The sequence below is a fragment of the Streptomyces albiflavescens genome, assembly GCF_014645835.1.
In the GTDB taxonomy this organism is placed as follows: Bacteria; Actinomycetota; Actinomycetes; order Streptomycetales; family Streptomycetaceae; genus Streptomyces; species Streptomyces albiflavescens.
Genome location: NZ_BMMM01000018.1, coordinates 33710 through 89298 on the forward strand (window position 1 = coordinate 33710; position 55589 = coordinate 89298).

Annotated in this window: 53 protein-coding genes and 2 pseudogenes (1 of these 55 cut by a window edge); 26 read left to right on the forward strand and 29 right to left on the reverse strand. The window is 69.9% G+C overall.

The features are described from left to right. Window positions 1-19: 19 nt before the first annotated feature. The 3 genes from IEY95_RS37380 to IEY95_RS37390 all read right to left on the reverse strand — a co-directional run bounded on the left by IEY95_RS37380 (window position 20) and on the right by IEY95_RS37390 (window position 3416). Window positions 20-1447 carry a DUF2637 domain-containing protein gene (locus IEY95_RS37380; protein WP_189190661.1) on the reverse strand — a complete coding sequence of 476 codons (1428 nt, stop codon included), beginning with the start codon at window positions 1445-1447 and terminating at the stop codon, window positions 20-22. Window positions 1448-1610: 163 nt separating this feature from the next. After that, on the reverse strand, window positions 1611-2438 hold the full coding sequence (locus tag IEY95_RS37385) for a DUF3558 domain-containing protein (protein WP_189190662.1): 828 nt from the start codon (window positions 2436-2438) through the stop codon (window positions 1611-1613). Between the two features lie 147 nt (window positions 2439-2585). Beyond that, window positions 2586-3416: a DUF3558 domain-containing protein gene (locus IEY95_RS37390; RefSeq protein ID WP_189190663.1), complete on the reverse strand. Its 831-nt coding sequence runs from the start codon at window positions 3414-3416 to the stop codon at window positions 2586-2588. Window positions 3417-3618: 202 nt separating this feature from the next. Here IEY95_RS37390 and IEY95_RS37395 point away from each other — a divergent pair, with 202 nt between their 5' ends. Further along, the gene (locus tag IEY95_RS37395) at window positions 3619-4812 is read left to right on the forward strand and encodes an RtcB family protein (protein ID WP_189190664.1); all 1194 of its coding nucleotides are present in this window, start codon (window positions 3619-3621) and stop codon (window positions 4810-4812) included. Window positions 4813-4978: 166 nt separating this feature from the next. On the opposite strand, the gene IEY95_RS37400 is transcribed toward IEY95_RS37395, so the two are convergent. From IEY95_RS37400 to IEY95_RS37415, 4 genes are all read right to left on the reverse strand, one after another. Beyond that, complete coding sequence (locus IEY95_RS37400) at window positions 4979-6667, reverse strand: alpha/beta hydrolase (protein WP_189190665.1); 1689 nt, start codon at window positions 6665-6667, stop codon at window positions 4979-4981. Window positions 6668-6933: 266 nt separating this feature from the next. Then, window positions 6934-7158 carry a hypothetical protein gene (locus IEY95_RS37405; RefSeq protein WP_189190861.1) on the reverse strand — a complete coding sequence of 75 codons (225 nt, stop codon included), beginning with the start codon at window positions 7156-7158 and terminating at the stop codon, window positions 6934-6936. Beyond that, complete coding sequence (locus IEY95_RS37410; protein WP_189190666.1) at window positions 7158-7946, reverse strand: SDR family NAD(P)-dependent oxidoreductase; 789 nt, start codon at window positions 7944-7946, stop codon at window positions 7158-7160. Before IEY95_RS37410 ends, IEY95_RS37405 begins: the two co-directional genes overlap by 1 nt. Window positions 7947-8140: 194 nt before the next feature. Beyond that, window positions 8141-8476 carry a YnfA family protein gene (locus IEY95_RS37415; protein ID WP_189190667.1) on the reverse strand — a complete coding sequence of 112 codons (336 nt, stop codon included), beginning with the start codon at window positions 8474-8476 and terminating at the stop codon, window positions 8141-8143. Between the two features lie 146 nt (window positions 8477-8622). On the opposite strand from IEY95_RS37415, the gene IEY95_RS37420 reads away from it, so the two are divergent. Both IEY95_RS37420 and IEY95_RS37425 read left to right on the forward strand, forming a co-directional pair. Next, the gene (locus tag IEY95_RS37420) at window positions 8623-9093 is read left to right on the forward strand and encodes a hypothetical protein (RefSeq protein WP_229703610.1); all 471 of its coding nucleotides are present in this window, start codon (window positions 8623-8625) and stop codon (window positions 9091-9093) included. Window positions 9094-9497: 404 nt separating this feature from the next. Beyond that, window positions 9498-9995, forward strand: coding sequence for a MarR family winged helix-turn-helix transcriptional regulator (locus IEY95_RS37425; protein WP_189190668.1), 498 nt, complete (start codon window positions 9498-9500; stop codon window positions 9993-9995). Here the strand turns inward: IEY95_RS37425 and IEY95_RS37430 are convergent. Next, window positions 9968-10375 carry a winged helix-turn-helix transcriptional regulator gene (locus IEY95_RS37430; RefSeq protein WP_189190669.1) on the reverse strand — a complete coding sequence of 136 codons (408 nt, stop codon included), beginning with the start codon at window positions 10373-10375 and terminating at the stop codon, window positions 9968-9970. The genes IEY95_RS37425 and IEY95_RS37430 overlap by 28 nt on opposite strands. Before the next feature lie 123 nt (window positions 10376-10498). On the opposite strand from IEY95_RS37430, the gene IEY95_RS37435 reads away from it, so the two are divergent. Beyond that, on the forward strand, window positions 10499-11389 hold the full coding sequence (locus IEY95_RS37435) for an NADP-dependent oxidoreductase (protein WP_189190670.1): 891 nt from the start codon (window positions 10499-10501) through the stop codon (window positions 11387-11389). Between the two features lie 171 nt (window positions 11390-11560). Here IEY95_RS37435 and IEY95_RS37440 read toward each other — a convergent pair whose 3' ends face one another. After that, the gene (locus IEY95_RS37440) at window positions 11561-12982 is read right to left on the reverse strand and encodes an MFS transporter (protein WP_229703611.1); all 1422 of its coding nucleotides are present in this window, start codon (window positions 12980-12982) and stop codon (window positions 11561-11563) included. Window positions 12983-13120: 138 nt separating this feature from the next. Between IEY95_RS37440 and IEY95_RS37445 the strand changes: the two genes are divergently transcribed. From IEY95_RS37445 to IEY95_RS37460, 4 genes are all read left to right on the forward strand, one after another. Then, window positions 13121-14251 carry an LLM class flavin-dependent oxidoreductase gene (locus tag IEY95_RS37445; RefSeq protein ID WP_189190672.1) on the forward strand — a complete coding sequence of 377 codons (1131 nt, stop codon included), beginning with the start codon at window positions 13121-13123 and terminating at the stop codon, window positions 14249-14251. Then, the gene (locus IEY95_RS37450; RefSeq protein ID WP_189190673.1) at window positions 14248-14853 is read left to right on the forward strand and encodes an FMN reductase; all 606 of its coding nucleotides are present in this window, start codon (window positions 14248-14250) and stop codon (window positions 14851-14853) included. The genes IEY95_RS37445 and IEY95_RS37450 overlap by 4 nt, the downstream gene beginning before the upstream one ends. Before the next feature lie 363 nt (window positions 14854-15216). Next, window positions 15217-15936, forward strand: a complete 720-nt coding sequence (locus IEY95_RS37455; protein ID WP_189190674.1) for a response regulator transcription factor — start codon at window positions 15217-15219, stop codon at window positions 15934-15936. A 108-nt stretch (window positions 15937-16044) separates the two neighbouring features. Continuing rightward, window positions 16045-17514 (forward strand): HAMP domain-containing sensor histidine kinase, encoded by a 1470-nt coding sequence (locus tag IEY95_RS37460; protein WP_189190675.1) that lies wholly within the window; start codon window positions 16045-16047, stop codon window positions 17512-17514. A 30-nt stretch (window positions 17515-17544) separates the two neighbouring features. Here the strand turns inward: IEY95_RS37460 and IEY95_RS37465 are convergent, their stop codons facing one another. Beyond that, the gene (locus IEY95_RS37465; RefSeq protein ID WP_189190676.1) at window positions 17545-19500 is read right to left on the reverse strand and encodes an APC family permease; all 1956 of its coding nucleotides are present in this window, start codon (window positions 19498-19500) and stop codon (window positions 17545-17547) included. A 283-nt stretch (window positions 19501-19783) separates the two neighbouring features. Between IEY95_RS37465 and IEY95_RS37470 the strand changes: the two genes are divergently transcribed. The 3 genes from IEY95_RS37470 (at window position 19784) to IEY95_RS37480 (ending at window position 23225) form a co-directional block, all read left to right on the forward strand. Further along, on the forward strand, window positions 19784-21013 hold the full coding sequence (locus IEY95_RS37470) for a cytochrome P450 (protein ID WP_189190677.1): 1230 nt from the start codon (window positions 19784-19786) through the stop codon (window positions 21011-21013). Window positions 21014-21505: 492 nt separating this feature from the next. Beyond that, entirely contained in the window at window positions 21506-22918 is a 1413-nt protein-coding gene (locus IEY95_RS37475; protein WP_189190678.1) for a GlnX family signal transduction membrane protein, read from the forward strand. Window positions 22919-23072: 154 nt separating this feature from the next. Then, window positions 23073-23225, forward strand: a complete 153-nt coding sequence (locus IEY95_RS37480; protein ID WP_189190679.1) for a hypothetical protein — start codon at window positions 23073-23075, stop codon at window positions 23223-23225. A 107-nt stretch (window positions 23226-23332) separates the two neighbouring features. On the opposite strand, the gene IEY95_RS37485 is transcribed toward IEY95_RS37480, so the two are convergent. Both IEY95_RS37485 and IEY95_RS37490 read right to left on the reverse strand, forming a co-directional pair. After that, window positions 23333-25309 carry an APC family permease gene (locus tag IEY95_RS37485; protein WP_373294631.1) on the reverse strand — a complete coding sequence of 659 codons (1977 nt, stop codon included), beginning with the start codon at window positions 25307-25309 and terminating at the stop codon, window positions 23333-23335. Window positions 25310-25507: 198 nt separating this feature from the next. Further along, complete coding sequence (locus IEY95_RS37490; RefSeq protein WP_229703612.1) at window positions 25508-26062, reverse strand: hypothetical protein; 555 nt, start codon at window positions 26060-26062, stop codon at window positions 25508-25510. 554 nt (window positions 26063-26616) lie between these two features. Between IEY95_RS37490 and kdpF the strand changes: the two genes are divergently transcribed. The 5 genes from kdpF (at window position 26617) to IEY95_RS37515 (ending at window position 32068) form a co-directional block, all read left to right on the forward strand. Then, complete coding sequence (kdpF, locus tag IEY95_RS37495; RefSeq protein WP_189190681.1) at window positions 26617-26706, forward strand: K(+)-transporting ATPase subunit F; 90 nt, start codon at window positions 26617-26619, stop codon at window positions 26704-26706. 8 nt (window positions 26707-26714) lie between these two features. Then, on the forward strand, window positions 26715-28415 hold the full coding sequence (kdpA, locus tag IEY95_RS37500; RefSeq protein WP_189190682.1) for a potassium-transporting ATPase subunit KdpA: 1701 nt from the start codon (window positions 26715-26717) through the stop codon (window positions 28413-28415). Further along, the gene (gene kdpB, locus IEY95_RS37505; RefSeq protein ID WP_189190683.1) at window positions 28412-30541 is read left to right on the forward strand and encodes a potassium-transporting ATPase subunit KdpB; all 2130 of its coding nucleotides are present in this window, start codon (window positions 28412-28414) and stop codon (window positions 30539-30541) included. Before kdpA ends, kdpB begins: the two co-directional genes overlap by 4 nt. 5 nt (window positions 30542-30546) lie before the next feature. Continuing rightward, window positions 30547-31215 (forward strand): potassium-transporting ATPase subunit C, encoded by a 669-nt coding sequence (locus tag IEY95_RS37510; RefSeq protein WP_189190684.1) that lies wholly within the window; start codon window positions 30547-30549, stop codon window positions 31213-31215. Window positions 31216-31351: 136 nt separating this feature from the next. Beyond that, window positions 31352-32068 (forward strand): response regulator, encoded by a 717-nt coding sequence (locus IEY95_RS37515; RefSeq protein WP_189190685.1) that lies wholly within the window; start codon window positions 31352-31354, stop codon window positions 32066-32068. Between the two features lie 52 nt (window positions 32069-32120). Here IEY95_RS37515 and IEY95_RS37520 read toward each other — a convergent pair whose 3' ends face one another. Continuing rightward, window positions 32121-32627, reverse strand: coding sequence for a MarR family winged helix-turn-helix transcriptional regulator (locus tag IEY95_RS37520; protein WP_229703613.1), 507 nt, complete (start codon window positions 32625-32627; stop codon window positions 32121-32123). Window positions 32628-32830: 203 nt separating this feature from the next. On the opposite strand from IEY95_RS37520, the gene IEY95_RS37525 reads away from it, so the two are divergent. Then, a complete protein-coding gene (locus IEY95_RS37525; protein WP_189190686.1) occupies window positions 32831-33679 on the forward strand; it encodes an alpha/beta fold hydrolase in 849 nt (282 codons plus the stop codon). Between the two features lie 119 nt (window positions 33680-33798). On the opposite strand, the gene IEY95_RS37530 is transcribed toward IEY95_RS37525, so the two are convergent. After that, a complete protein-coding gene (locus IEY95_RS37530; protein ID WP_189190687.1) occupies window positions 33799-34566 on the reverse strand; it encodes a transglutaminase domain-containing protein in 768 nt (255 codons plus the stop codon). Between the two features lie 236 nt (window positions 34567-34802). Here IEY95_RS37530 and IEY95_RS37535 point away from each other — a divergent pair, with 236 nt between their 5' ends. Then, window positions 34803-35342: a GNAT family N-acetyltransferase gene (locus IEY95_RS37535; RefSeq protein ID WP_189190688.1), complete on the forward strand. Its 540-nt coding sequence runs from the start codon at window positions 34803-34805 to the stop codon at window positions 35340-35342. Here IEY95_RS37535 and IEY95_RS37540 read toward each other — a convergent pair whose 3' ends face one another. From IEY95_RS37540 to IEY95_RS37550, 3 genes are read right to left on the reverse strand one after another with little or no spacing between them, the layout of a single operon-like run. Beyond that, a complete protein-coding gene (locus IEY95_RS37540; RefSeq protein WP_189190689.1) occupies window positions 35343-37619 on the reverse strand; it encodes a protein kinase domain-containing protein in 2277 nt (758 codons plus the stop codon). A gap of 3 nt (window positions 37620-37622) precedes the next feature. Then, window positions 37623-37808, reverse strand: coding sequence for a DUF397 domain-containing protein (locus IEY95_RS37545; protein WP_189190690.1), 186 nt, complete (start codon window positions 37806-37808; stop codon window positions 37623-37625). A gap of 11 nt (window positions 37809-37819) precedes the next feature. Beyond that, window positions 37820-38665 (reverse strand): helix-turn-helix domain-containing protein, encoded by an 846-nt coding sequence (locus IEY95_RS37550; RefSeq protein ID WP_189190691.1) that lies wholly within the window; start codon window positions 38663-38665, stop codon window positions 37820-37822. A 258-nt stretch (window positions 38666-38923) separates the two neighbouring features. Here IEY95_RS37550 and IEY95_RS37555 point away from each other — a divergent pair, with 258 nt between their 5' ends. Then, window positions 38924-39340 carry an ATP-binding protein gene (locus IEY95_RS37555; RefSeq protein ID WP_189190692.1) on the forward strand — a complete coding sequence of 139 codons (417 nt, stop codon included), beginning with the start codon at window positions 38924-38926 and terminating at the stop codon, window positions 39338-39340. Window positions 39341-39407: 67 nt separating this feature from the next. Here the strand turns inward: IEY95_RS37555 and IEY95_RS37560 are convergent, their stop codons facing one another. Both IEY95_RS37560 and IEY95_RS37565 read right to left on the reverse strand, forming a co-directional pair. Continuing rightward, on the reverse strand, window positions 39408-40073 hold the full coding sequence (locus IEY95_RS37560; protein WP_189190693.1) for a class F sortase: 666 nt from the start codon (window positions 40071-40073) through the stop codon (window positions 39408-39410). A 134-nt stretch (window positions 40074-40207) separates the two neighbouring features. Continuing rightward, window positions 40208-41098, reverse strand: a complete 891-nt coding sequence (locus IEY95_RS37565; protein ID WP_189190694.1) for a hypothetical protein — start codon at window positions 41096-41098, stop codon at window positions 40208-40210. A 434-nt stretch (window positions 41099-41532) separates the two neighbouring features. On the opposite strand from IEY95_RS37565, the gene IEY95_RS37570 reads away from it, so the two are divergent. Next, window positions 41533-43347, forward strand: a complete 1815-nt coding sequence (locus IEY95_RS37570) for an APC family permease (RefSeq protein WP_189190695.1) — start codon at window positions 41533-41535, stop codon at window positions 43345-43347. Window positions 43348-43382: 35 nt separating this feature from the next. Here IEY95_RS37570 and lysA read toward each other — a convergent pair whose 3' ends face one another. From lysA to IEY95_RS37585, 3 genes are all read right to left on the reverse strand, one after another. Further along, window positions 43383-44783 carry a diaminopimelate decarboxylase gene (lysA, locus tag IEY95_RS37575; protein ID WP_229703614.1) on the reverse strand — a complete coding sequence of 467 codons (1401 nt, stop codon included), beginning with the start codon at window positions 44781-44783 and terminating at the stop codon, window positions 43383-43385. A 13-nt stretch (window positions 44784-44796) separates the two neighbouring features. Then, a complete protein-coding gene (locus tag IEY95_RS37580) occupies window positions 44797-45222 on the reverse strand; it encodes an SAV_915 family protein (RefSeq protein ID WP_189190696.1) in 426 nt (141 codons plus the stop codon). A gap of 177 nt (window positions 45223-45399) precedes the next feature. Continuing rightward, on the reverse strand, window positions 45400-45936 hold the full coding sequence (locus IEY95_RS37585; protein ID WP_189190697.1) for a universal stress protein: 537 nt from the start codon (window positions 45934-45936) through the stop codon (window positions 45400-45402). Window positions 45937-46104: 168 nt separating this feature from the next. Here IEY95_RS37585 and IEY95_RS49580 point away from each other — a divergent pair. Further along, window positions 46105-46335 (forward strand): annotated as a pseudogene (locus IEY95_RS49580) (magnesium transporter CorA); the annotation flags it as partial. A 26-nt stretch (window positions 46336-46361) separates the two neighbouring features. On the opposite strand, the pseudogene IEY95_RS50465 reads toward IEY95_RS49580, so the two are convergent. From IEY95_RS50465 to IEY95_RS37620, 7 genes and pseudogenes are all read right to left on the reverse strand, one after another. Further along, window positions 46362-46571 (reverse strand): annotated as a pseudogene (locus tag IEY95_RS50465) (NADPH:quinone reductase); the annotation flags it as partial. 289 nt (window positions 46572-46860) lie between these two features. After that, window positions 46861-47499 (reverse strand): MBL fold metallo-hydrolase, encoded by a 639-nt coding sequence (locus tag IEY95_RS37595; protein WP_189190699.1) that lies wholly within the window; start codon window positions 47497-47499, stop codon window positions 46861-46863. A 66-nt stretch (window positions 47500-47565) separates the two neighbouring features. Continuing rightward, window positions 47566-48576, reverse strand: a complete 1011-nt coding sequence (locus IEY95_RS37600; protein ID WP_189190700.1) for a zinc-dependent alcohol dehydrogenase family protein — start codon at window positions 48574-48576, stop codon at window positions 47566-47568. Window positions 48577-48705: 129 nt separating this feature from the next. After that, entirely contained in the window at window positions 48706-49068 is a 363-nt protein-coding gene (locus IEY95_RS37605) for an ArsR/SmtB family transcription factor (RefSeq protein WP_189190701.1), read from the reverse strand. Window positions 49069-49076: 8 nt separating this feature from the next. Beyond that, window positions 49077-49514, reverse strand: a complete 438-nt coding sequence (locus tag IEY95_RS37610) for an arsenate reductase/protein-tyrosine-phosphatase family protein (RefSeq protein WP_229703615.1) — start codon at window positions 49512-49514, stop codon at window positions 49077-49079. Window positions 49515-49539: 25 nt separating this feature from the next. After that, the gene (locus tag IEY95_RS37615) at window positions 49540-49905 is read right to left on the reverse strand and encodes a hypothetical protein (protein WP_189190702.1); all 366 of its coding nucleotides are present in this window, start codon (window positions 49903-49905) and stop codon (window positions 49540-49542) included. A 14-nt stretch (window positions 49906-49919) separates the two neighbouring features. Next, window positions 49920-51176, reverse strand: a complete 1257-nt coding sequence (locus IEY95_RS37620) for a helix-turn-helix transcriptional regulator (RefSeq protein WP_189190703.1) — start codon at window positions 51174-51176, stop codon at window positions 49920-49922. Window positions 51177-51342: 166 nt separating this feature from the next. On the opposite strand from IEY95_RS37620, the gene IEY95_RS37625 reads away from it, so the two are divergent. The 5 genes from IEY95_RS37625 to IEY95_RS37640 form a co-directional block, all read left to right on the forward strand. After that, the gene (locus IEY95_RS37625; RefSeq protein ID WP_189190704.1) at window positions 51343-51714 is read left to right on the forward strand and encodes a hypothetical protein; all 372 of its coding nucleotides are present in this window, start codon (window positions 51343-51345) and stop codon (window positions 51712-51714) included. Between the two features lie 221 nt (window positions 51715-51935). Further along, a complete protein-coding gene (locus IEY95_RS50265; protein WP_268240539.1) occupies window positions 51936-52061 on the forward strand; it encodes a hypothetical protein in 126 nt (41 codons plus the stop codon). 447 nt (window positions 52062-52508) lie between these two features. Further along, window positions 52509-53981: an asparagine synthase-related protein gene (locus IEY95_RS37630; RefSeq protein WP_189190705.1), complete on the forward strand. Its 1473-nt coding sequence runs from the start codon at window positions 52509-52511 to the stop codon at window positions 53979-53981. Next, a complete protein-coding gene (locus IEY95_RS37635; RefSeq protein ID WP_189190706.1) occupies window positions 53978-54727 on the forward strand; it encodes a class I SAM-dependent methyltransferase in 750 nt (249 codons plus the stop codon). Before IEY95_RS37630 ends, IEY95_RS37635 begins: the two co-directional genes overlap by 4 nt. 192 nt (window positions 54728-54919) lie before the next feature. Next, window positions 54920-55589: the 5' portion of a YdcF family protein gene (locus IEY95_RS37640; protein WP_189190707.1), read on the forward strand. 20 nt of this gene lie beyond the right edge of the window; only the first 670 of its 690 coding nucleotides appear in the window; the start codon lies at window positions 54920-54922; the stop codon falls past the right edge of the window.

The following is a 55589-nucleotide window of genomic DNA, read 5'->3' on the forward strand; positions in this document are numbered from 1 at the left end:
GTCGTACATGCTGACGTGCTTACGCGATGTGGTCCTCCTCCAGCTCCGCGTTGAAGCGGTTCTGGAAGCGGCCCATGTAGCGCCTCAGCTCGCTGTCGGTGAGGGTGACGCCGTAGGTGGCCTCGACGTTGTTGCCGAACTCACCCTTCGTAGGCAGGCCCTGACCGTTTATCGACTGGCGGAACACCTGGTAGAAGCTCTCCTCGCGGGTCTTCTCGTCGGCCAGCGGGGACTGCTCCTCGCGCGGGGACGGGATGGGGAGCTGCTCGGCCTCGGGGGTGCCGCCGCCCTCGCCGAGCTGGCGGGTACGGCCGCCCGGGCCCGCCGGGATGGGGAAACTGCCCGTCTCCTCGGGGCCGGGCTCGTAGGCCTGGGCCTGCGGGTCCCCGTATCCCTGGGCCTGCGGGTCCCCGTAACCCTGTGCCTGCTGGTCCTCGTACCACTGCCAGCCCTCTTGCTCCTGGGCGTACGACGGGTCGTAGGGGGGTTGGTACGTGGGGTCGTAGCCGCCCCCGTAGACGACGTTCTGCTCGGGGGGTGCGAACCACGGGCTCTGGGGGTCTTCCAGCTGCTCGGGGCTCTGGTTGCCCTCGGGGTGTGGGCGCTGCTCGCTTTGAGGTGCCACTCCCTGTGGGACGGGCGCCGCCCCGGCGGCACGATGGCCCGCGGCCGCGTCGAGTTCGGGGGCGCGTGCCGCGTCGAGCGGCGCGGCGGTGTCCAGTTCAGGCTGGCGCGGCGCCGGGGGCAGCAGCGCGGGTTCGATTCCCGCTGCCGCCAAGCCCGACGGGGCCGTCTCCGACAGGGGGACGCCGTAGCGGGCCAGCCGCAGCGGCATCAGGCTCTCCACCGGGGCCTTGCGGCGCCAGGCGCGGCCGAAGCGGGAGTGGAGGCGGGCCCGGTAGACGAGGCGTTCCTGCTCCAGCTTGATGACCTGCTCGTAGGAGCGCAGCTCCCACAGCTTCATGCGGCGCCACAGGAGGAACGTCGGAATCGGGGAGAGCAGCCAGCGGGTGAGGCGGACGCCCTCCATATGCTTGTCGGCGGTGATGTCCGCGATGCGGCCGATCGCGTGCCGGGCCGCCTCCACGGCCACGACGAAGAGGACCGGGATCACCGCGTGCATGCCGACGCCCAGCGGGTCCGGCCAGGCCGCCGCGCCGTTGAACGCGATCGTCGCCGCCGTCAGCAGCCATGCTGTCTGGCGGAGGAGGGGGAAGGGAATCCTGATCCAGGTCAGGAGCAGGTCCAGGGCGAGCAGGACGCAGATGCCCGCGTCGATGCCGATCGGGAAGACGTACGCGAAGTTCCCGAAGCCCTTCTTGAGAGCGAGCTCCCGGACGGCGGCGTACGAACCGGCGAAGCCGATACCGGCGATGACGACCGCACCGGTGACGACCACGCCGATGAGTATTCGGTGCGTGCGTGTGAGCTGAATGGGCGCGGCCACCCGTACTCCCCTCCCCTTGCGTGTTGTTGCGCGCAACAGGGTGGCACATGTGTGTGTCGCACGGGCGCGCGGTATGGCAGGAGCCCGGTCCCCGCGGGGGCCGGGCTCCTTCAAATGACTTGGTGGGACTGCGAGTTGAGCCCCGGACGGAGCCGGAAGTCCGTCAGCTCTTCTTTGACGGGGAAGCCGACTTCGACGCCGACTTCGAGGGGGAGGCCGACTTCGACGGGGAGGTGCTCGTGGCGCCCCTGTCCTGGTTGGCGGCGGACACCGCGGCCACCGCCTCCTTCGCGGCCTTCTCGGCGTCCTTCAGCAGGTCGGCGGCGTTCGGGGTCTTCTCGCCCGCCAGGCCGGCGCCGTTGTAGTCGAGCGTGATGACGACGTTCTCGACACGGGCCACGATCGTCTGCTGCTTGAAGGAGCCTTCCTTCTTCTTCAGGTCGTAGCTCACGGCCGTCGCCTCGTCGCCCGTCCCGGACACCGGCTGCGACTTGGTGCTCTTGGCGCCCGTCACCGACTGGGCGCCCTTGACCTGCTTCTCGAAGTACTTGTGCGCGAGCTGGTCGCCCTCGCCGCGCGAGTCCGAGTCGAAACGCAGCAGGGCCACGTTCAGCCAGCGGTACTGCGAGCCCTGCACCCCGTTGTTGTCGAGGCTGCTCCAGTAGCAGTTACCGCGCGCCTCCACATCGTCCGACTTGCCCTCATTGCCGGACTTGGCACCCTTCGGGACGAGTTCGCCCAGTGTCTTCTTCGACAGCACCGAGCAGGGCTCGGGCAGTTTCGCGTACGCCGCCGGCTTGACGGCGTTCGCCGAGGCGCTCGCGGACGCCTTCGCGTCGGGGCTCGAACCGGCACTCTTCTTGGCGTCGTCGCCGGAGCCGGAGTCCGAGGAACAACCGGCGGCGACAAGCATCACCGGGACGGCGGCTGCGCTGACGAGGATGCGGGTGAGTCGCGGTGCTCGGCCTACTCGCTGTACTGGTCGGTGCATGGTTCCTTCACTCGTGGCGCTCGTGGTGCGGCCGCACATGGAACGTGCGACCGGTCGGGTCCGAGGGGCCACGGTACGCGGTGAGGCGGCTGTGCGTTTCCGGTTCGGGGGGTTTGAGCGAGGGGGCCGCAAGGTGTCGCGGGCCCCCTATCCGTCGAGCTTGTCCGCGAGCTTCTCCGCCAGTTTCCACGCCCTGTCCTGCATTTCCTTGCTGTCCGGGGTGTCGGTGGACGCGGTCGGCTGCTCGGCGTACTCGATCGTCACGATCACATTCGACGTGCGGAACACCACAGTCACCGTGCGCTGCTGGGCCGCCGAGGACGCCGGGCTCAGCTTGTCGTTCAGGAACGCCTCGTCGCCGAGGTCGTCGAGCGTACGGGGCTGGAGATCGGTGGGGGTCTCGCTCGGGGAGGCGGTCGCGGACGAGGAGGGGGAGGCGGACGAGGACGACGAGGAGGGGGCGGAAGGGGGCGCGGTGTCGCTGCTCGAAGCCGAGCTGGAAGCCGAGCTGGAACTGGAGTCGGCCGGCTCGGGGAGGTCGGCCGCCGTTTGCTTGCCCGCGTAGATCTCCTGGGCCTTGTTGGCGTCGCTCACCGCGTTGTCGTACGAGACCACCCGCTCGAAGTCGACGAGAAGGTGATCGGTGGCGGACGTGGACTCCACTTTCCAGCGGCAGCCGTCGCGCCGGTCCGTGTCGTACGTGAGCGTGGCCTCGCCCTCGTACGCCTTGTCGCGCGTCTCCGCGTCCGCGATCTGCTCGATCCCGGGCAGCAGCGAGTCGAGGCTGTCGTGATCGACCGCGCCGCAGGTCTCCGGGAGCGTGCGGTACTTGCCGGGTTGGGCCGCGGGCGCCGTCGTACCGGTGTCGCTCCCCTTGGAGTCGTCCGCCGCGCCACCGCTTCCCGAACCGCCCGTGCAGCCCGCCAGCAGTGCCGCGAGGAGCACGGCGATGCCGGGTACGTACGCCTTCCGCTGCACGGTCAGGCTCCTCTCGACGGTTCCCGACGGATCTGCGGCCGGGGTGTCCTGTGGTTATTCGGTTGCCGCGTGAGGGCGGCCCCTGGAGACAATGTGTATCGCACGCACTGCCGTGGACGCCGGTCCGTTGTCCCATACGTCGACCTTGGCGCGGGTTTTGCGTTTTTTGACTTCTGATGTTTTCCGGGGGATTGAGGACGATATGTCGTACGTAGAGGTTCCGGGGGCGAAGGTCCCCATCCGCATGTGGACCGATCCGGCGTCGGTCGAGGACGTCGCACTGCGCCAGCTCCAGAACGTGGCGACCCTGCCGTGGATCAAGGGCCTGGCTGTCATGCCCGACGTCCACTACGGGAAGGGCGCGACCGTCGGCTCCGTCATCGCCATGCGGGACGCGGTGTGTCCCGCGGCGGTGGGGGTGGACATCGGGTGCGGGATGTCCGCGGTCAAGACCTCGCTCACGGCCAATGATCTGCCGGGAGACCTTTCTCGGCTTCGGTCGAAGATCGAGGAGGCCATTCCGGTGGGGCGGGGGATGCATGAGTCCCCGGTCGAGCCGGGGCGGTTCCATGCGATGGCCACGGCCGGGTGGGACGACTTCTGGGGGCGGTTCGACGGGGTCGCCGAGGCGGTGAAGTTCCGTCAGGAGCGCGCCACCAAGCAGATGGGAACACTCGGATCGGGCAACCACTTTGTCGAGGTGTGCACCGATACGACCGGAGCTGTCTGGCTGATGCTGCACTCCGGTTCGCGGAACATCGGCAAGGAACTGGCCGAGCACCACATCGGTGTGGCGCAGAAGCTCCCGCACAACCAGGGTCTGGTCGACCGTGACCTCGCGGTCTTCGTCGCGGACACCCCGCAGATGGCGGCGTACCGCAACGACCTGTTCTGGGCGCAGGAGTACGCGAAGCACAACCGCGCCCTCATGATGGCGCTCCTGAAGGACGTGGTCCGCAAGGAGTTCAAGAAGGCGAAGCCGACCTTCGAGCAGGAGATCTCCTGCCACCACAACTATGTGGCGGAGGAGCGCTACGAGGGCATGGACCTGCTCGTCACCCGCAAGGGCGCGATCCGCGCGGGCTCCGGCGAGTACGGGATCATCCCGGGCTCGATGGGCACGGGTTCGTACATCGTGAAGGGCCTCGGCAACGAGAAGGCGTTCAACTCGGCGTCGCACGGCGCCGGTCGGCGCATGAGCCGCAACGCGGCGAAGCGCCGCTTCTCGACGCGCGACCTGGAAGAGCAGACCCAGGGCGTCGAGTGCCGCAAGGACTCCGGCGTCGTGGACGAGATCCCGGGTGCCTACAAGCCGATCGAGAAGGTCATCGATCAGCAGCGCGACCTCGTGGAGGTCGTGGCGAAGCTGAAGCAGGTCGTGTGCGTGAAGGGCTGACCTTCAGCACTCCATCTGAGCGACGGGCCCCGGACTCTGCGAGTCCGGGGCTCTGCTGTGAGCGTGGGGCCTCGGACCTGGTGGCCACAGCACTGCCTTACGGATCCCGGGCGTTCCGGAGCCCGAACGAGTCGGCGCGTGCCCTTGCCGCGGGGCGACGGCGGGCTCAGGAGACGATGCCGGCCATCGCTCCGCCGCCGGTGGCGATGCCGGCCATGGCTCCGGGGCCGGTGGCGACGCCGGCCATGGCTCCGCCGCCGGTGGCGACGCCGCCGCTCGGCTTGGGTGCGGAGAAGGGGGGCTTGTCCTGTCGGCACGTTGCCTTGGCCGGCGGGAGGGTGCCGTCGATGAAGTAGCGGCTCTCGTAGTCGTTCACGCAGCTACTGGGGTTGATGAGTGCGGTGTGCCCGTACCCGTTGTTGGTGAGCAGGCGGGCGTTGGCCAGTTCTTCGGCCATGGTCTGCGCGCCCGAGTAGGGAGTGGAGGGGTCGTAGGTGGTGCCGACCAGCAGGACGGGGTGCGCCGTCGGCTTGTTCCACGGGCCGCGGTAACGGTCGGCGGCGACCGCCGGCCAGGTGGCGCACCCCTCGGCGGCCCAGGTCCAGTTACGTCCGGCGTCGCCCGCACGGAGGGCACTGGCCTCCTCCAGGGCGTGGTAGACCCCGGGGTCACGCGGATTGGGGCTTTCGGCGCAGAGCACGGCACTCGCCTGTTCCTCGCCCAGGTACGGATGCGGATGCGGGACCGGTTGCGCGGGTGGGGGTGGGGACGGCTCCGGAACGCGGCCCTGCCACAGGTTCTGCAGTCTGCCGGCGAGGTCCGTCCATCCGGGGTGGACGACGTAGAGGCTGTTCACCGCGTCACCGACCGTACGGCCATAGGTCCACACACCCACGGGATGCTCACGGAGTCGCCGCATCAGCTGGTCGAACTTGTTCCGGGTCGCTTTCGGGCTGCCGGCTGAGAAGGCGCAGCGGGCGGTGGCGGCGGACCCGCACAGGGTCAGGAACTTGTCCAGGACCGCTGCCGCGCTGCGGTCCGTGCCCATGCGCAGGAATGTCGTGAGCCGGGGGTCGTCGTCGGAGGCGTGGTTCGTCCAGGCCTGCGGGTCGATGGTGCTGTCGAGGGCCATGGCGCGGACCTTGCCGGGGAAGAGGTTGGCGTAGGTGGCGCCCAGGAACGTGCCGTAGGAGATCCCGAGGTAGGTGAGTTGTGGGTCGCCCACCGCCTGGCGGAGCTGGTCCAGGTCGCGAGCGGTGTCGGTGGTCGACACATGGCGCAGGAGCTCGGGGTCGCGCTGTTCGCAGCGTCGGCCCAGTTCGGCGTACGCGGCGATCCAGGTCTTCCGCTCCTGTGCGCCGACCGGGAGGCCGGCCGGTTTGCTCGCGTTCCACGCGTCGGCTTCCTTGCGACTCGCGAAGCAGTTCACCGCGGTGCTGCTGCCGACCCCGCGGGGGTCCCAGCTGACGATGTCGAACCGCGCCCGTACCTCCCGCGGGAAGAACTCGTAGTCCTGTGGCATCTGGACCGTTCCCGGCCCGCCGGGTCCGCCGGGGTTGAAGAACAGGGTGCCGATGCGCCGCCCGGGGCCGGTCGCCTTCCGTTTCACGACCGCCAGTTCGACGGTGCGGCCGCGGGGGTTGCGGTAGTCCAGCGGCACCTTCGCTGTCGCGCAGTCGAACGGGCTGCCCTGAACGCAGGGTCTCCAGTCCAACTTCGGGGCGGGCACCGAAGGTGTCGGGGCACCGTCGGCCGCGGCGAGGTCCTGTCCGGACAGTGCCGTCGAGCAGGCCACCACCGCGGCGACGACCGCGGCGCAACACCTACGGCCCGCTATGGGGCCGGATATGAGCATGCGTTGTCCCTTCCACGGCTGAGCGCCCGATGCCGGCCATGCGCCGGACGTCGGCCATGCGCCGGACGTCGGCCATGCGCCGGAGGTCGGCCATGCCCCGGGCGTCGGCAGGCATCCGTGTCAACAACACCGCGGTTCGGAAACGCGCGCGAGCCAACCGCAGCCGAATGGCCGAGTCGCTCGATGCCGAGGGCGCCCTCCGTGGCCTGGCGGAAGGACAAAGGACAGGGGGAAGGGGCAGGGGTTTCGAGCAGGTGCCGCCGCGATCACTTCGCGTGCGTCACCGCGTAGATCATGACGAACGCCACGATGTGGATGCCGAAGAGGAAGTACGCGAGGTAGTACCAGACCATGCGCTCGCGCTTCTTCTCCAGGGCCAGGCGCTGCCGGTCCCTGGAGGCTGTGTCGTCGGCTGCGTCGGCTGTGGCAGCTGTGGCGGCTATGTCGGCTGTGGCGGCCGTGGCGTCGCCGGCGTCTGCCGGTTCGGGCATCACGACTCCCGGTGGATCTTCGTGTTCGACGCCTGTGCGCGGGGGCGTACTACCAGGAGGTCGACGTTCACATGGCTGGGGCGGGTGACCGTCCAGGTGATGGTCTCGGCCACGTCGTCGGCGGTCAGCGGTTCGGCCACGCCCGCGTACACCTTCGCCGCCTTCTCCGTGTCGCCGCCGAAGCGGGTCAGCGCGAACTCGTCCGTCTTGACCATGCCGGGCGCGATCTCGATGACGCGGACGGGCGTGCCGACGATCTCCAGACGGAGCGTCTCCGCGAGGACGTGCTCGGCGTGCTTGGCGGCGACGTAGCCGCCACCGCCCTCGTAGGTGCCGTGGCCGGCGGTGGAGGAGAGCACGACGACCGTGCCGTCGCCGCTCGCGGTGAGGGCGGGAAGGAGGGCCTGGGTGATGTTCAGGGTGCCGATGACGTTCGTCTCGTACATCTGGCGCCAGTCGGCCGGGTCGCCCGTCGCGACCGGGTCGGCGCCGAGTGCGCCGCCCGCGTTGTTGACCAGGACGCCGACCGTCTTGAAGGCGGTCGCGAACTCGTCGACCGCCGCGCGGTCCGTGACGTCCAGCGCGTACGCCGTCGCCTGGTGGCCCGCCGCGTTGATCTCCTCCGCGAGCGCCTCGATGCGGTCCTTGCGGCGGGCGGTGAGCACCACGCGGTAGCCGGCCGCGGCGAGCTGCCGGGCCGTCGCCGCGCCGATACCGCTGCTCGCGCCGGTGATGACGGCGATGCGGGAGGGGGCGGACGGCGCGGAGGGCGCGGACGGCGCGGTCATTTTTGGCTCCTCGGGCGGGTGCCCGTGCGGTGCGTACGGGCGTGTGTACGGGAATCTTCGTCAGGATAGGCAGGTCCTGGGCGTCGGCGTCGAGTTGTCCGGGTTCCGCGGCCGGTCGGTGGTCCGGGTTCGGCACCGGTCGGGTGGTCCGGGTTCCGCACCGGTCCGGCGGTGCGGGCGCGGGGTCGACGGCGTCAGTTGCCTCGTGGCGCGTACATGATGACGGCCATTCCGGCGAGGCAGATCAGCGCGCCGGTGACGTCCCAGCGGTCGGGGCGGTAGCCGTCCGCGACCATGCCCCAGGCGAGGGAGCCGGCCACGAAGACTCCGCCGTACGCGGCGAGGATGCGGCCGAACTCGGCGTTCGGCTGGAGGGTGGCCACGAAGCCGTACACGCCGAGGGCCATGACGCCCGCGCCGATCCAGAGCCAGCCGCGGTGCTCGCGTACGCCTTGCCAGACCAGCCAGGCGCCGCCGATCTCGAAGAGCGCCGCGAGGACGAAAAGGGCGGCGGAGCGGACGATCAGCATGCGGTCACTCTCGCATGCGGCCGCGAGAGGGATTCCGTCACCTGATGGACGGCGCCTGCCGGCGGTCAGGGGTGGGATACATCCCTTGACGGTGACCTGATCACCCTCACCTGACGACCTGTCGATCCAGCGAAGGAAATGACGTCATGCGGATGGGGATGAGAGTGCTGTGCGTGGTGGGTTCGGGGGCGTTTCTGCTGGGGGGTACGGCTTCGCCGGGCTTCGCCGTGTCTCCCGAGGCCGATCTCGCCTATCACGGGTACGTGTCCGTGGCCGCCGGGAGCGTCGACGTCCGGTTCACCCCGCAGAACCACGGGCCGACCGCCGTTTCCGACGCGACCGTGCGGCTGCGCTGGTCGGTTCCGCTCGCGGCTGCGCAGCGGCTGCCGGAGCAGTGCGCGCGGGCGGGGGAGCGGGCGGTGGTGTGCCGGACGGGGGCGTTGGCCGCGGACGGGCTGGGGGAGGAGATCGGGGTGACGGTGCGGCTGGTGGGGGTGCCGTCCGAGGTGACTCTTCAGATCGACACGGTGTGGAGTGGCGGGGCGGTGGATCGCAACCATGCGAATGACCGGCAGCGGGTGCTGGCGCTGGAAACGGGGGATGCGTATGTGTTCTAGCGGGGGTGGCTGCTTCCGTGCTTGTGCCTGTGCGTGCGCCCCTGTGCGTGCGCCCCTGCGCGTGCCTGTGCCTGCCTGCGCCTGCCGGTCGGTTGCGCCTGCGGGTCGGTGGGGGGTCGGGGCCGTGCCGGTACATCCGCCCGTCGCCGGTGGATCAGACGTTGGCCTACCAGGAGCCGTTTCCAGATCCGGGCGTAAGCGACGGGCATTCGATGTACCGGCACGACCCCTCCCGTGCGTTCGCGGGTGCGGGTGCGTGGGGGTGACGGCACAGCCCTTTCCGTGCGTTCGCGGGTGCGGGTGTGTGGGGGTGACGGCACGGCTCCTCCCGTGCGTTCGTGGCGGTCCATCGGATGTGTCTGCGTCGTACGATTTCTGTTTGGCGCAGAGGAAGGGTGTGCGTGATGACGGAGAACGTGCGGGGACGGCTGCTCGATGAGTTGTCCGTCGTGTCGCGTCGCTACATGGCGTCGTACGCGCTCTTCAACCAGGCCGTCGCTGACCACCTGAAGCTGCATCCGACGGATCTGCAGTGCCTGAATCTGCTCAGCCTGGAGGACGCGGCGGTGACCACGGGGCGGATCGCCGAGCTGACGGGGCTCACGACCGGCTCGGCGACACGGCTGGTGGACCGGCTGGAGAAGGCCGGGTATGTCGTGCGGGAGCGGGACGCGGTGGACCGGCGGCGGGTGCTCGTGGCGACCGTGCCCGAGAAGATCGCCGAGTTCGGGCGGATGTGGGACCGGCTGGGGGGCGGGTGGTACGCCTTGTTCGACGAGCTCGAGGATGAGGAAATCGCCCTGATCATCGGGCATATGTGTCGTACGGTCGACTTCAGTACGCAGCAGATCGCGCGGCTGCGGGGCGGGGACTTTCAGGAGGCTGCGGAGGACGCGTCATAGCGGTCGCGCGCCTCGTTGACCTCCTCGATGTGCTGCTCCGCCCAGTCCTTCACGGCGGTGAGAAGGCAGCTCAAGTTCATGCCCAGGGGCGTGAGTTCGTAGTCGACCCGGACCGGTACGGACGGGGTGACGGTGCGCGCGACGATGCCGTCGCGCTCCAGTGAACGCAGCGTCTGCGTCAGCATTTTGGGGCTGACGCCCGCGATCTTGCGGCCCAGGTCGCTGTAGCGCATCGACCCTTCGGCGAGCGCGCTGACGATCAGGCTGACCCACTTGTCACTGATGCGGACGAGGAGCTGGTTGGTGGGACAGCTCTTGATGAACGCGTCGTACTCGACGCGTGCCTTCTCGCGTCGCTGGGCCGCCGTCGTGGTCGCCATGACTCACCTCCGGGTGACGTACGCACCTTCAGGTGCCTACTTACCGAGAGATAGTAACTCTTCATAGGGTTGTTGCAACGGGAGGGAAACCCGGATACATCGCTTTGAATGGGGAGAATTGCCATGCGTGCAGCGGTTGTGAACGCTTTTGGTGGTCCGGAAGCCGTGGAGATCGTCGAGGTCGAGGTGCCGGAGCCGGGTGCCGGGCAGGTGCGGATCAAGGTCGCGGCGGCCGCGCTCAATCCGGTCGACGCGGGAGTGCGCGCGGGTGGCTTCGGGGGTGCGGGCAAGCGGTTGGGGCTGGGATGGGACGTGGCCGGGACCGTCGATGCCACGGGTGTGGCAACGGCGTGGGCGGTGGGCGACGAGGTGGTGGCGCTGGCCTACGGCCCCGCCAAGTCCCTTGGTACACACGCCGATTACGTAGTCGTGGACGCCGATGCGGTGGCCAAGGCGCCCGCCTCCGTGGACGCGGTGCGGGCGGCGAGCCTGCCGCTGAACGCCCTGACCGCCGCGCAGGCCCTCGAACTGCTGGGCCTTGAGCCGGGGCAGAGCCTGCTGATCACGGGTGCGGCGGGCGCGGTCGGTGGCTACGCCGTCCAGCTCGCCGCGCACCGCGGACTGTCGGTGACCGCCCTTGCCCGGGAGGCCGACGAGGAGCTCGTACGGGGACTGGGGGCGACCGGGTTCGCATCGGGTGCCGTGGCGCCGGGCAGCGTGGACGGAGTGCTGGACGCGGCGATCCTCGGTGAGGCGGCGCTGGAGTGGGTGCGGGACGGCGGTGCGTTCGTGGGGGTCATCCCGGGGGCCCACCCGGCGTCCGTACGGGGCGTGCGGACCGGCTCGGTGGAGGTCGCCGCCGACGGGGCGCGGCTCGCGGAGCTCGCGGCGCTCGTCGACGAGGGGGTGCTGACGCTCCGGGTCGCCGAGACGTACGCGCTGGACGAGGCGGCCAAGGCGCACGCCCGGCTGGCGGAGGGCGGTCTGCGGGGGCGGCTGGTTCTCCAGCCCTAGGGCCTGTCGTCACATTCCCGTCGTCGCCCGAAGGGCGGCCCCGCGGCGTCTGGTGCGTGCTCTCGGCGTGCCGGGCGGAAGTCCTCGTACTGGACGTACTTGGGCTTTCGCCCGGTGCGGCGAGAGTGCGTGCCAGGCGTCGCGGGGCAGACGGGAATGTGACGACAGGCCCTAGTGATGGTGTTCCCGCGGTGCCTTGAGCGGCAGCAGGCCTACGAGGGGGCAGCACAGGAGGGTGACGGCGGCGACGGCGGTGAGGCTCACGGTGGTGGCGTGAGCCTCGCCGCCGTTCGCCTTGAAGTAGACGGTGGTGACGGCGGCGGCGCCGATCGCGTTGGCGAGCTGCTGGACCGCGCCCAGTGAGCCGCCCGCGCTTCCGGCCTCGTCGGCGGCGATGTCGCCGACCGTGACGTCGTACACCGAGCCGAAGCAGGTGCCCATGCCGAGTCCGACGACGAGCAGCGGCGGGACCAGGGCCCAGTCGCCGGTGTTCGTCCCGGAGGTGGCGACGAGGGCGAGCAGGTAGCCGGTCCCGGCGAGGGTGATGAGCAGGCCGGTGAGGACGAGGCGGCGGCCCAGTGCGCCGATCAGGCGGTAGCAGGCGATCGAGGCGATGACGATGCCCGCGGACAGGGGCATCAGGCCGAGTGCGGCGCCCGCGGGTGAGCGGCCGAGGCCCTGCTGGAGGAAGAGCGAGACGACGTAGAGGAGGCCGGCGACCGCGGCGAAGAAGACGATGCCGAGGACGAGTCCCGAGGTGAAGCCCCGGTTGTGGAGGAGGGAGGGCTGGATCAGGGGGTCGGCCGCGGTGCGCTGGCGGTGGCAGAAGGCGGCGAAGAGGACGGCTCCGGCGGCGACGAGTGCGAGGCTCGTGGGGGTCCAGCCGTGCGCCGAGCCTTCGATGAGGCCGGCGAGCAGGCCGAGCATGGTGGCGCCGAGGAGGGCGGAGCCGGGGCCGTCGACGGTGACCGTGCGGTCGCCGGTGTCGCGGGGGAGCAGGCGGGCGGCGGCGAGGAGGGCGGCGCCGCCGAGGACGAGGTTGATGAGGAACATCGAGCGCCAGCCGAGGCCGCCGGTGTTCGTGTCGATGAGGAATCCGGCGAGGATCGGGCCGCCGACGGCCGAGAGGCCCATGACCGGGCCGAAGAGGCTGTACGCCTTGCCGATCTGGTCCCGGGGCCAGCAGGCGCCGAGGATGCCGAAGCCCTGCGGGATGACGAGCGCCCCGAAGGCGCCCTGTGCGAGGCGGGCGGCGACGAGTGTGCCGGGGGTCGGCGCGAGGCCGCACGCGAGGGAGGCCGCGGTGAAGCCGCCGAGTCCGGTGAGGAAGAGACGGCGGCGGCCGTACTTGTCGCCGAGCCGTCCGCCGAGGACGAGGAGTACGCCGAGCGCGAGGGCGTAGGAGGCGCCGAGCCACTGGATGAGGCCGGTGCCGCCGCCGAGGTCTTCGGCGATGGTCGGGGCGGCGATGTTGGTGATGGTGCCGTCGAGGAGGTCCAGGACGTCGGCGGCGAGGACCACCCCGAGGATGGCCCAGCGGGTGCGGGCGGGAGGATGCGAGGTTTCTTTTGTGTCATGCAGTGTCTGTGTCACGCAGATAAATTGCCGCATGGCGACCGGGCGGGTCAAGCGAATAGCCGGAGGGGGCGCCCGGGGTGTGCGGAATACCGACCGGGGTGTGGCCGTTGGGGGGTATAGTTGAATCGTAAACAACTTGGAGGGTGAGCGACCATGCAGTTCGGGATCTTCAGCGTCGGTGATGTGACCCCCGACCCGACCACGGGCAGGACGCCGACCGAGCACGAGCGCATCAAGGCCATGGTCGCCATCGCGCAGAAGGCCGAGGAAGTGGGCCTGGACGTCTTCGCGACCGGCGAGCATCACAACCCGCCGTTCGTGCCGTCGTCGCCGACCACCATGCTCGGCTACATAGCCGCGCGCACCGAGAAGCTCGTCCTTTCCACGTCCACGACCCTGATCACCACCAATGACCCGGTGAAGATCGCCGAGGACTTCGCGATGCTCCAGCACCTGGCCGACGGCCGGGTCGACCTGATGATGGGGCGCGGCAACACCGGGCCCGTCTATCCCTGGTTCGGGCAGGACATCCGCCAGGGCATCAACCTCGCCATCGAGAACTACGCGCTGCTGCATCGGCTGTGGCGCGAGGACGTGGTGACGTGGGAGGGCAAGTTCCGTACGCCGCTGCAGTCGTTCACCGCGACGCCGCGGCCGCTGGACGGCGTAGCGCCGTTCGTCTGGCACGGCTCGATCCGCTCGCCGGAGATCGCCGAGCAGGCCGCCTACTACGGCGACGGCTTCTTCCACAACAACATCTTCTGGCCGGCCGACCACACCAAGCGGATGGTCGAGCTCTACCGCGAGCGGTACGCGCACTACGGGCACGGCACGGCCGAGCAGGCGATCGTCGGGCTCGGCGGGCAGGTGTTCATGCGGCACAACTCGCAGGACGCGGTACGGGAGTTCCGGCCGTACTTCGACAACGCGCCGGTGTACGGGCACGGGCCGTCCCTGGAGGACTTCACCGAGCAGACTCCGCTCACCGTCGGGTCGCCGCAGCAGGTGATCGAGAAGACGCTGTCCTTCCGCGAGTACGCGGGTGACTACCAGCGCCAGCTCTTCCTGATGGACCACGCCGGACTGCCCCTGAAGACCGTGCTCGAGCAGCTCGACATGCTGGGCGAGGAGGTCGTGCCGGTGCTGCGGGAGGAGTTCGCCAAGGGGCGGGCGGCCGATGTGCCGGAGGCGCCGACGCATGCGGCTCGGGTGGCCGCCGCCGCGTCGCAGGCTTCGGAGGCTTCGGAGGCTTCGGAGGTTTCGGAGGGAGTGAACGTCGTATGAAGCTCGTCGTCGTCTCGGCGGGGCTGAGTGTTCCGTCGTCCACGCGGCTGCTGGGCGACCGCCTGGCGGCCGCCGCGGTCCGGGGCACGGCCGCCGACGTCCAGGTCGTCGAGTTGCGCGACCTCGCCGTCGAGATCGCCCACAACTTCACGAACGGCTTTCCCGGGCCGGGGCTGTCCGACGCGATCGACGCCGTGACGTCCGCGGACGGTCTCATCGTCGTCACGCCGGTGTTCTCCGCTTCCTACAGCGGGCTGTTCAAGTCCTTCTTCGATGTGCTGACCGTCGGGGACAAGGACGCGCTCGCCGGGAAGCCGGTGCTGATCGCGGCGACCGGCGGTAGCGGGCGTCACTCGCTGGTCCTGGAACACGCACTGCGTCCGCTCTTCGCGTATCTGCGGGCCGTGGTCGTGCCGACCGGGGTGTACGCGGCTTCGGAGGACTGGGGCGCGGAGGGGCTGGCCGAGCGGATCGAGCGGGCGGCGGGGGAGCTGGCGGGGTTGATGGGGGCCGTGCCGGTGGCGGCTGCGGCTCCTGTCAGGGCCGGGGGTGGCTTCGAGGTGATTCCGTTCGAGCAGCAGCTGGAGGCATTGCGGCCGTAGGGGGTTACCCGGTGGTGGCTGGTCGCGCGGAACCGCGCGATCTTTTAGCGGGGGACTGGGGGCGGCAGCCCTCAGGGACGATGGCGGCCCTCCTGTTCGAGCGGAGCCCAGAGCTTGTGGGAGGGCAGGGGCGGCCGGGGCGAAAGAAGCCGCCCCGGCCGCCCCGCGCTCCGGCCGGCCCCGAGCCGGGGGAGTCCTCGGGGCGGCCGGGGCGTGTCAGGGTTCGCTCGTCCTGACATACGGGACACAGTGACCGGGGGAGGTAAGGCGACGCGCCGGGGCGTGGTGAGAGGGGGGTAAGAAGGGCGGTCGCGGGGGCTCTCATCAGGTGGTACCCGGCCGAGGGCTTGGCAGACTGGTGGGGTGCCCCAGAATGTGCTGCTCGCCGAGGACGACCGTGCCATCCGTCATGCCCTGGAAAGGGCGCTGGCGCTGGAGGGCTATGAGGTGACGGCGGTCGCCGACGGCGTGGAGGCGCTGGCGCAGGCCCATCGCACGCCACCGGACGTCCTGGTCCTGGACGTGATGATGCCCGGCATCGACGGGCTCCAGGTGTGCCGCGTGCTGCGCGCGGAGGGGAACCGCACGCCGATCCTGATGCTCACCGCCCTCGTCGAGACCGCCGACCGCATCGCGGGCCTGGACGCGGGCGCCGACGACTACGTGGTCAAGCCGTTCGACGTCGAGGAGGTCTTCGCCCGGCTGCGCGCCCTGCTGCGCCGCACGGGGACGGGCGCGGCGAACGGCATCCCCGTCGACGTACCGGTGCCGAGGGAGCCCGACGGGCAGATCGTCGCGGCCGGACTGCGCATGGACGTCCAGGCGCGGCGCGCCTGGCGCGGGCAGCGCGAGCTGGAGCTGACCCGGACCGAGTTCGAACTCCTCGAGCTGCTCGTCCGCAACGCGGGCATCGTCCTCGACCACGCCACCATCTACGACCGGATCTGGGGCTACGACTTCGGCCCGGGTTCCAAGAACCTCGCCGTGTACGTGGGGTACCTGCGGCGCAAACTCGACGAGCCGGGAGCACCGGCGCTGATCCACACGGTGCGGGGCGTGGGGTACGTACTGAGGGAGGACTGAGTGCCGCCCGGCTCCAGCAGATCCCCCGGCTCTCCCGGCTCTCCCGGCTCCCTCGGATCCACTTGGTTTCGCAGGACGATACGGCTTGCCCGGCCCCGGTTTCGGCGGGTGTCCTCCCTGCGGGCGACCTTCACCGTGTCCTTCGCGGCGGTCGCCGCCGCCGTCACCGTCCTCGTCGGGTTCCTGAGTTACGACGCCGCCGCCCGGCTCGTGCGCGTGGACCAGCAGACCGTGTTCGCCGAGGTCGTGCAGGATTTGCGCGACCAGGTGCGCGAGCACCCACTCGGGCCGGGCGACTTCGCGTCGTCCGACCCCGACCACGACGGGCCGCTCGACGACATCATCCGGCCGAGTCGCACGGACGTTCAGGTGCTCGGGCCCGGCGGCGCGATCGTCGACCGCGGCAGCCCGCCGCTGCCCGTGAACAGTCACGACCGGGCGATCACCGACGACGGGACGGCGGGCAAGCTGGAGGAGCACAAGGAGGTCGACGTCGCCGGCGACCGCTACCGGGTGGCGACGGTCGCGCTCGGCGGCGGGCGGGGCGCGGTGCAGGTGGCCCAGCAGTTCAGTGACACGGAGGATCTGCTGCGCGAGCTCCAGCAGCGGACCGTGCTGCTCGTCGGGGCGGTCGTGATCGCCGCGGGGCTCTTCGGCTGGTGGCTGGCCCGACGGATAACGCGGCGGCTGGTCCGGCTCGCCGGTGCCGCCGAGGACGTCGCGCGCACCGGGCGGCTCGGCATCCAGGTGCCGGTCACGGGGTACGACGAGGTGGGTCGCCTCGGCCGCTCCTTCGACCGGATGCTCGGCCGGCTCGCACAGTCCGAGGAGGACCAGCGGCGCCTCGTCCAGGACGCGGGCCATGAACTGCGTACGCCGCTGACCTCCCTGCGGACGAACATCTCCATGCTGCGCCGGATCGACGAGCTGCCGCCCGCCGCCCGCGAGGAACTCGTCGCCGACCTGGCCCTGGAGTCCCGCGAACTGACCGACCTCGTCAACGAGTTGGTCGCCCTCGCGGCCGGACAGTCCGACACCGAACCCGTCCGGCGGCTCGACCTCGCCGATCTCGCCGAGGACGTCGCGATCGCCGCCCGGCGCCGCACCGGGCGGGGGATCACCGTGCGGGTGAGCGGCGACACGACGGTCGACGGGCGTCCCAACGCCCTTCAGCGGGCGATCTCCAACCTCGTGGAGAACGCGGCCAAGTTCGACGAGGAGGGCACGGAGCCGATCGAGATGGTGGTCGAGGCGATGGGTGCGGGCCGCCGTGTCGCCGTCGATGCCGACAGTGGCCGTTCCGGCGCCGACGCGGTCGCCGCCGGTCGTCCCGGGCCGGTCCGTGTCGAGGTCCTCGACCGCGGTCCCGGCATCGCCGACGGCGACCTGGTCCGCATATTCGACCGCTTCTACCGCGCCGCCGACGCCCGTAGCCTGCCCGGTTCCGGGCTCGGCCTGTCCATCGTCCGCGAGGTGGCCACGGCCCATGGCGGTACGCCGTTCGCCTTCCGGCGGGACGGGGGCGGCACGGTGATCGGGTTCACGGTGGGGGGAGACGGGCCGGAGGACGAGGGCTGAGGCGGGTGGGTTTTTCGGGCGAAAACCGTTCTAGCCGACGTGGACGCGTGGGCGCCGCGAGCGGTTGGACTCCGCCTCGCGGAGGACCTCTCGGGTGACGGGGGCGACCTCGCCCTGGCCGAAGAGGAAGAAGCGGAGGAAGTTGGTGAAGGGGTCGCCCTCGGTCCACTCGAAGTAGATGTGGGGGGTGCAGCCGGTGACGTCGCGGACGTGGAGGAGGAGGGCGGCCAGGGCGTTGGGGATGGAGGAGGACTCCAGGGTCAGGACGCGGTAGCGGCCGTGGAGCACCTCGCCGCGTACGTGCAAACCCGCTTCGAACTCAGAGGGGTCGAGGACGGTGACCTCGAGGAAGACGAAGTCCTCCTGGGGCGGTAGGTCGTTGTCCGCCCGGATCTGCTCGATCTTCTCCCGGTACTCGGTGATGTCGCGGTTGTCGGGCTCGTTGGCGATGAACCGGATCCGGCGGCTGGCGATGTCCCGTACGAACCGCTCGGCCATGTCGTCCAAGGTCACGCTGGTCACCCGCAGCTCGAAGGCGCGGGCCAGCCGGGACAGCAACGACACGAGGATGATGCCGGCGATGAAGCAGGCGCCGATCTTGACGCCGTCGGGGCGTTCGATGACGTTCACGACGGTCGTGTAGAGGAAGACCGCCGAGATGACGGCGAAGGCGATGGTCCAGTGCTTCTGGCGGGCCTTGCGGGCGGCGATGGTGACCGCGATGGCAGCGGAGCTGATCAACACCAGTACACCGGTGGCGTACGCGCCGCCCTGCGCGTCGACGTCGGCGTCGAAGATCCAGGTGACGAGGAAGGCGACCAGGGTGAAGACGATCACCATGGGGCGGACGGCGCGCGCCCAGTGCGGGGCCATGCCGTAGCGGGGGAGATAGCGGGGCATGAGGTTCAGGAGTCCCGCCATGGCGGAGGCTCCGGCGAACCACAGGATGGCGATCGTCGAGACGTCGTAGACCGTGCCGAAGGAGTTGCCCAGATATTCGTGCGCCAGGTACGCGAGAGCACGGCCGTTGGCCTGGCCGCCCGACTTGAACTCGTTCGCCGGGATGAGCACGGTGGTGATGAAGCTGGTCACTATCAGGAAGACGCTCATGATCACGGCAGCGGTGGTCAGCAGCTTCTTCGTGCCCCGGATGCGGCCCGTGGGCTTCTCCTCGGTGTCGCCGGGGTCGCCCTCGACGTGCGGCATGACCGCCACGCCGGTCTCGAAGCCGGACAGGCCGAGGGCCAGCTTCGGGAAGACCAGCAGGGACACCCCGATCATGGCGAAGATGTTTCCGTGCTCGGCGGTCAGGGCGGAGGACCAGTCGGTGACCACATGCCCTTCGGTGATCACGTGCCAGAGGCCGGTCACCGCTACCACGACGTTAAGACCCAGGTAGATGCCCACCAGGACGACCGCGACGCCGATCGCCTCCAGGAAGCCCTTGAGGAAGACCGCGCCCAGCAGCGCCACGAGGATGAGCGTGATCAGCAGCTGCTTGTCGTGCAGCACGCTCGTCAGATGGGGGTTCTCGACGAGGTGGGTGGAGGCGTCCGCCGCCGAAAGGGTGATGGTGATCAGGAAGTCGGTGGCGGCGAAGCCCAGCAGGGTGAGGACGAACAGCTTGCCCTTCCAGAAGGACAGCAGCCGCTCCAGCATCGCGATGGAGCCCTCGCCGCGCGGGCTCTCCTCGGCCACCCGACGGTAGACGGGCAGCGCGCCCGCCAGGGTGACTATGACGAGCACGATGGTGGCCACGGGGGACAGCAGACCGGCCGCGAGGGCGGCGATGCCCGGCTGATAGCCGAGGGTGGAGAAGTAGTCGACGCCGGTCAGGCACATCACCCGCCACCAGCGCTGTCCCTTGTGCGCGGGCTCCGGCTCGACGGCCCGCTGCCCCTGCTGGTGCTTGGCCATGTCGGACAGGCCTTCCAGCATCCACCCTCGCAGGCGGCTGGTGCGGGCGTCGTGGTCGGTGGCGGCCATCGGCGTGCTCCTGACGTACGGCTCTACGAAGTTTCCGGCCATCGAAGACACGGCAGGACCAGCGTATGCAGAGAGTGATCCCCGGGCCCACGGATAGGTGGGCCGAACGCGTCAAGGCTGCGTTAAGACCGGCCGGTCGCGCACCTTCGCCGGTCACGCTTCCCGGGTCACGTTTCTCGGGCCGTGAAACCGCCGTGAAACCGGGCTGATCCGACCTCCCCGCACCATGCGGAGCAGCGCACAGCCCGGTGTACCGAAACGAACACGAAAGCGGAGTACCGACATGCCCGAGCCCATCGCCACCCCGCTCGAACTGACCCACGCCCAGGTCGACGACGCCTCGCACGGCCACGCGCCGCTGATACGGGTGACTCTGCCGCAGACCCGGACTCCGGTGTGGCTGGCGGCGCGCTACGACGTGGTCAAGGCGGCACTCGGCGACAGCCGGTTCGTACGGGATCCGGCGAAGGTCGCGGAGGTGCAGGGCGGCGGGGTCGGCGCGGAGCTGCTCGACGGCGCGGGGCTGCCGCCGGAGTACCGGCAGTACCTGGAGATCCTGGTGATGGTCGACGGGCCGGAGCACACCCGGCTGCGGACCCATGTGATGAGGGCCTTCGCGCCGCGCCGGATAGCCGCGCTGCGGCCGCGGATCGAGCGTATCGCCGGGGCTCTGACCGATGAACTCGCCGCGAAAGGGAGCGAGTTCGACCTGCTGAGCGCCTTCGCGTACCCACTGATGACGAACGTGATCTGCGAAATCATCGGGGTCGAGGAGGCGGACCGGCCGAAGGTGGGCGACTGGATCCGCGACTACGAGTCGGGCGAGCCGGACCGCTTCCTCCCCGGGATCGACCAGCTCGCCGCGTACATCGACGGCCTCCTCGACCGCCGTGCCGCCGAGCCGGCCGAGGATCTGGCCTCCGATCTGCTGCGCTCCAGCGGGGAGGCGGAGGAGGGGCAGCGGCTGACCCGGCAGGAGATGATCGCGCTGGTCTTCCTGCTGATCAACACGGGGATCGCGCCGCCGGCGTTCTTCACCACCGACGCGGTGCTCGCCCTCCTCGATCACCCGCAGCAGCTGGCACGGCTGCGCGCCGAGCCCGGACTCCTGCCGCGCGCCGTGCAGGAGCTGCTGCGATACGTGTCCGCGGTCCGTGTCGGCGCCACCCTGTACGCCACCGAGGACGTGGAACTCGGTGGGGTCCTGGTCCGTCGCGGCGAGGGGGTGACGAGCGGGCTGCTCGCCGCCAACCGCGACCCCGGCACCTTCGGGGACCCCGGGCGACTCGACCTCACTCGGGAGGCGGCGCGCGGCGGCGGGCACATCGCGTACGGCCACGGAGCGCATCGCTGCATCGGTGCCGCGCTCGCCAACCTGCAGACCGAGGTGATCCTCGAAGAGCTGTTGCTGCGGCGCGAGGGCCTCACCCTCGCGATCGAGCGGGGCGACCTCCAGCGCATCGGGTTCGCGGGCGACGGCACCTACCCGATCGGGCTGCCGGTCCGGTTCTGAGAACCGGACCGGTCGACGGGAACACGCACCTGGACCGGCTCGGCCGCCGTTGCGGTCGGCTAGGGCTTGCGGCCGTGGGTGGCCCTCTTCTGGCGGGCGCGCTTCGACATGGGCTAGCCGGGCCGAAGGCCCGAACTGCCCGGTGGAGCCGGGTATTTGCGGCTCTCTTACGCGCCATTGGGCAGCGGCGTCAAAGCCCCGTCAAGGTCACCTGAGAAGGCGTCAGGGGCGCGTCAAGGCGCGGCATGCGTGGCCAAAACCGGTCGCAGACTGAGCGGTACGGGGGACACGGGCGACCGCCCGTGGCGTGACGTTGGAGGGCTCGTGACCATCACGGCCGGTACCTCGCGCGGTTCTGAGGCGGGGGCCAGGACGGGCGCACAGCAACAGCCGCAACGCGGACCGGTCCCCCCGCCCGGGGGTGGACTCGGGCCGCGGCCACGAGGCGGGTCGCGGCAGGGTCGCCCTGGCCGGCGCCTCCGTCGTGAGGCCGTGGCCGCGCGGGCCGCTCTGCGCCGCCGCTACTGGGCCACCGTGCCCGCGCGGCTGCGCCTCCTGCGCGCGGCCACGGTCTCGCTCGCCGTCGCCCTCGCTCTGCTGCTCGCGCTCGCCGGTCTCGCCGCCATCGGCACCTGGAACACCGTCGCCGGGCGCGACGCACCGCGCACCACCAGCGCCGCCGACCTCAACCTCGCCCTCAACGACATGGATGCCCAGGCCGCCAACCTCCTGCTGTCCAGCGGCAACGCGGGCAAAGGGCGCCTGCAGACGCCGTACGACAAGGCGTTCGGCTTCTACGGCGACGCCCGCCGCGAGATCGGCCACGACCTGCGCACGCTCGCCGTCGCCGCCCAGGGCGACCGGGCCGACGAGCGGACGGTGGAGTCCCTCACCGACAACTTCGCCGAGTACCAGGAACGGATAGGGCGCGCCCTGGAGAACGACGCCCGCGCGGGCGGCAAGGCGGCCGCGCTCAACGACTACCGCACGGCGACCGATCTGCTGCAGGGCCAACTCCTGCCGGAGGCACGCACGTTGGTGGACTCCAACAACAGCGCGTTCAACAGAGGGTACGCGCAGGCCCGTTCGACCCTCGCTGCCCAGCTCGTCGCCGTCGTGGTGCTCGGTGTGCTGCTGCTCGCCGCGCTCGGCGTCCTGCAGTGGTATCTGGCCCGCCGCTTCCACCGGATCCTCAACCCTGGCGTGCTGGCCGCCACGGTCTGCGCCCTGCTCGCCGTGCTCCTCGGCGGCCAGGCGCTCTCCGCCTCCGCCGGGCACCTGCGCGTCGCCCGGCACGACGCCTTCGACTCCGTCGTCGCCCTCTCCCGCGCCCGCGCGATCGCGTACGACGCGAACGCCGACGAGAGCCGCTGGCTCCTCGACCCCGAGCGGCGCGACCAGTACGGGCCGGCCTTCCTCGCCAAGTCGCAGGAGCTGTACGGCAATTCGGGGGCCACCTTGTCGAACTACGACGCCGAGCTGGACCGTACCTGGCAGAGGTACCAGGCCGACCGCAACGACCTCGCATTCACCGGGGAGTTCCAGCGGGAGCTCGCCAACATCACCTTCCCCGGCGAGCGGGCCGCCGCCGAGAAGACGGTCGAGACGTACGCCGTCTACGAACGCGACGACCGGAAGGTCCGCGCCCTGGTCGCCCAGGGCAAGGAACGCGAGGCCGTCGAGTTCTGCATGGACTGGCAGCCGGGCACGTCCAACGCGCACTTCGGGGCCTGGATGGCCGCGTTGGACGACGTGACCGACATCAACCGGCAACACTTCACGGCCTCCGTGGACGCGGGCCGCTCCGAGGCGACTGGTCTGCTGCCCTGGACGTGCGCTCTGCTGCTCGCGGCGGGCGTGCTGACCCTGTTTGGTCTACGGCCGCGGCTCGCGGAGTTCCGCTGAGGCGGGGAACCCGCCGGGCTCACGCGTCCGTCAGGCGTGCGCAGCGAGGCGACGGCGGCCCAGCCGGCGGCGAGCGGCGTGCGCAGGTCGTGGCCTGACCGGCAACGGCTCGACCGGCCATCCCCGGTCGGACAACCCACTGACCCGTTACCCGTTGCCGGACCGGATCGCCCCGGCGGCGGGCCTCATGGGCCCGTTCCTCGTGGCGCTCGCGCTCGTACAGGCCCGCCTGGTCGCGATCGCGCTCGCCGACCGGACGGGCGGGGCACTCGACACGGCGGGGACGGTGCGGGACGGCAACGGCTGACGGCAGGGTCCGTGGGACAGCCGGTCCGGTACACGGAACCTCGACGGCGAACCCGGTGATGTCGGCGGAGCGCGGCGGCGCCCCGCCGCGGGGATGAGCCCCGGGCCCTACCTGCGTCGCGTTCCCACCTGGCCCTGCGGTTCGCCGCGGCGGAACGAGCCGGGAGCCCGTGCCGCCGGGCGGTCGGCGTGGGCGGAGGAGGTCAGTTGCCAGGGGACGCTGATGACCATCACGCCGGGGGTGAAGAGGAGGCGGCTCTTGAGCCAGAGGGCCGAGTGGTTGTGGAGCAGGTTCTCCCACCAGCGGCCGACGACGTACTCGGGGATGAAGACGGCGACGACGTCGCGCGGGCTCTCGCGGCGGATGGAGCGGACGTACTCGACGACCGGGCGGGTCACCTCGCGGTACGGGGAGTCGATGATCTTCAGTGGGACGTCGATGCCGTACTCCTCCCAGCGCTCCCGCAAGGTGGCGGCCTCCTCGCGGTCGACCGAGACCGTCAGGGCCTCCAGCAGGTCGGGGCGGAAGGCGTGCGCGTAGGCGAGGGCGCGCAGGGTCGGCTTGTGCAGGGTGGAGACGAGGACGATGCCCAACACGCGTGAGGGAAGGGTGAGTTCGCTCTTCGGGTCGGTCACCGCCAGCTCCGCCGCCGTGGCGTCGTAGTGCCGCCGGATCCCGCGCATCATCACCCACAGCACGATCGCCGCGAGCACGGCCAGCCACGCCCCTTCCGTGAACTTGGTGGCCAGCACGATTACCAGGACCAGGCCGGTGACGACCGAGCCGACCGCGTTGATGACCCGCGCGACCTCGTGCCGCCGCCGCAGCGCCGGGTCGGGTCGGCTGCGCAGCGCGCGGTTCCAGTGCCGCACCATGCCGAGCTGGGAGAGCGTGAAGGCGGTGAACACGCCCAGGATGTAGAGGTGGATGAGGCTGGTGACGTTCGCCTTGAAACCCCACAGCAGCAGTCCGGCGACGATCGCCAGGGCCAGGATGCCGTTGGAGAAGGCGAGCCGGTCGCCGCGGTTGTGCAGCTGGCGGGGCAGGTAGCGGTGCTGGGCGAGGATCGAGGCCAGGAGCGGGAAGCCGTTGAAGGCGGTGTTCGCGGCCAGGATCAGGACCAACGCGGTCGCGGCCTGGATGAAGTAGAAGCCGACGCTGTGCTCGCCGCCGAAGACCGAGGCCGCGATCTGGGCGATGACCGTGCGCTGCGTGTACGAGGAGCAGTCGGTGCCCAGTCCGGTCAGGCGGCAGGAGTCGCCGGTGATGTGCACCTTGGTGATCAGCGCCAGCGTGGTCACGCCCACGAACATGACGATCGCGATGATGCCCATCGCCGCCATCGTCGAGGCCGCGTTCTTCGGCTTCGGCTTGCGGAAGGCCGGTACGCCGTTGGAGATCGCCTCCACGCCGGTCAGCGCCGTACAGCCGGAGGAGAACGCGCGCAGCACCAGCATGAGGAGGGCCAGGCCCGTGAGATGTGCGTCCGAAGGGGCCGCCGTGATGCCGTACTTGGCGCTCTCGGCGACCGGGGCGTCCCCGAGGGCGTACCGGATCAGGCCCGTGATCACCATGATGAGCACGCCGCCGATGAAGAGGTACGTCGGCGCGGCGAAGGCCCGCCCCGACTCGCGCACTCCCCGCAGGTTCATCGCCGTCAGGAGCGCGACGAAGCCGAGCGCCAACAGGACGCGGTGGTCGGCGAGTTCGGGGATGGCCGAGATGATGTTGTCGACGCCGGAGGCGACCGAGACGGCCACCGTCATGACGTAGTCGACGAGGAGCGAGGCGGCGACGACCAGACCGGCGGACGGGCCCAGGTTCGTGGACACCACCTCGTACGAGCCGCCGCCGCTCGGATACGCGTGCACCACCTGGCGGTACGACAGCACCACGACCGTCATCAGTGCCACCACAGCGGCGGCGATCCACGGGGTGAAGTGCAGATACGCCAGCCCGCCGAGCGTGAGGACCAGCAGGATCTCCTGGGTCGCGTACGCCACCGACGACAGCGGGTCCGAGGCGAAGATGGGAAGCGCCAGCCGCTTGGGGAGCAGTGTCTCGTGCAGCTCTTCGCTGCGCATGGCCCGGCCGATCACCAACCGCTTGAGGATCCCCGTCACGTTGAACACGGGCGGAGGGTAAGCCCGGGGAGGGGGCCGGAGGGGGAGGGCGAGTGCCCCGCAGGGCGTTAAGGGACCGTTAGGGTTTCGCCACACGCGTACATATGGAGCAAGGCCACCCGTGTGCGGAGCGCATGGCCGCCCGTAGCCGTAGGTCGGCTAGTCGAGCCCCGACACCTTGAACACCGTCTGTGCCGTCTCGCGGTCGATCCGCTCCGAGACGCGGCGCAGCGCGGTCTCCCCGCACGTCAGCGAGCCGCGGAGGGCGGAGACGCGCGCGTCCTCGTCCAGGCGGTGCCACAGCGCGGGGTTGGAGACCAGGACGCGCGGATCGATCTCGACGCGCGCGCCGAACGTGTCCCGCAGGACGAGCCGCCGTCCGACGCCGTCCATGCAGCGCACCGACACCAGATGGTCGGTCCGTACCTGCCGCGCGCCCCGCAGCCCGCGCGAGACCAGCCAGCCCTCACCGGCGGACACCCGGTTGGGGTGCAGCACCAGGAACAACAGCAGCCCCAGCGAGACCCACAGGGTGGCGCGCAGCGTCGTGAGGGTGCCGGCGGCCCAGTCGATCAGCAGCAGGAGGATGAGCAGTGCGGCCGCGCAGCGGATCGAGCTGCGCAGATCCTGGGCCCAGAGACGGTCATGCGCCACTTCCGCGGGTGACCCGAGGGGTGCGTCGAGCGCCTTGCGCGCGTCGTTGCGGCGTTCCATGACACCGACGGTAGAGACCCTGATGCCCGGAGGCAGCACGCCTTGACGGGTCTCTGATGGGCTTCGGCGTCAAGGATTCGACAAGGACCGTGGGTTCTGTGCGAAGAAGGCGCAAGGGGCGCTCGCGGGTGGCCGGAGCGGGTCGAATCTGGGCTGAGCCGCCTACGGTCCCGAGGCGATCGTCCTCGTACCGGCGGCAGCCGGTGCGCACGGCCTCGGCTTCACGCTGCCGGTCACGCTCGCCATCGCCGGGCTGCTCGCGGTGCTCGTCGCCTCGTAGGACGCGGTGATCTGCCGACTGCGCTTCCGGCTGTCCTGAGCCTGTCCCGAGCCGGGGTTCCGCAGCGATCCGTAAGGGATCCGTCAAAGGCGTACTGCGCCCCGTATGGGAGGCATCAACAGCGGACGAATTCGGCCAGCGAGGCGCTTTCCTCTAACCGTCCGTTCAATCCGAACCTCATCTAGGAGCATGCGATGGCCGACGTGGCCTTCGTCGTCACCACGATCGCGGTGTTCGCGCTGGTGGCCCTCGTCGCCAAGGGGGTGACCAAGCTGTGACCGCCGAGAACATCGTCGGCCTCGTCGCGGCCGTCGCCCTGCTGGGCTATCTCATCCTCGCCCTCGTCTTCCCGGAGAGGTTCTGAGCACTGATATGAGCCCCGTCCTCGCCGGCGTGCTCCAACTGCTCGCTCTCATAGCGGCGCTGGCACTCGCCTACCGTCCCCTCGGCGACTACATGGCCAAGGTCTACTCCTCCGACAAGCACCTGCGCGTCGAGAAGTGGATCTACAAGGGCATCGGCGCCAACCCGAACACCGAGATGCGCTGGCCCGCCTACCTGCGCGGTGTCCTCGCCTTCTCGGCGGTCAGCGTCCTCTTCCTCTACCTGCTGCAGCGCATCCAGGGCAGCCTGCCCGGCTCGCTCGGCTTCTCCTCCATCGACCCGGACCAGGCGTTCAACACCGCCGCGTCCTTCGTGTCGAACACCAACTGGCAGTCGTACTACGGCGAGCAGGCCATGGGCCACGTCGTGCAGACCGGCGGCCTGGCGGTGCAGAACTTCGTCTCCGCCTCGGTGGGTATCGCGGTGGCGGTCGCGCTGGTGCGCGGCTTCGCCCTCCCCCACTCTCGGCTTCGCTCGAGCGGGGGGACCCCCATCCGCACCGGTGAGCTCGGAAACTTCTGGTCGGACCTGGTGCGTGGCACCGTCCGCATCCTGATCCCGATCTCGGTGATCGGCGCGATCATCCTCGTCGCGTGCGGCGCCATCCAGAACTTCTCCGGCATCCACTCCGTCGACCAGTTCATGGGCGGCAGCCAGCAGTGGAACGGCGGCGCGGTCGCCTCGCAGGAAGCCATCAAGGAGCTGGGCACCAACGGCGGCGGTTACTTCAACGCCAACTCGGCCCATCCCTTCGAGAACCCCACCCCGTTCTCCAACCTCTTCGAGATCTTCCTGATCCTGCTGATCCCGTTCGCGCTGACGCGGACCTTCGGCCGGATGGTCGGCTCGCTGCGCCAGGGCTACGCGATCCTCGCCACGATGGTCACCATCTGGATCGGCTTCACGGCCCTCATGATGTGGACCGAGTTCGCCCACCACGGCCCGGCCTTCGACATCGCCGGCGGTGCGATGGAGGGCAAGGAGAACCGCTTCGGTGTCGGCGGATCGTCGATCTTCGCGGTGGCGACCACGCTGACCTCCACCGGTGCGGTGGACTCCTTCCACTCCTCGTTCACCGGCCTCGGCGGCGGCATCACCATCCTGAGCATGCAGCTCGGCGAGATCGCGCCCGGTGGTACCGGCTCCGGCCTCTACGGCATCCTGATCATGGCGATCATCGCGGTGTTCATCGCCGGTCTGATGGTCGGCCGCACGCCCGAGTACCTGGGCAAGAAGATCGGCACCCGCGAGATCAAGTTCGCGGCCCTCTACATCCTCATCACCCCGGCGCTGGTGCTCATCTTCACCGCCGCCGCGATGGCGTTGCCCACCCCGGGCAACTCGATGACCAACAGCGGTGCGCACGGATTCTCCGAGATCCTCTACGCCTACACGTCCGGCGCCAACAACAACGGCTCGGCCTTCGCGGGTCTGAACGCGGATACGCAATGGTTCAACACCACCATCGGGCTGGCCATGCTGCTCGGCCGCTTCCTGCCGATGGTGTTCGTGCTGGCCCTGGCCGGTTCGCTGGCCGAGCAGAAGCCGGTCCCGGCGACCGCGGGCACCCTGCGCACCGAGAAGCCGCTGTTCACCGGTCTGCTGGTGGGCGCCATCCTGATCATCACCGGTCTGACCTACTTCCCGGCCCTGGCGCTGGGTCCGCTGGCCGAGGGGCTGGCGTCATGACCACTCGCACAGAGAAGCAAGAGGACTCGATGTCCACAGCCACTCCGACCCGGGCGCCGCACAGCGATGTGCCGACCGGCCACAAGGACGAAGGAAAGGTCGGCGCGGGTCTGTTCGACCCGAAGCAGCTGCTGAAGTCGCTGCCGGACGCCTTCCGCAAGCTCGACCCGCGGGTGATGGTCAAGTCCCCCGTGATGTTCGTGGTCCTTGTCGGCTCCGTCCTGACGACGATCTTCTCCTTCAAGGACCCGAGCGACTGGTTCGGCTGGGCGATCAGCGCCTGGCTGTGGCTGACCGTGATCTTCGCCAACCTGGCGGAGGCGGTGGCCGAAGGCCGCGGCAAGGCGCAGGCGGACACCCTGCGCAAGGCCAAGACCGACACGGTCGCCCGCCGTCTGGTGGGCGACCGCGAGGAGCAGGTGCCCGGCACCGAGCTGCGCGTCGGCGACCTGGTCGTCTGTGAGGCGGGCGACATCATCCCGGGTGACGGTGACGTCGTCGAGGGTGTCGCGAGCGTCGACGAGTCGGCGATCACCGGTGAGTCGGCTCCTGTCATCCGTGAGTCCGGCGGCGACCGCTCGGCTGTCACCGGCGGTACGAAGGTCCTCTCGGACCGGATCGTCATCAAGATCACGACGAAGCCGGGCGAGACCTTCATCGACCGCATGATCGCCTTGGTCGAGGGTGCCGCGCGGCAGAAGACGCCCAACGAGATCGCGCTGAACATCCTTCTCGCGTCGCTCACGATCGTCTTCCTGCTCGCGGTCGCCACGCTGCCTCCGTTCGCGGACTACGCGGGTACGCATCTGACGATGGTCGTTCTGGTGGCCCTCCTGGTCTGCCTGATCCCGACCACGATCGGAGCGCTGCTCTCCGCGATCGGTATCGCGGGCATGGACCGGCTGGTCCAGCGCAACGTACTGGCGATGTCCGGACGGGCCGTCGAGGCCGCCGGCGACGTCTCCACGCTGCTGCTCGACAAGACCGGCACGATCACCCTCGGCAACCGCCAGGCCTCCGAGTTCGTGCCGGTGACCGGCACCACCGAGGCCGAGGTCGCCGACGCCGCCCAGCTCTCCTCGCTGGCCGACGAGACGCCCGAGGGCCGCTCCATCGTCGTCCTGGCGAAGGAGAAGTACGGGCTTCGTGAGCGGCACCAGGGCGAGCTGGCGGGCGCCGAGTGGATCGCCTTCACCGCCCAGACCCGTATGTCGGGTGTGGACGTCGACGGGCGCAAGATCCGCAAGGGCGCGGCCGGTTCGGTCATCGCCTGGGTCCAGGAGCGGGGCGGCGAGGTGTCCAAGGACGCCGACACGCTGGCCAACCGGATCTCCGAGGCGGGCGGTACGCCCCTGCTGGTGGCCATCGAGGACACCGAGGGCGCCCGCGTCCTGGGCGTCATCCACCTCAAGGACGTCGTCAAGGACGGCATGCGCGAGCGGTTCGACGAACTGCGCCGTATGGGCATCAAGACGGTCATGATCACGGGTGACAACCCGCTGACGGCCAAGGCGATCGCCGAGGAGGCGGGCGTCGACGACTTTCTCGCGGAGGCGACTCCCGAGGACAAGATGGCGCTCATCAAGCGGGAGCAGGCGGGCGGCAAGCTCGTCGCGATGACCGGTGACGGCACGAACGACGCGCCGGCGCTGGCCCAGGCCGACGTGGGTGTGGCCATGAACACCGGTACCTCGGCCGCCAAGGAGGCCGGGAACATGGTGGACCTGGACTCCAACCCCACCAAGCTCATCGAGATCGTGGAGATCGGCAAGCAGCTGCTGATCACCCGTGGTGCGCTGACGACCTTCTCGATCGCCAACGACGTCGCCAAGTACTTCGCGATCATCCCGGCGCTGTTCGCGGCGGTCTACCCGGGCTTGGACAAGCTCAACATCATGCACCTGTCCTCGCCCGACTCCGCGATCCTGTCCGCGGTCATCTTCAACGCGCTGATCATCATCGCGCTGGTGCCGCTCGCGCTGCGGGGTGTGCAGTACCGGCCGGTGAGCGCCGACAAGATGCTCCGCCGCAACCTCGGGATCTACGGCCTCGGCGGTCTCGTCGCGCCTTTCATCGGCATCAAGATCATCGACCTGATCATCTCCCTCATCCCCGGAATCGGCTGATCGCCATGAACAACTCGGTTACGAACACTGCCCGGTTGCTCTGGGCCGGCCTGCGCGCGCTTCTCGTGCTCACCGTGGTGACGGGCGTCCTCTACCCGCTCGCCATCACCGGTGTCGCCCAGGGCCTGTTCTCGGACAAGGCGAACGGCTCGGAGATCAAGGCGGACGGCAAGGTCGTCGGCTCCTCGCTCATCGGCCAGACGTACAACCTGCCGCTGAAGAAGGGCCAGGAGACCCCGGAGCCCGACCTGAAGTGGTTCCAGCCGCGCCCGTCCAACGGCCTGGGCACCAACAGCGTCAACACCCAGTACAAGCTGATCCTGTCCGGCGCGACCAACCGCTCCGGTGACAACAAGGACCTGATCGACTGGGTGAAGGCCGCCAAGGCCGCCGTCATCAAGGACAACTCGGTGAACGGCTACACGGTCAAGCCGTCCGACGTCCCCGCCGACGCGGTGACGTCCTCCGGCTCCGGCCTGGACCCCGACATCTCCCCGGAGTACGCGGACATCCAGGTTCACCGCATCGCGGAGAAGAACGGTCTGCCCGTCGCCCAGGTGCAGAAGCTGGTCGACGAGCAGACCGAGGGTCGGACCCTCGGCTTCATCGGCGAGCCCCGCGTCAACGTCCTCGAACTCAACATCGCGCTCAAGGAACTCGTGGCGAAGAGCTGATGGGCTTACACGCACGAAGCGGGAGTTGGCGGCCCGGGAGCGATCCCGCACCCGTCAACTCCCGCAGCCATGAGGCCGGTTGTCCACTCGCCGGCCCTCCGTACAACCCTCTCTGCAACAGGAAAGGCGCACACCGATGACCCGGGTGCTGGTGGTGGAGGACGACCCACAGCTCGTACGGGCGCTCGTGATCAACATGCAGGCCCGCGGGTACGGAGCCGACGCGGCTCCCGACGGCGCCACCGCGCTCCGACTCGCCGCCGCGCGCCGGCCGGACGTGGTCGTACTGGACCTCGGACTGCCCGACATGGACGGCACGGACGTCATCAAGGCCCTGCGCGGCTGGACCCGCGTACCGATCCTGGTGCTGTCCGCGCGCCGGGCCTCCGAGGAGAAGGTCGCCGCGCTCGACGCGGGCGCCGACGACTACATCACCAAGCCGTTCAGCATGAACGAGCTGCTGGCCCGGCTGCGCGCCGCCGTCCGCCGTACGGACGCTGTGGCGCCCGCCCCCGAGACCGTCCTGGTCACCACGGACGACTTCACCGTGGACCTGGCCGCCAAGAAGGCCACCCGCGATGGCCGCGACATACGCCTCACCCCGACCGAGTGGCACCTGCTGGAGATCCTGGTCTGCAACCCGGGACGCCTCATCACGCAGCGCCGGCTGCTCCAAGAGGTGTGGGGCGTCTCCTACAGCAACAAGACCAACTACCTGCGGGTCTACATGGCCCAGCTCAGGCGCAAACTGGAGGCGGATCCCTCCCACCCCCGTTATCTGATCACCGAGCCCGGCATGGGCTACCGCTTCGAGGGCCGGGCCGGCCGAGGGCCGGCCCAGGATCTGCCCTAGGGCCTGTCGTCACATTCCTGTCTGCCCCGCGACGGGAAGGTGACGACAGGCCCTAGGAGGCCGCCCCCGCCGGCTCGGCGCCGGTGGTGTGGCGGGTGACGTTGGTCGTCAGTCGGCGCAGCAGGTCCTGGGCGATCCCGAACTCCTCGGGGGTCAGGCCCATGGCGTCCCCGATCGCGAGGGGGACGGCGCGGATACGCCGGCTCAGTGCGGCCCCCTCCGGAGTCAGGGCCACTTCCACCACCCGCTCGTCGTCCGCGCGCCGCTGCCGCTTGAGCAACTGGTTCGCCTCAAGGCGCTTGATCAGCGGCGTCAGCGTGCCGTAGTCGAGTTGCAGGGCGGTCACCAGATCCTTGACGGATGCCGTGCCGCGCTGCCAGAGCACGACCATGACCAGGTACTGGGGGTAGGTCAGCCCCAGCTCGTCGAGCAGGGGCCGGTAGGCGCTGGTCACGGCGCGCGAGGCCGCGTACAGGGTGAAGCAGAAGTGGTCCTCCAGGGGCAGCGGGGGCTCACCGGGCTGGCCGGGTGCGGACGCGCGGCTTTCGTGGTCGCTCACGGTTGCTCTCCCCTTCTTTCGTACGTGGTTGCCGGACGGCCACCAGGAGGCATTGTCGCATCTTCCGTGGACCCAAGTATCTCGTGCACGTTTACCTTGTGCACAACATAAACGTGCGCTAGGTTTCTCGACGTCGCCCCGAACAGGGCGGTCGGCAGCGCCGGCGTGGCCGGTGTCGAGCTACGCGCCTCAAGGAGAGCCACATGAACCTCAAGACCGTCTTCCGTCCCACCCTCAAGAGCGCCGCCGTGCTGAGCGCCGTCGCGGGCGTGGCGGCACTCACCCTGACGGCCACGACTCCGGCCAACGCCGCCAAGGCCGAGCACCGCTCGTCGGAGAAGAAGCCCACGGTCGTGCTGGTACACGGCGCCTTCGCGGACGCCTCCAGCTGGAACGGTGTGATCAAGCGCCTGCAGCACGACGGCTATCCGGTCGTGGCCCCGGCCAACCCGCTGCGCGGGCTGGCGAGCGACTCGGACTACATACGCAGCTTCCTCAAGAGCGTGCAGGGGCCGATCGTGCTCGTCGGCCACTCCTACGGCGGCTCAGTGATCAGCCAGGCCGCCGCGGGCGACCCGGACGTCAAGGCGCTGGTCTACATCGCCGCCTTCGCCCCCGACAAGGGCGAGACCCCGGCGGAACTGGGGGAGAAGTTCCCGGGAGCCACGCTCCCCACCGTCCTCAACCCCGTGTCCTTCCCGCTCCCCGGCGGCGGCACAGGCACCGACCTGTACATCCAGACCGACAAGTTCCACGACGCGTTCGCCGCCGACGTGCCCGAGTCGGTCAGCGACCTGATGGCCGCCACCCAGCGTCCGGTTGCCGCGTCGGTCTTCGGCGAGAAGGCCACCGAGGCCGCCTGGAAGACCATCCCGTCCTGGGACCTGATCGCCACCGAGGACAAGGCCATCGCACCGGACGCGCAGCGCTTCATGGCCGAGCGGGCTCACGCGCACACCGTCGAGATCAAGTCCTCGCATGCCGTCGCGGTCTCCCACCCGGGTGCGGTCACCCGCCAGATCGAGCAGGCCGCCCGGGCCACCGTCCGCTGACTCGGGCACGGACGTCGTACGGCTGAACGGGATCAGTGGCGACCCGGGAGCGGGAGCGCGGACCCAGGAAGACGGCTCCCGCCGGGTCGCCCCGGCGGGAGCCGTTGCCGTTCCCTGCCTCAGCCCAGGGCGACGCGTGCCCCCGCGCTCCACCGCCCCAGCGCCGGCTCGGCAAGCGTCCGTGCCGCCAGGCACAGGGTCTGCCCGTGCCGGGCGAAGAGTTCGTCGCGGGAGGTGAAGTGGCCCAGGTCCAGGCGGACGTGTGCGGAGAGGTCGCAGTCGGTGCCGGGGGCGCCGGCGCAGCTCGCGGGGGCCGTGCCGTCCCAGTCGACCGCCGTACGGGCCACCGCGTCGAAGAGGGTCTCGCCGCCCTTGTTGGTGAAGGCGCCGGACGTCGCGCTCAGTTCGGTCAGGGTTCCGAACAGCTCGGCGATCGGCACCCAGGCGCCCTCCAGCAGGAACTCGGGCCACGCCAGCAGCACTTGCTCCGGTACGAGCGGCTTGAGATGAGGGAAGCGCGGATACCAGAAGGAGCCGTCCACCAGCAGCCCCCGCACCCGGGTGGGAACGTCAAGCGCCCGCGCGACCGCTTCCAGCACTGCCATCCGCTGGCTGCACGAGCCGCGCCCGAGCTCCAGCGTCAGTGAGGCACGGCGCCGGTCGTCCACCGAGTAGACCGGCCGCACCTCGCGCGCGATGATCCCGTGGGCCGCGCGCAGTGCCTCCCGTGCGTCGCCGTTCCCCGGGATCCGCTCCACCAACGCCCGGAGGGCCGGGTGTTCCCAGTCCAGGATCGCGGTGGGCCGGGTCGAGCCGCGGACGGGCTCGGGCGTCCGGGCCCGTACGGCATCCGCGCGCCGGCACGGCATCAACAAGCGACTGGTCATGTCCGTCCCCCCATGTCCCTGTGGCCGATCCCGGCCATCATCACACGGGCCCGGCCACCATCACACGGGCCCGGTCCAGGAGTTCAGGACCTCGGGAGGAGCAGCCGGAACGTGCAGCCCTTCCCCGGCGCGGTGTCCAGTTCCGGACGGCCGCCGTGACCCCGCGCGATCGCGGCGGCGATGGCGAGCCCGAAAATCGGAGGAACCGCGGCGGAGTTGGATGAAGACTGAAGCGCATGACATCTCCGAACCACGTGAATCCTCCGGCCCGACTCAGGGAACCGGCGTGTCTGGTCTGGCCCACAGCCGTGGTGCGGGACTCGTACCTGGCCGGTGAGCGGACCGACTGCGTAGCCGAGGGAAGGCCCATGGAGTGGCTCGACGCGGCGACCGACGACTTCGACGCCTACGTCGCACAGCGCCGTGGCGAACAGATCCGCTGGGGCGTGCCGTCCACCCTGTTCTGGTACGTCTCGGGTGAGCACTACCTCGGCACGCTCGTCGTGCGGCAGCGGCTGACACCGGAGCTGGCCGAGGCCGGGGGCCATGTCGGCTATCACGTCGTCCGGCCGTGGCGCCGCCAGGGCCACGCCACAAGGATGCTCGCGGCGGGTCTCGCCGAATGCAGCCGCCTGGGCCTCGACCGCGTCCTGCTGACCTGCGACGCCGACAACGAGCCGTCACGTCGGGTGATACGGGCCAACGGCGGGGTCCCCGACGGCCGGATGCACGGCGAGGACCGCTTCTGGATCACCCTGGAGGCCGCCCGGTCCTGATCACCCGGTGAGCCGCTCGACCGTTCCCAACTGCTTCCACTTTCCGCCCACGAGACGGTCGACCCACACCGGACGGTTCTGCGCCTGGTGCCCCTTGAAGCCGTAGTGCCCGAGGAGGCCGTCGGTCTCGACCGTCTCCAGGGTGGCCCGCAGCTGAGTACGAGTGCTGTCGGCGCCCGGCCGCTCACCGTCTCCGTCGCCCAGCACCTGGTCGATCCCGGCCGCGACGGCGAGCGTGGCGTCGTACAGCTCGGCCGTGCCGCGGTACTTCAGCAGTTTCCTCAGTTCGGCGTCGTCCGTGCACAGCTTGGGGAAAACGGTGCAGTCGGGCTTCTGCGCCTCGACGTTGAAGGTACGGAAACGGAGGCTTCCGTCGGGGAGTTGCTTGTCCTGCCTGGCGAACATCTCGAAGTCGTCCGAGACGTCGCAGGCAGACGCGTAGCTCGCGTGGACGGCGATGAGTGTGCCGCGGCCCCGTACGGCCGGGACGATGTTCTCCTCGCCGCCGCCGGCCCGCAGATCCGCCACGGTCACGGCGTCCGGCCGCGACGTGTCCAGGTCCGCCGCGATGCCGCTCTTGGTCATGTCGTCGGAACCCTTCTGCGAGGGCAACGGCAGCGCGGTCAGCCCGGCCGCGCGCAACCCGTGTCCGAAGGTGTCCTTGTCGGTGTCCGTGTCCCAGTAACTGTCCGAGGTCTCCACGACCTTGCCGACGTCGTACGCCCCCTTGAGATAGCGGGCCGCCTGCCGCCCCACCTCGAACTCCGTGGCGGGGAGGGCGTATTCGTAGTCCGGACGACCCCCGTCCCTACAGGTGTCGACCATCGCCATCCGCGGTGACCAGTCGACCTTGGCGCTCGCGAAGTCCCCGATGTCGCCGACCATGGCGATCATCCCGGGGTGCTGCTCCAGCAGCCTCTCGGCAGGCGTCTGCCCGTAGTCCTCCACGGCGACGACGTCTACGGGAATCTTCCGCTTCGCCCGCCGCTCGGCCTCCTTCAGCGCGGCCTTGACGACCTGGGTGCGGATCTCGGGGACCTGTCCGTCCTCGTCCTCTCCCCAGGCGTACCCCACGCCGAGCGTGTACGTCGTCGGAGCGGCCGAGGTCTTCCCGATGGCGGGGGCCTGGCCCCGGCCGTCGCCGTCGTCGCCGTCCGAGGACGACATGCCCAGCCCGATCCCGGCGGGGATGCCGACGGCGAGGAGGGCGGCGGTGGCGAACACGGGGGTGCGGCGGGAGCGGCGCGGGGGTTGCTTCGCGACCTCCTTGGACACCCGCTGCGGGGTGGGCGCGGGCGGCTTGGCGTCTTCGGGGGCTGATTCCCGTACGACAGCCGGTGCCGGTGTGGGTGCCGGTGCCGGTGCCGGTGTGGGTGTGGGTGTGGGTGGGGGTGCGGTCACCGGAGCCGGGGCGGGAGCAGGAGGAGCCGGCGGCTGCGCCACCGCTTCGATGCGCGTGAGCGCCGCCTCCGCGTCGGCGGGCCGGTCGTCCGGGTCCTTGGCCATGAGGTCGAGGACCAACCGGTCGACGGCAGGGGCGAGTTCGGTTCGGGCCCGGCTCGGCCGCAGGGGTTCGTCGTGCAGGTGGTTGTACATGATGCCCGCCGCGTCGCCGACGAACGGGGGCCTGCCGACGAGGAGTTCGTAGAGCACGCACCCGACGGCGTACAGGTCGGTACGGCCGTCGCCCCGCCGCTGGTGGAAGCGCTCGGGCGCCATGTACTGAACACTGCCGAAGGGAAGCTGACCGGTGTGGGTCAACCGCGGGTCAGTGGCCCGGAATTCGGTGAACTTGGCGATGCCGAAGTCGACGATCTTGGCGACGGACGCGGCGCCCTCACCGGTGACCATGACGTTGGCGGGCTTGATGTCCCGGTGCACGACACCGGCGGAGTGGGCGGCGCTCAGCCCCCGGCACACATCCCCGATCCACCGCAGCGCGTCCTCGACCGGCACGCGCCCGCTGTCCCGGAGGATCTCCTCCAACGTGCGCCCCTCGACGAGCGCCATGACGAGGTACGGGCTCTCTCCGTCCGTCCCGTGATCGTGCACGGCGACGATGTGGGGGCTGTCGAGGGATGCGGCGACCCGCGCCTCGCGCCGGAACCGCGCGAGCGCCTCGTCGCGGTTCGCGTCGTCGTCCCGCGCCGCGAGGAGGATCTTGACCGCCACCTCGCGGTCCAGCTCCTCGTCCCTGGCCCGCCAGACCTCGCCCATGCCGCCGGAGCCGAGCAGTTCGATCAGTTCGTATCGGTTGTCGAGTCGTCGTCCGCGCACGGGTCAGGCCGTTTCCTTCACAGTGGCGAGCAGGGCGCGGAAGGCACTGGGGGACGGGCTGAGGACGGTGGTGGGGTGGTCGCTTTCTCGGAGGTGGAGGGTGGTGGGGCCGGTGGCTATCTCCAAGCAATCCGTGTCGCCTCCGCCTCCAGAAAACGACGACTTCTGCCAGGGGAGGGGTGAGGACACGAGAACACCTTTCAGAGTTCCTGGGCGATACGGCGGATGAGGTCGAGAGAAGCTTCCTGCGGGAGTGCAGTCCTGTCGATGCGTTCGAGGAGGGCTTGGTACCGGTTCAGCTGGGCCGTGGCATCGATGAACTCGGCGCCGTGCGTCGTGTCGATCTGCACGGTGTCCAGCTGCGGGACGACGCCGCCAACGTACTGCATGGGGTAGCCGGCCCCGGCGAAGCCGTCGGCAGCGAAGGGGATCGCACGAATCCCGACGTTCGTCCTCTCGGACGCCCTGAGAAGGTGGTCGAGTTGGGCGCGGGCAACCTTGGGGCCACCAACACGCATACGCAGCGCGGCTTCGTGGACGATCGCGTCGTACGGGATCGACGCATCGAGCACCTGCTGGCGCCGCATCCGGAACGCGACACGGGCTTCGCGGTCGGCTTCCGGAAGGTTCGGTTCCATGAAGATCGAGGCCGCGCGCACGTGTTCCTCGGTCTGGAGAACTCCGGGGATGTGCACGACCTGGAACGTGCGGACGTACGGCGCGTGGTGCTCCAGCTCGGCAAGGTCGAGCCCTCGAGGAGGCAGGACGCCTCGGTACTCCTCCCACCAGCCTTTGTCCCGCTCGCTGGCCATCTCGGCCAGCGCGTCGATGAGTTGGGCGTCGTCGCAGGCGTAGTGCTCGGCGAGTCTGCGGAGCCGCGCCTCGCCGATGCCATTCTTTCCGGACTCGATGTGGCTGATCTGGGCCTGGCTCGTACCCAGATACGCGGCGACATCGCGGGACATCACACCTGCGGCCTCCCGCAATTTGCGCAGCTCCGCGCCGAGGCGCCTCTGACGTGCAGTGGGGTTGGTCCTCGGTGGCATGGCGCCCTCCCTGTGATCGCCCCTGAGTCTGCCCGTCGAGGTAATTCTGCTGACGAGGTTGCAGGGGAACAAATATCAGCGCTACCGTCATCGCGTACTCACGGAGAGTGTCGGAGTCGTCACTCATCCGCAACTCTCCTGTGCCTACTGCCAGTTGGAAGTGCCACCGCGGGCCGTCGACACCCGGGGCGAGGCCACTAGCGGGCAGGGAATCGACCACCCCCCAACCCCCCACCTGCCCCCCGGAGTTGATGTCCCGTGCCCGAATACACCCTCCTCTGCCCACTCCTCGACACGTCCCCCCACATCGCCCGCGACTTCGTCGCCTCCGTCCTCCGCACCCAAAGACTCGACGCCCTCGTCGACACGGCGGCGCTCTGCACCTCCGAACTCGTCACGAACGCCTGCGTGCACGCGAAGGGAGGGGACGGCTCGGCCCTGTGGCTGTCCGTGGAGCCCGGGCGCGTACGCGTCATCGTGTACGACGGTGACGAGAACCCGCCGGTCGCAAGGGAGTTGACCGCCGAGGGGTGGGAACTCGGCGGTCGCGGGTTACAGCTGGTGGACGCCCTCACGAACGGCCGCTGGGGCACTGCCCCGGCCGCCCGTCGGCACGACGGACCGCCCTACCCGGAGGGCAAGGCGGTGTGGTTCGACCTGTCCGTGCCGAGGTGATGAGGGCCGTGGCGGGTGGCTCGGGCCGTCGGGCGAGCGACGGCGCGAGGGCGGCACCCCGGGCCGGTCACAGGAGGTGGGCGAAGACCACCAGGTTCTCGGTGTAGTCCTTGGCGCTGTGGTCGTAGTCGCCGGTGCAGGTGATCAGTCGGACCTCGGCGTCGGGGGTGTCGGCGTACACGCGCTTGTCGGGGAAGTCGTCCTTCTCGAAGGTCTCGAGGCTGTCCACCACGAACGAGGCTGTGCGCCCGTCGGCCCTTTTGACCTTGAACTTGTCCCCCTTCTCCAGATCGCTGAGACCCGCGAACACCGCGGCGGACGTGGTCGTGTCGACGTGCCCGGCGATGATCGCGGTTCCCGCCTCCCCCGGGGACACGCCGTCCGCGTACCAGCCGACCAGGTTCGTGTCGTCGGCGGGCGGAGGGTTGAGCCTGCCCTCGGGGCCGATGGAGAGGGTGGTGAAAGGGGCGTCGACGGAGATCTTGGGGATGAGCAGCCGCGTCGGCGTGGACCGCGGCAGATGCCGTCCGCTCGATCCCATGGCCGACTGCGGGTGCGCCGCCCCGGTACCGGGCGTAAGGGAAGCGCTGAACGGTCTACCGGAGCCGCCGAGCAGGTTCAACGCGAGGACCAGGAGGAGGGCGGACCACACGATCCAGGTCAGGGCGCGGCGGAAGCCCTGCTTGCGCGGCACGGGTTCGGGCTCGATGAGGGAGGACAGCCGGGCTGCCATCGGGCACCACCTCACTGGGATCACGGCAGCGGATCGGATACGGCACGAACAGAGCCAGCCGGGCCGCCGCGAGGTGCAGGGGCGGCGGCCCAGGCTTTTATGTCGCCTATGTCACCTATGTCGTCTGACATCGATCAGGACACACCGCCTCTCGCACTCTTACGGCGCAGCATGTACGCGCCCGCGCCGGCGACCCCCAGGACCGCCAGCCCGCCGGCCGTGACACCACCCGTCGAGGCGAGCCCGCCGCCGCCGGTGTGCATGCCGCCGCTGGGCTTGCCGCGGCCGGAGTCCGAGTCGTCGCCGTACGAGTCGTCCCCGTACGAGTCGTCCTTGCCGGAGCCGGAGCCGGAGCCGGAGCCGGAGCCGGAGCCCTTGTCCTTGTAGGTCTCCGGGTCGAACCTCTTGTCGCCGCTGTCCTGCTTGCCCCCGTCGTCGCTCCTGAGGAGGCTCAGCGCGCCGCCGCCGGTGTGAATGCCGCCGCTGGGCTTGCCGTGGCCGGAGCCCGAGTCGTCGCCGTACGAGTTGTCGCCGTAGGAGTCGTCGCCGTACGAGTCGTCGCCGTAGGAGTCGTCGCCGTAGGAGTCGTCGCCGTACGAGTCGTCCTTGCCGGAGCCGGAGCCGGAGTCGCTCTTGCCGGAGCCGGAGCCGGAGTCGCTCTTGCCGGAGCCGGAGCCGGAGTCGCTCTTGCCGGAGCCGGAGCCGGAGTCGTTCTTGCCGCCGTGGTCGGAGCCGGAGTCGTTCTTGCCGCCGTGGTCGGAGCCACCGGGGTCGTCACTGCGCACCGTGGTCAGCGCACCGCCACCCGTGTGCATCCCGCCGCTCGGCTTGCCGTGGCTGCTGTCCTTGTCGTGCTCCTTGCTGTAGGAAGAGTCATCGCCGCTGTCGTTGTCGTGTCCCTTGCTGTACGAAGAGTCGTCGCTGCTGTCCCAGTCGGCCGCGGCGGCGGCCAAGGCGCCTGGGGCACCGATCGCCAGAGCGGCCGTGGCCGTCGCGGTAGCGAGGAGCATGCGGGCAGATCGCATCGTCGGTGTCCTTCCGTCGCAGCCGGGCTGCTGACACCACGTCAGCGTGGGAAAACCTGGCCCCGACGTGATCCACCGTCAGGCTGTCCCGCCCCGCTCACCACTCGAGCCGCTCACCTGGCGCACCCCCGAGGCCCGCGCACGGGCGCCCTCTCGCCTGCCCCGGGGCCGCCGGGATCACTTCTGACCTGGCGTTTCGCTTTAGCTCAGCAGCGGCGTTCCGGTGGGCGACGCGCCGAACGTATAACCCGATCGGTCGCAACACGACTGCGCACACGAGGAGACGTCAGGACCGGTCGGAGCAGCGGGAGTCGTGGGGAGAGCCGCCCGTTTCCGAGACGCGCCCGGCCCGGTCGCGTCCTTGACGCCCCGCACCGCGGGGTCCGGTCACACTGGCCCGAGCAGCCCCCGCCCCCTGCACCGCGAGGTCCCCGATGGCGTACGGCCTGGCCCGCCGCGAACTGCGGCCGAGAGTCCCGTTGCGGCACGGCGAGGGCGAGAAGTCCCACCTCACCAGTCTCGAAGGGCTCGCCGCACTGTCGCTGGACGCGCTGAGCTCGGTCGCGTACGGCCCCGAGGCGATCGTGCTCGTGCTGATCGCCGCCGGGACGGGCGCGCTGACCGCCACACTGCCGGTGACGCTCGTCATCGCCGCGCTGCTCGCGGTACTCGTCGTGTCGTACGGGCAGGTGATCGCCGCGCACCCGGACGGGGGCGGCGCGTACGCCGTGGCCAAGAAGGACCTCGGGCCGACCGTCAGCCTGCTCGCGGCCGCCAGTCTCGTCGTCGACTACGTGCTCACCGTGACCGTCAGCCTGGCGGCCGGCGCGGCCAGTCTCGCCTCCGCCTTCCCCTCCCTCGGCCCGCATCTGCTCGGCATCTGTCTCGTCGGGCTGGCGCTGCTCACGGCGGTGAATCTGCGGGGCGTGGCCGAGAGCGCGCGGGTGCTGATGCTGCCCACCGTGCTGTTCATCGTGAGCATCCTCGGCATCGTCGTGCTCGGGCTGGTCCGCGACCATCCCGTGGCCGTCGTCGGCCGGACCCAACCCGTTCATGCCACCGAGGCGTTGGGAATCCTCCTGCTCCTCAAGGCCTTCTCCTCCGGCTGCTCCGCGCTCACCGGGGTCGAGGCCATCGCCAACGGTGTGCCGAGCTTCCGCGAGCCGCGCGTCAAGCGGGCCCAGCGCACCGAGCTGATGCTGGGCGCGCTGCTCGGGCTGATGCTGATCGGCCTCGCCGCGCTGATCCGCCGCGACCATGTGGCCCCGCGCGGCGGCGTCACCGTACTCGCGCAGCTGACCGCGGGCGCCTACGGGACCGGATGGCCGTACTACGCGACCAACCTCATCGTCACTCTCGCGCTCGCCTTCGCCGCCAACACCAGCTTCGGCGGGCTGCCCGTCCTGATGAGCCTGCTCGCCAAGGACCACCGGCTGCCGCACCTGTTCGGGCTGCGCACGGAGCGGCCGGTGTACCGGTGGGGAGTCGTGGCCCTGGCCCTGCTGGCCGCCGGACTGCTGATCGCGGTCGACGCCGACACCCACCGCATGATCCCGCTGTTCGCGATCGGCGTGTTCATCGGCTTCACCGTCAGCCAGATCGGGCTCGTGCGGCACTGGGTGCGGGAGCGTCCGCCGGGCTGGGTGCGGCGCGCACTGCTCAACGGTCTGGGCGCGGTTCTGACCACGGTGGCGGGCCTGGTGCTGCTGACCACCAAGTTCCTGGAAGGGGCCTGGGTGGTGGTCGTCACCATTCCGCTGCTGATGCTGCTGTTCGCCCGCATCCAGCGCTACTACACCGCGGTCGGGAGAGAGCTCGGACTCGGCGAGGTCCCGCCGCCCCCGCGCGTCACCGACTCCCTCGTCATCGTGCCGGTCGGCGAGGTCAGCAAGCTCACCCAGCTCGCCCTGACGGCCGCTCGCGCCCTGGGCGACGAGGTCGTCGCGGTCGCCGTGCACGGAAACCCCGCCAGGGCCCGGGCGCTGCAGGAAAGTTGGGCGCACTGGGCGCCGGGCGTACGGCTGGACATCATCGACAGCCCGCAGCGCTCCCTCGTCCAGCCGATCGTCGACTACGTCCAGCGGGCGGTGGACGGGGGACGGCAGATCGCCGTTCTCATCCCGGAGGTCGAGCCCCTCCACCGCCGCTACCAGATCCTCCAGAACCAGCGCGGGCTGCTGCTCGCCGCCGCGCTGAGGGCCCGTACGGACGTCGTCGTCTGCGTGGTGCCGTACCGGCTGAGCCTCTGAGGGGCCTCGGCCGCAGCCCGACCTGGGCACCCGGGCTACAACCCGACGTCCCGGCGGCTCATGTCGTCCAGCGATTCGCGGCGTACGAGGACGCGCGCGATGCCGTCGGACACGGCGACTACCGGCGGGCGGCCCACCATGTTGTACCCCGACGCCATGGACAGGTGATAGGCGCCGGCCGCCGGGACGGCGAGGAGATCGCCGGGGCGTACGTCACCCGGGAGTGCCACCTCGTCCGCGAGGACATCGCCCGCCTCGCAGTGCCGTCCCACGACGGTGACGAGGCGGGGCGGCGCGGAGGAGGGGCGGCCGATGAGCCGGGGCGCGTACCGCACCCCGTACAGCGCGGGCCTCGGGTTGTCGCTCATGCCGCCGTCGACGGCGACAAAGGTGTGCTCCGCGGTGCGCTTGACGGCGAGGACCCGGTAGACGGCGACTCCGGCGGGTCCGACGACCGCCCGGCCCGGCTCCAGGGTGAGCCGCGGCACGGGCAGTTGGGCCTGTGCACAGCCGTCCTCCAGCTCGGCGCGGACCCGGCCGGCCAGGACGGAGACGCTCATGCTCTCCTCGCCGGGCCGGTAGGCGATGGCGTGGCCGCCGCCGATGTTCAGCTGGGGGAGGGCGACGCCGTGCTGGTCGCGGATGCGGGCCAGTAGCCCGACCAGCCGGCGCACCGCGGCGACGTACGGCTTGACGGTGGCGACCTGCGAGCCGATGTGGCAGTGCAGGCCGACGAGTTCGAGGTGCGGCTGGTCGAGTATCCGGGTGACGGCGTGCTGCGCGGACCCGTCGGTGATGGACAGGCCGAACTTCTGGTCGTCCGTGCCGGTGCGCACCTTGGCGTGTCCGCCGGCCGCGATGCCTGGCACCACCCGCACCATGACCTTCTGGCGGGTGTCGGGGGGAGTGATGGCCGCCAGCCGGGCGATCTCCGACGTGCTGTCCACGACGATGCGTCCGACACCGAGCCGCAGGGCGGTGCGCAGGTCCTCGGGACTCTTGGCGTTGCCGTGCATCACGATCTTCTCCGGCGGGAAGCCGGAGGTGACGGCGAGCGCGAGCTCACCGGCCGAGCAGACGTCCAGCCCCAGCCCCTCCTCCTGAACCCAGTGCGCCATCGCGCGGCACAGGAACGCCTTGGCCGCGTAGACGACATCGGCTTCGGGGAACGCCGTGCGGTACGTGCGGCAGCGCTCCCGGACCTCCTGCTCGTCCAGCACGTAGACGGGGGTGCCGAATCGGTCGGCCGCCTCGGCGAGGGAGACGCCGCCGACGGAGACGTCACCGTCGGCCTCGGGGCGCGCGGAGCGGGGCCAGACGGAGAGGCCGTCGGCGTCGCGGTCACTGCCACTGCTGTTGTCGCTGTCCTTGTCGCCGAGGAGGCGGGACAGCGCCTCGGGATCCGAGGGCACGGACGAGGGAAGGGAAACGGTCATGGCGGGCGCCTCCTCAGCCGATCAGCAGGTTCAGACACGCGACGACAGCGGCGGCGCTGGTCACTCGCAAGGCGCCGACGTGCTGGGGATGCCAGCGGCGCCAGGAGTTCTCGCGTTCACGGACCGCTGCCGCCGTGCGGTCGGCCGCGGGGGCGGAGAGCGGCGGGTCGATGGTGAGGGCCGTGACGCCCAGCGGCGCGGCGAGCGCGCGCAGCGCGGGTTCGGAGAGCCTGATGCAGGCCTGGTCCGTGCCCAGAACGGCGGTGAGCTTCTCCGCCGACGTGAATCCGACGGCCGTACGGCCGCCCAGGAGGGTGCGGAAGAACCGGGCCGTGCAGCCCGCGGGCCCCGACCGGACAGGGACGAAGAGAAGTCCGGGACGTCCGGCCGGGACGCGTTCAGAAGGCTCGGGGTCCTCGGAATAGTCGACTGGAGACATCGTGCCGCTCCTCGAAGAAGGCGATGTGCGCCGCCGATCGATTCGGCCGGGCGCTTCGGTGAAAGCTTTGCCCGTCTGTCCGGAATCGGATCGCCCCGCTGACGGATGCTTGACGGGAAGCCCCGGACCCGTAACGCGATGCTGACGGAGCACGGGAAGACCGAGGCCGGCGACCGGTCAGGACCTGCCGTCCATCAGCTCCCGGGCGTCGAGCGGCAGCCGCAGGCCGATGCGGCGGTGCATGGTGGCGAGCTCGCCCTCCAGGGGCGAGGGCGGCACGGCCAGCACCGGACAGGCGGCGTGCGCGACGCAGTACCGGCCGACGGAAGGGAACAGGGCGCGGTGCACCCGGCCGCGGCACCCCGCGCCGATCACCAGGAGGTCGTCGGCCCGGTCGGCGGTCTCCACCAGGGCACGTCCCGTCGAGCCCCGTACGACCAGGCCCTGGAACGGAACCCCTGGCCCGGTTTCGCCGAAGGCCGTGCGCAGCGCGGTGAGCAGCCGCTCGCCCGCCTCCCGCCGGAAGTCGACCAGCGGAGACGGGTACATCCCGCGCCCATGGGCGGTGTCACCGCCGGGCGGCTGCCAGGCGGTGACGACCAACAGCTCGGCACCGGTACGACGCGCCTCGTACGCGGCCCGGTGCAGCGCCGCCAGACTGCCCAGCGACCCACTCACGCCGGCGACGACGCGCAGCCGCTCCCTCTCACCCATCGCTTGCTCACCCCTCGACGTACGCCCAGACGGACATTCGTCTCCCATGGAAGTGGCCGAGGCCCGCGGCGGACTGTGGTGCTGACGTTCGCCTGACGTCGGAGAGTCGGTTCATGACGCTCCTCTGACGCCGCGGGCACCCTGACGTCCCGTTTAGTGGGAGCGGCCGAGGTTGCGCAGTACGGCGACGTCCTGTTCGCCGTCTTCAAGACGGTGACCTACGTCGAGCACGCCGAACTCACCGCGACCAGCGAGGTCGTCGACACCGGCGCGATCATGGTCTTCGCCGGACCCGACTTCGTGGTGACCGTAAGGAACGGACACCACGGCTCCCTCGGCCCGCTGCGCGAGGACCTCGAAGCCGACCCGCACCAGCTCGCCAAGGGCCCGGCCGCGGTGCCGGTGACACCGGCCCCGACGTCCTCGATCACTCCGGCAGCCTCGTAGCCGAGACCGGAAGGAAAGACCGGGTCGATGCCGTACTCGCCCAGCCGGAACATCGACTCCGCCCGGTTCAGCCCCAACGCCCGGGTGCGAATGAGGACTTCGCCCGGCGCCGGCACCGGGTCCGGTATCTCCTCCAGGCGCAGGACCTCAGGTCCGCCGGTCTCATGGAAACGGACGGCTCGGCTCATGATGTGACTCCTTGGTGCTCTCAGAAGGGGCTTCGACCGTCCGTCGGGCGATACGGCCCTGCGGGCGACGAAGAGTGGGTACGCCGAGCCGGCGTACGCGCGATGGTGAGCGCGGCCCTCGGGTGTCCGCAGGGAGCGGTGGCCGGGCGCTGAGGGCGTGAGGCGCTGCAGGGCGATGGGGCACGGCTGCTCTCTGCGTCTTGGCGCTCGGAGAGCCGGCGTCGTGAGGGTTGGTGCGTTGGTCGGGGCTGGTTGCTGGTCACCACCGGACCGCACTGCCCGGGCGGTCTCAGATTTCGACAGACTCGCCGATGGCCAGCTTGGCGTAGGCGAGGCCGGGCACGAGCGTGTCGAAGAAGCCGCCGACGATGGCGCGGCCGGCGTCGCTCAGCAGGGCGTCGTGTGTGTTGAACGCGCGGGACGCGCCGACCGCACGGGCGTAGTCGAAGATCTGCGTGGAGTTCGCCCACGGTGCGTGGGAGAGCAGCAGGAGGGTGTCGATCTTCCGTTCCGGGAGGGTGAACGCGTCGCCGGGGTAGAAGAGCTTGCCGTCGTCGAGGACGAAGCCGATGTTGCGGGAGTTGGGCAGCTCCGGATGGATCGGGGCGTGCCACTGACCGTGGGCCTCGACTTCGAATCCGGCCGCGGTGAAGGTGTCGCCGTGCGTGACGGCATTGACCCGGCCCGCGCCGAGCCCGTCGAGCTGCTTGGCGACATCCGGATTGGTCCAGATGCGCAGCCCGGGGTTGACCTCGGCGGCGGCGCGCAGATTCTCCTCGACGAAGTGGTCGTAGTGCTCGTGGGTCACCAGGACGGCGTCGGCGCCGTCAAGGGCTTCGGGCTCGGTGAGTGCCCCGGGGTCGATGACCAGAGTCTGGCCGTCCTTCTCCAGACGGACGGCGGCATGGCCGAACTTGGTGAGTCGCATGACGCTCCTTCTCTTGGACTTGGTGCTCGCGTGGACTTGGTGCTCGCGGTAGGTCGGGGAGAAGGTTCAGGAGGACGTGGCGTCGTCGTGGGTGACGGTGACGACGATCTTGCCGACCTGGCCGTTGGCCTCCATGTAGCGGTGCGCGTCGGCGATGTCCGCGAGGTCGAAGGTGCGGTCGACGACCGGGGTGAAGGACCCCGAGGCCAGGCCCGCGTTGACGAACGCGACCGCGCGGCGTAGCCGCTCGGGGTTCGTGGTGATCTCGAAGAGGGTGTACGTGCTGCTGGTCAGCGCGGGGAAGGACTGCGCGTTGGGCAGCGGGGTGGGGCGCGGGTCGAGGGCGCCGTAGACGACCAGGCTGCCGCCGGGTGCGATGCCCTGGGCGAGGGTCTCGACGCCGGGGCCGGCTACGGGATCGAAGGCCAGACGGACGCCTTCGCCGCCGGTGATCTCCTTGATGCGGGCGGGGAGGTCCTCCTCGTCGGTGACGATGACGTGCGCCGCACCGGCGTCCAGGAGGCGCTGCTTCTTGCCGGCGCCACGCGTGGTGGCGATCGGGATCGCACCGACATGCCGGGCGACCTGGATCGCGGCCAGGCCCACGCTGCTGGAGGCGGCGGTGATCAGCACATGGTCGCCCGGGCGCACCTGGCCGGACTCGGCGAGCGGCCCGTAGGCAGTGATGTAGGCCATCCACACGGCGGCGGCCTGGACGGGGTCGATGTCTGCGGGGCGAGGCACAACGGCCGAGGCGGGAACGATGACATGGTCGCCGTACGTGCCGTACTCGCTCTGCAGGAACGCCGGCACGACCGCGACCAAGTCCCCCTCGGCGAGGTGGGTCACGCCCTCGCCGACGGCCTCGACCACGCCCGCGGCCTCGTAACCGAGCGTGGAGGGGAAGACCGGCTGGTAGAAGTAGCCGCCCTCGCGGTACATGATCTCAGCCCGGTTCAGGCCGATCGCGTCGACGCGGATCCGCACCTCTCCCGCTCCCGGAGCGCCCACCTCCACGTCGCGGAGGGTGAGGACCTCGGGGCCGCCGAGCCGGTCGAACTGTACGAGTCTTGCCATGGCGCATCCGTCCTTGGGACAGGGGTGGGTGACGTGCACCGAGTCGGCTCGGTGTCACTACCCACCCTGCCCCAAGGTTCGATGGCCGTCAAATTTCGACAGTGGTCGAACTTAGGCCTCTCGGGCTGCCTAACCCGCCTCCTCCGCGAGGGAGGCGGCCAGCACGGCCGACAGCAGGCCGGGGAACCGCTGTTCCATCTCGTCGGTGCGCAGCGTGTTCATCTTCGTCGTGCCGACGTAGTACTGCCGGATCACACCCGCCTCGCGCAGCACGTTGAAGTGGTGCGTGAGCGTCGAGAGCGACACCGGCGCATCGAAGGTGCCGCAGCTCTTGTCCTCACCGGCCCGGACCAGCTGCGACACCACCATGCGCCGCACCGGATCCACCAGGGCCTCCAGGACCTGCTGCAGCGAAACCTCCGACAGGTCGGGGTGCTCCACTGTCCGGGCGGCGGTGCGGGGGCGGGCCACGGTAACTCCTTGAGACGGCATCGATGCGGTCAGGCCATAGTACGACCACCATCAAAGAATGGGTCGGCCTCCAGAATCGCTCGCGCCGGTGATCGCTGCACCCGAAGGCGGACGCAAGGGGGGCGCAGGCCACGCACGCGGCGCTCGATTTCGTCGCGGATCGGGCGCACGGCCTCGACGCCCTGGCCGGCCGGGTCCTCCAGCTGCCAGTCCAGGTATCGCTTGCCGGGGAAGACGGGGCAGGTGTCGCCGCAGCCCATGGTGATGGAGACGTCCGACTCCTTGACCGCGTCTACGGTGAGGATCTTCGGGACCTCGGCAGAGATGTCGATGCCGACCTCGGCCATGGCCTCGACGGCGGCGGGGTTGACCTGCTTGCCCGGGTTGGAGCCGGCGGAGCGGACCTCGACACGGTCAGCGACGGGTTTCTTGCATGCGTCACAGATGGCGAGAAGCTCGTGCGTCAAGGCGTTCCCTCCAACGGGTGTGCGGCTACTTCGAGGCGTCCTCGATGGCCTCGAAGATGTCGGCGTCGGTCTCCTTCTGCCAGTCGGGCAGGTCGGGCCAGTCGGCGACGTATCCGGGCTTGGGGTTCTCGAAGTGCTTGTACATCTGGGCGGTCCAGCAGGTGGCGACGAAGCGGCTCTTCTGCTCGCGGGTGAGACGGGAGGCGTGGCGGTCGCTGCGGTCGAGGAACTGTCGCACCTGGTCGAACACCGCGCCGGCGGCCTGGCGCTCCCACTCCGGGGTCTCTTCCCAGGGGGTGATGTAGCCGGGCTTGGGTTCGCCAGGGAAGTGCTTTCGAACGCCGGTGATCCAAGCCTCGCGGAACACTCGTGCGCCCTCGATCTGCGACATGCCTTCCCCTCTCGTCACGTCGTGCACAGTGCGTCGATCTCGGCGCCCAGTTCGACCACACGGGCGTCGCGGGCGAGGGGGCCGAGGTCGGTTCGTAGCCCCTGGAGTTTACGGGCGACGTAGCCGGAGGACGTCGCTTGGGCGAGCTGCAGGGCCTCGCGGCCGTAGACGAGGACCTGGTCCGGATCGTGGCGCTTGGCGCCGATGGAGGCGAGGTCGGTCAGGACTGCGCCGCGTCGCCGGAAGGACTGCCCGGAAGCGAGTACGTCCTGGCTCAAAGCAGTGCTGAGGGCCTTCTCGGCGAGGTCGAGGCGGCCGAGCTGGAGGTAGCGGGCGCCGCGTTCCTCGGCGAGGCGGGAGCCGTCGAAGCGCAGCCAACCACCGTTGTGGCCCCGACTGTTGAGGTCCGTGACCTTCTCTGCCTCGTCCAAGGCGCGCTCGCAGGCGGACAGGTTCCCGAGTCCGGCGTACGCCTCGGCCTGAACGGAGGCGACCCAGTGTCGGGTGGACAGGGAGCTGTCTCCTCGCCGCGCCACCCTCTCAGCAGCCGAGAGTGCGGTGGCGGCCTCGGTGTAACGCCGTTCGTAGAGGTCGACGTATGCGTGTCGGACCAGGGCGCATGCCCAGAGGTCGTAGGACTTGGCTTCCTTGCTGGCGGAGGCTGCGAGCGTGTAGGAGGCTGCTGCGTCGGTGTAGCGGTTGCCGTCGAAGGCCAGTTCGCCGGCGAGCTGGAAGAGGTCGCCGGCTGCGCCGCACAGGGCCTGGGATTCAGTCGTCGGCTGGCCGTCGAGGGTGTCGTTGAGTGCAGTGAGCTGGTCGCGGACGATCGGGTACACGGAGCCCTTGGCGCGGGCAAGTTGGTACACCTGCCACAGGTGGCCGTTCATGCGGAGGAAGTCCTCGGACGTTCCGCGTCGCGCTCCGTCGGTGAGGGCGGCGCTCTCGTCGTCCGGGAGGGCCACCAGGGCGCTGGTGACGGCTATGGCGCGCAGAAACTGGCGTCGGATCATGTCGTCGGGGTCCCCTGAGCCGTGGTGGTCGCGAGGCGGCGACCCTGCCGACTCGGGACGGGCTGCTTGTGGCTGTCCCACCAAGGTGTCGAGTTCGTCAAGGTCGAGGTGCAGCAGCTCGGCCAGCCGTGGCCGTAATGGCGGCTGGGGTGTGGTGTTCCGAGTCTCCCAGCGCCCGATCGTGCGCCGGTCGACGCCGAGGGCGTGCGCGAGCTCTTCCTGACTGTAGCCCAGCGCCCTGCGCCGCTCCGCAAGCCCCATGCCGCCCCCTTTCCACGTTCCTGTCCGTGTCTACCCTGGCGGCGCTGATCTGTCCCATGAGTGTCCCAGGACTGCCTCATGGATGCCGTGGTCCGCGCCAACTCGCTCCGGTTTTCTGGATGTTGTCAGCCACGACAACGGTGGACACCGGAGAAGAGGTGCGGGCATGGGAACACACAGCGCCATGTCGTCCGAGGCGGCGCAATTCCCGATCGTCCTGGAGGCGGTCGACGAGAGCGTGGCCACGGCGCTTGCCGTCGGGCTGGCGATGCCCGATCGCCCGGTGATCGACGCGACGACCCGGGACCTGGTCAGCCACCTCAGAGCGCTGATGGCCGAGGACCTCGGCTTCGACGAGGACCCCGCCGTGCAGGCGCTGTTCCGAGAGGGCTACCGGGTCCTCGACCTGATGCGCCGGCCGACTGCGGAGTCCACCCATTTCGGCGCATACCAGTACATGCGCGACGTCGGCCTGCTGACCAGGCGCTTCGCCGACGTCTACCGCGAGACGCAAGAACAGGACGAAGCCGATGCCTGACGAAGCCCCCACCGATCTGCCCTTGCGCCGGCGTGGAGCGACATTGCCCGAGCAGGAAAGGGCACGGCGCCTCTTCATCAGCCCACCCGGCCTCCCGCCCTTCGTCCGGCAACCCGAGAAGGGCCACCGCGAGCAGTGAAGAAACACATCACGGCCCAGCTCATGTACGTCGTCTCGGTCCTTGCGCTCGGCGTCTCGATCACGCTCGCGGTGTCGCGAGAATGGTGAGACAGGGAAGCAACAGGGGCCGCGGTCCCTACGGCTGGCGGCAGTGGCTGCTGTCAGCCCTGATCATCGCCTCCACCTCACCGGTCGCCTGGGCCTTCTGGTACTTCGACCGCTCCTAGCCCTCGATGGGCACTCGCTGACTCCCGCTCTGGCCGCGCGAGCCCTCAGGAAGACCCGGCTCCCCACCGGGGCGGGCTCAGCAACTCCCCAGCGGCCAGAGCGGGATCCCACCACGGCGCAACCGGCACCCTGCCGACGTGGCAGCAGCACCCCCCAATGAACCCCCGTCCTGGTCGCCGGATCTGCTCGCGGCCGGGACGGGTCCAGGGCTCCGCAGTTCGCGGGGCTCGTCCACTCACTCCGTAGGAGAGGAACAGCCATGAACATCGACGAACTTTTCACCGGCGACCTGGTCACCGGTGTCCCCAGCATGGACGCGGCGCTGCTCGACAAGATGCCCGGCGGCGGCGACAACAACGGCGACCACTGCAGCTGATCAGCCCGTGAGTCCGGTGGAGCAGGGCCGAGCGTCCTGCTCCACCGCCCCATGACTGAAGGGGAAGCAGATGCTTTCGTTTCGTGTGCGGTTGGCCGACACCAGGAACACAGCCTGGCGCTGGGACACGGACCGATGGGTGAGCGGCGAGAGCTGGATCAGACCCGCTCACGCAGCCGTCCTGGAAGCCGAACTAGTGCCGCGCGGCGGATCCGGCGTCTGTGCGCTGGTGAGGGAGGACAGAGGCGGGGAGGTGGAGTTCACGTCACTGCTTCTGCGCCCGGACGAGGTTCAGGTTTCGGCGGGAGTGTTCGGCACCGCGCCGTTGTACCTCGTCGCGGTCGGAGAAGACCTGTATGGGTCCTGGGACTTGGCCGACCTGCGGGTCCACCTGCGACCCGACGGACTCAATCCCCGAGCCGTGGCACGCGCCTTGAGCCGTCGGCACCGCTACGGCGCCGACACACTCTTCGACGGGGTGTACCGGCTCACGGAACGCGCAACGGCCGTCTTTACGGCCGAAGGGCTCACGATCCTCTATCCCGAGCCCGCTCAACATGTGTTGGAACCCCGAAGACTACGCGCGGGTGTTGACCCCGTGGACGTGCTCGATGGGTTGCTGACCGAGGTCGTGGCCGAGTGGCGATCTGCGGTGAGCTGCGCCGGTGTGGAGGTGTCAGGCGGGGCCGACTCGGGCAACGTGGCTCTCTCGGCCGCCGCAGTCGGCTTCGGTTCCGTCCACACGTTCGGGTTGCTCATGGGCGGCCGGATCGGCCGGATGCAGCGAGAGCGCCGCCGCATGATGGTGGATCACCTTGGCCTGCGGGACACTGCCGTCCCGGCCATGCAGTACCCACCGTTTGTGCCCGGTGGGGTACGGGAGCGCGGAGTGCCACACGATCCGGCAGGAGCCTTCTACCAGGAGGCTTTTGATGTCGTGCGCGGACATGCGGCCGCTCGCGGTTGCGAGGTGATCTTCACGGGCGGTGGCGGGGACGAGGTCAACGCCTGCCACTCGCGTACGGACGCCGAACTCCCAGCAGCCGACCTCGTCCCGTGGCTCGGGCGGAAGGCCATCGAGGCCCTGGCCCAGGTGGACGAGAATCTTGCACCCATCCCTGTGCTTCCCGTGCCTACGCTCATGGCCTTCGGCCTGCACAACCCGGCCTACCTGAGACACGGCATCTGGCCGGTCGCCCCGCTCGTCCACCCGCGAGTCGTCCGCTTCATGGAACAGCTGCCGCACGAGCACAAGCAGGGCAAGACGATGTTCCGCAACCGCCTGCGGCGTGCCGGACTGCCCGAGTCCGTCGCGGCCCCGGCCGAACCGGAGAACTTCCTCGCGGTCATGGAGTCGGGCCTGCGACGTTATGGTCTTCCGCTCTTGGACGACATGCTCCGCGAGTCGCTGTTGGTCGACCTCGGCTACGTTGATCCCGTCGCCCTGGCCCAGGCCCGGGACCACGCGGAGCGAGCCCCCGTGGTGCCCGACCTGCTCTGCGACACACTCGCCCTGGAAGTCGGACTCCGGAGCCTTTCATGAGCAGCCTGGACACCGTGGAGGCGGAACGCCTCGAAGCGTCCAACCTCTTCTACCGAGACCCCGCTCTGTATGACAGTGTGCAGGCCGACAGCGACAGCGCGAGCATCTGCCAGGCGCTGATCGACCGGCATTGTCCGGAAGCCCGCACACTGCTGGACTTCGGCTGCGGCACCGGCAGGGACCTGGAGCCGCTGGCCCAGCGCTTCGACTGCATCGGTATTGATCTACAACCTGGTCTGGTCGACTACGCGCGACACACGCGCTCCGAACTCGACCTCCGTGTCGGGGACATGCGCACTGTTCGACTCGGCTGCACCGCCGACGTCCTGGTGTGTCTGGGCAACTCCCTCGCCTACGTGCACGACAACGCTGACGTCCGGGCAACGTTCCAGACCTTCGCCGCGCATGCAAGCCCACACACCCTGCTCGTCCTGTGTTCCCCGGTAGCCCCGATCGACTCCCCGAACCCTCGACAGGCCCGCATCGAGACCCGCCTCGGAGCTGCCACCGTGACCATCAGCTACGAGTGGGATCTGCGGACACAGATCAACACCATGCGTCGGCACTGGGCGTTCGACTCGGGCCAGGAGTGCCACGATGCCATCCGGCGACGTGTCCTCGGCCCTCGTGAACTGGAGTTGTACGCGCTCCTCGCCGGCTTCGAGGTCTTTGAGATTGTCAACGAAACCGGCGCACTGCCTGTCCTGGGTCCAGGCGCCTACACCGTGGCTCGCTACCAAGGGTGAGGCTCCGGCCAATGCTGTCGCGGCATGGCGAGTTGGGCCAATGCCTGAGAGCGGAGGACTCCGCCTGAGCGGCAGGCGGTTGCTCGCTGACCTCGACTGGGCAGCATGGCGGGAAGGAAGCGGGGTCGCCCTCCAGTACGTGCTGAACCCCCAATTGCGCAGCATCGAGGGCATCCGAAAGGACCAGCAGGGATGAGCCAGGGAGTGCCGGTGCCGCAGCACGAACAGCGCCAGATCACCGACGAGCAGTTCCACGACGCGGTGCTGATCTGGGACTACCACCGGATGGGCCACGAGCAGCGGCCCTGCTCGGCGGCGATCGGCCTGGGCAGCCACGACCTGGGCGTGGCCACCACGGCCGCCGTCCTCTACCGCGCCGGCCTCTTCCCGGTCGTGGTTTTCAGCGGCGGAAACAGCGCCACCACTCGCGCCCGCTTCCCCCGTGGCGAGGCCGTCCACTACCGCGAGCACGCGCTGAGCCTGGGTGTGCCGGACGACGTGATTCTCGCCGAGCCGAAGGCGGCGAACACCGGCCAGAACATCACCTTCTCCCGCGCGCTGCTGGCCGAGGCCGGCGTCGACGTGCAGTCTCTGCTGCTGATCTCCAAGCCGTACATGGAGCGCCGTTCCTACGCGACCTGTCGCAAGCTGTGGCCCGAGGTGGAGGTCGTGTGCGCCTCCGAGCCGCTGGAGTTGGACGATTACATCAAGTCGATCGGCGACGAGAGGCTCGTCGTCGACATGCTCGTCGGTGATCTGCAACGGGTGATCGAGTACCCGAAGCTCGGGTTCGCCATTGATCAGGACGTACCGGGGGATGTGTATGACGCTTACGAGCGCCTCCTGGGCGCCGGCTTCGACA

What these genes read in the sequence shown, in the direction of transcription:
- IEY95_RS37385 (WP_189190662.1), bottom strand. Translation starts at nt 2,438, where the DNA reads ATGCACCGACCAGTACAGCGAGTAGGCCGAGCACCGCGACTCACCCGC.
- IEY95_RS37395 (WP_189190664.1), top strand. Translation starts at nt 3,619, where the DNA reads ATGTCGTACGTAGAGGTTCCGGGGGCGAAGGTCCCCATCCGCATGTGG.
- IEY95_RS37400 (WP_189190665.1), bottom strand. Translation starts at nt 6,667, where the DNA reads ATGCTCATATCCGGCCCCATAGCGGGCCGTAGGTGTTGCGCCGCGGTC.
- IEY95_RS37405 (WP_189190861.1), bottom strand. Translation starts at nt 7,158, where the DNA reads ATGCCCGAACCGGCAGACGCCGGCGACGCCACGGCCGCCACAGCCGAC.
- IEY95_RS37410 (WP_189190666.1), bottom strand. Translation starts at nt 7,946, where the DNA reads ATGACCGCGCCGTCCGCGCCCTCCGCGCCGTCCGCCCCCTCCCGCATC.
- IEY95_RS37415 (WP_189190667.1), bottom strand. Translation starts at nt 8,476, where the DNA reads ATGCTGATCGTCCGCTCCGCCGCCCTTTTCGTCCTCGCGGCGCTCTTC.
- IEY95_RS37420 (WP_229703610.1), top strand. Translation starts at nt 8,623, where the DNA reads ATGCGGATGGGGATGAGAGTGCTGTGCGTGGTGGGTTCGGGGGCGTTT.
- IEY95_RS37425 (WP_189190668.1), top strand. Translation starts at nt 9,498, where the DNA reads ATGACGGAGAACGTGCGGGGACGGCTGCTCGATGAGTTGTCCGTCGTG.
- IEY95_RS37430 (WP_189190669.1), bottom strand. Translation starts at nt 10,375, where the DNA reads ATGGCGACCACGACGGCGGCCCAGCGACGCGAGAAGGCACGCGTCGAG.
- IEY95_RS37435 (WP_189190670.1), top strand. Translation starts at nt 10,499, where the DNA reads ATGCGTGCAGCGGTTGTGAACGCTTTTGGTGGTCCGGAAGCCGTGGAG.
- IEY95_RS37445 (WP_189190672.1), top strand. Translation starts at nt 13,121, where the DNA reads ATGCAGTTCGGGATCTTCAGCGTCGGTGATGTGACCCCCGACCCGACC.
- IEY95_RS37450 (WP_189190673.1), top strand. Translation starts at nt 14,248, where the DNA reads ATGAAGCTCGTCGTCGTCTCGGCGGGGCTGAGTGTTCCGTCGTCCACG.
- IEY95_RS37465 (WP_189190676.1), bottom strand. Translation starts at nt 19,500, where the DNA reads ATGGCCGCCACCGACCACGACGCCCGCACCAGCCGCCTGCGAGGGTGG.
- IEY95_RS37470 (WP_189190677.1), top strand. Translation starts at nt 19,784, where the DNA reads ATGCCCGAGCCCATCGCCACCCCGCTCGAACTGACCCACGCCCAGGTC.
- IEY95_RS37485 (WP_373294631.1), bottom strand. Translation starts at nt 25,309, where the DNA reads ATGCGCAGCGAAGAGCTGCACGAGACACTGCTCCCCAAGCGGCTGGCG.
- IEY95_RS37490 (WP_229703612.1), bottom strand. Translation starts at nt 26,062, where the DNA reads ATGGAACGCCGCAACGACGCGCGCAAGGCGCTCGACGCACCCCTCGGG.
- kdpA (WP_189190682.1), top strand. Translation starts at nt 26,715, where the DNA reads ATGAGCCCCGTCCTCGCCGGCGTGCTCCAACTGCTCGCTCTCATAGCG.
- kdpB (WP_189190683.1), top strand. Translation starts at nt 28,412, where the DNA reads ATGACCACTCGCACAGAGAAGCAAGAGGACTCGATGTCCACAGCCACT.
- IEY95_RS37510 (WP_189190684.1), top strand. Translation starts at nt 30,547, where the DNA reads ATGAACAACTCGGTTACGAACACTGCCCGGTTGCTCTGGGCCGGCCTG.
- IEY95_RS37515 (WP_189190685.1), top strand. Translation starts at nt 31,352, where the DNA reads ATGACCCGGGTGCTGGTGGTGGAGGACGACCCACAGCTCGTACGGGCG.
- IEY95_RS37525 (WP_189190686.1), top strand. Translation starts at nt 32,831, where the DNA reads ATGAACCTCAAGACCGTCTTCCGTCCCACCCTCAAGAGCGCCGCCGTG.
- IEY95_RS37530 (WP_189190687.1), bottom strand. Translation starts at nt 34,566, where the DNA reads ATGACCAGTCGCTTGTTGATGCCGTGCCGGCGCGCGGATGCCGTACGG.
- IEY95_RS37535 (WP_189190688.1), top strand. Translation starts at nt 34,803, where the DNA reads ATGACATCTCCGAACCACGTGAATCCTCCGGCCCGACTCAGGGAACCG.
- IEY95_RS37550 (WP_189190691.1), bottom strand. Translation starts at nt 38,665, where the DNA reads ATGCCACCGAGGACCAACCCCACTGCACGTCAGAGGCGCCTCGGCGCG.
- IEY95_RS37560 (WP_189190693.1), bottom strand. Translation starts at nt 40,073, where the DNA reads ATGGCAGCCCGGCTGTCCTCCCTCATCGAGCCCGAACCCGTGCCGCGC.
- IEY95_RS37565 (WP_189190694.1), bottom strand. Translation starts at nt 41,098, where the DNA reads ATGCGATCTGCCCGCATGCTCCTCGCTACCGCGACGGCCACGGCCGCT.
- IEY95_RS37570 (WP_189190695.1), top strand. Translation starts at nt 41,533, where the DNA reads ATGGCGTACGGCCTGGCCCGCCGCGAACTGCGGCCGAGAGTCCCGTTG.
- lysA (WP_229703614.1), bottom strand. Translation starts at nt 44,783, where the DNA reads ATGACCGTTTCCCTTCCCTCGTCCGTGCCCTCGGATCCCGAGGCGCTG.
- IEY95_RS37580 (WP_189190696.1), bottom strand. Translation starts at nt 45,222, where the DNA reads ATGTCTCCAGTCGACTATTCCGAGGACCCCGAGCCTTCTGAACGCGTC.
- IEY95_RS37585 (WP_189190697.1), bottom strand. Translation starts at nt 45,936, where the DNA reads ATGGGTGAGAGGGAGCGGCTGCGCGTCGTCGCCGGCGTGAGTGGGTCG.
- IEY95_RS37595 (WP_189190699.1), bottom strand. Translation starts at nt 47,499, where the DNA reads ATGCGACTCACCAAGTTCGGCCATGCCGCCGTCCGTCTGGAGAAGGAC.
- IEY95_RS37600 (WP_189190700.1), bottom strand. Translation starts at nt 48,576, where the DNA reads ATGGCAAGACTCGTACAGTTCGACCGGCTCGGCGGCCCCGAGGTCCTC.
- IEY95_RS37605 (WP_189190701.1), bottom strand. Translation starts at nt 49,068, where the DNA reads ATGCCGTCTCAAGGAGTTACCGTGGCCCGCCCCCGCACCGCCGCCCGG.
- IEY95_RS37615 (WP_189190702.1), bottom strand. Translation starts at nt 49,905, where the DNA reads ATGTCGCAGATCGAGGGCGCACGAGTGTTCCGCGAGGCTTGGATCACC.
- IEY95_RS37620 (WP_189190703.1), bottom strand. Translation starts at nt 51,176, where the DNA reads ATGGGGCTTGCGGAGCGGCGCAGGGCGCTGGGCTACAGTCAGGAAGAG.
- IEY95_RS37625 (WP_189190704.1), top strand. Translation starts at nt 51,343, where the DNA reads ATGGGAACACACAGCGCCATGTCGTCCGAGGCGGCGCAATTCCCGATC.
- IEY95_RS50265 (WP_268240539.1), top strand. Translation starts at nt 51,936, where the DNA reads ATGGTGAGACAGGGAAGCAACAGGGGCCGCGGTCCCTACGGCTGGCGG.
- IEY95_RS37630 (WP_189190705.1), top strand. Translation starts at nt 52,509, where the DNA reads ATGCTTTCGTTTCGTGTGCGGTTGGCCGACACCAGGAACACAGCCTGG.
- IEY95_RS37635 (WP_189190706.1), top strand. Translation starts at nt 53,978, where the DNA reads ATGAGCAGCCTGGACACCGTGGAGGCGGAACGCCTCGAAGCGTCCAAC.